This is a genomic window from Mesorhizobium sp. M0174 (assembly GCF_040322275.1).
Classification (GTDB): domain Bacteria; phylum Pseudomonadota; class Alphaproteobacteria; order Rhizobiales; family Rhizobiaceae; genus Mesorhizobium.
Genome location: NZ_JAMYTB010000007.1, coordinates 284,060 through 341,051, shown reverse-complemented (window position 1 = coordinate 341,051; position 56,992 = coordinate 284,060). Strand labels below are relative to the sequence as shown.

Annotated in this window: 51 protein-coding genes and 1 pseudogene (2 of these 52 cut by a window edge); 25 read left to right on the top strand and 27 right to left on the bottom strand. The window is 62.8% G+C overall.

From position 1 onward, the window contains the following. Both NKJ13_RS17570 and NKJ13_RS17565 read left to right on the top strand, forming a co-directional pair. A protein-coding gene (locus tag NKJ13_RS17570) for a nitrate reductase (protein ID WP_352738609.1) crosses the window boundary here: on the top strand, positions 1–483 show its 3' portion. It extends 2,379 nt beyond the left edge of the window; only the last 483 of its 2,862 coding nucleotides appear in the window; its start codon lies off the left edge, out of view; its stop codon occupies positions 481–483. Between the two features lie 103 nt (positions 484–586). Then, a complete protein-coding gene (locus NKJ13_RS17565; RefSeq protein ID WP_352738611.1) occupies positions 587–1,072 on the top strand; it encodes a hypothetical protein in 486 nt (161 codons plus the stop codon). A 26-nt stretch (positions 1,073–1,098) separates the two neighbouring features. Here NKJ13_RS17565 and NKJ13_RS17560 read toward each other — a convergent pair whose 3' ends face one another. After that, complete coding sequence (locus NKJ13_RS17560; RefSeq protein WP_352738613.1) at positions 1,099–2,130, bottom strand: hydroxyacid dehydrogenase; 1,032 nt, start codon at positions 2,128–2,130, stop codon at positions 1,099–1,101. A 176-nt stretch (positions 2,131–2,306) separates the two neighbouring features. On the opposite strand from NKJ13_RS17560, the gene NKJ13_RS17555 reads away from it, so the two are divergent. After that, positions 2,307–3,743, top strand: coding sequence for an aldehyde dehydrogenase family protein (locus NKJ13_RS17555; RefSeq protein WP_352507006.1), 1,437 nt, complete (start codon positions 2,307–2,309; stop codon positions 3,741–3,743). A gap of 38 nt (positions 3,744–3,781) precedes the next feature. Further along, positions 3,782–4,363: a DUF1349 domain-containing protein gene (locus NKJ13_RS17550; RefSeq protein ID WP_352506985.1), complete on the top strand. Its 582-nt coding sequence runs from the start codon at positions 3,782–3,784 to the stop codon at positions 4,361–4,363. A gap of 40 nt (positions 4,364–4,403) precedes the next feature. Here the strand turns inward: NKJ13_RS17550 and NKJ13_RS17545 are convergent, their stop codons facing one another. Next, positions 4,404–5,156: an SDR family NAD(P)-dependent oxidoreductase gene (locus NKJ13_RS17545; protein ID WP_352738614.1), complete on the bottom strand. Its 753-nt coding sequence runs from the start codon at positions 5,154–5,156 to the stop codon at positions 4,404–4,406. Between the two features lie 329 nt (positions 5,157–5,485). On the opposite strand from NKJ13_RS17545, the gene NKJ13_RS17540 reads away from it, so the two are divergent. Then, entirely contained in the window at positions 5,486–6,757 is a 1,272-nt protein-coding gene (locus NKJ13_RS17540; RefSeq protein ID WP_352738616.1) for an O-antigen ligase family protein, read from the top strand. 77 nt (positions 6,758–6,834) lie between these two features. On the opposite strand, the gene NKJ13_RS17535 is transcribed toward NKJ13_RS17540, so the two are convergent. After that, the gene (locus tag NKJ13_RS17535) at positions 6,835–8,082 is read right to left on the bottom strand and encodes a polysaccharide biosynthesis/export family protein (protein WP_254816387.1); all 1,248 of its coding nucleotides are present in this window, start codon (positions 8,080–8,082) and stop codon (positions 6,835–6,837) included. 171 nt (positions 8,083–8,253) lie between these two features. Beyond that, on the bottom strand, positions 8,254–8,931 hold the full coding sequence (locus NKJ13_RS17530) for a sugar transferase (protein WP_352479827.1): 678 nt from the start codon (positions 8,929–8,931) through the stop codon (positions 8,254–8,256). A 559-nt stretch (positions 8,932–9,490) separates the two neighbouring features. On the opposite strand from NKJ13_RS17530, the gene NKJ13_RS17525 reads away from it, so the two are divergent. From NKJ13_RS17525 to NKJ13_RS17490, 8 genes are all read left to right on the top strand, one after another. After that, positions 9,491–9,811: an exopolysaccharide production repressor protein gene (locus NKJ13_RS17525; RefSeq protein ID WP_352506982.1), complete on the top strand. Its 321-nt coding sequence runs from the start codon at positions 9,491–9,493 to the stop codon at positions 9,809–9,811. Between the two features lie 455 nt (positions 9,812–10,266). After that, entirely contained in the window at positions 10,267–11,289 is a 1,023-nt protein-coding gene (locus tag NKJ13_RS17520; protein ID WP_352506981.1) for a glycosyltransferase family 2 protein, read from the top strand. 269 nt (positions 11,290–11,558) lie between these two features. Further along, positions 11,559–11,960: a hypothetical protein gene (locus NKJ13_RS17515; RefSeq protein WP_352506980.1), complete on the top strand. Its 402-nt coding sequence runs from the start codon at positions 11,559–11,561 to the stop codon at positions 11,958–11,960. A 132-nt stretch (positions 11,961–12,092) separates the two neighbouring features. Beyond that, a complete protein-coding gene (exoK, locus tag NKJ13_RS17510) occupies positions 12,093–12,959 on the top strand; it encodes an endo-1,3-1,4-beta-glycanase ExoK (RefSeq protein ID WP_352479829.1) in 867 nt (288 codons plus the stop codon). Between the two features lie 85 nt (positions 12,960–13,044). Next, a complete protein-coding gene (locus NKJ13_RS17505) occupies positions 13,045–14,376 on the top strand; it encodes a UDP-glucose dehydrogenase family protein (RefSeq protein WP_254816094.1) in 1,332 nt (443 codons plus the stop codon). Positions 14,377–14,407: 31 nt separating this feature from the next. After that, positions 14,408–15,487: a glycosyltransferase gene (locus NKJ13_RS17500; protein WP_352479830.1), complete on the top strand. Its 1,080-nt coding sequence runs from the start codon at positions 14,408–14,410 to the stop codon at positions 15,485–15,487. A gap of 187 nt (positions 15,488–15,674) precedes the next feature. Beyond that, a complete protein-coding gene (locus NKJ13_RS17495) occupies positions 15,675–16,844 on the top strand; it encodes a glycosyltransferase (RefSeq protein ID WP_352738618.1) in 1,170 nt (389 codons plus the stop codon). Continuing rightward, a complete protein-coding gene (locus tag NKJ13_RS17490; RefSeq protein ID WP_352738621.1) occupies positions 16,841–18,304 on the top strand; it encodes a lipopolysaccharide biosynthesis protein in 1,464 nt (487 codons plus the stop codon). Before NKJ13_RS17495 ends, NKJ13_RS17490 begins: the two co-directional genes overlap by 4 nt. 222 nt (positions 18,305–18,526) lie before the next feature. Here the strand turns inward: NKJ13_RS17490 and NKJ13_RS17485 are convergent. Beyond that, positions 18,527–19,579 (bottom strand): annotated as a pseudogene (locus tag NKJ13_RS17485) (polysaccharide pyruvyl transferase family protein); the annotation flags it as partial. A 302-nt stretch (positions 19,580–19,881) separates the two neighbouring features. On the opposite strand from NKJ13_RS17485, the gene NKJ13_RS17480 reads away from it, so the two are divergent. From NKJ13_RS17480 to NKJ13_RS17455, 6 genes are all read left to right on the top strand, one after another. Continuing rightward, positions 19,882–21,054, top strand: coding sequence for a glycosyltransferase family protein (locus NKJ13_RS17480; protein ID WP_352506976.1), 1,173 nt, complete (start codon positions 19,882–19,884; stop codon positions 21,052–21,054). A gap of 11 nt (positions 21,055–21,065) precedes the next feature. After that, positions 21,066–22,058 carry a glycosyltransferase family 2 protein gene (locus NKJ13_RS17475; RefSeq protein ID WP_352506975.1) on the top strand — a complete coding sequence of 331 codons (993 nt, stop codon included), beginning with the start codon at positions 21,066–21,068 and terminating at the stop codon, positions 22,056–22,058. Then, the gene (locus NKJ13_RS17470) at positions 22,058–23,008 is read left to right on the top strand and encodes a glycosyltransferase family 2 protein (protein WP_352738686.1); all 951 of its coding nucleotides are present in this window, start codon (positions 22,058–22,060) and stop codon (positions 23,006–23,008) included. The genes NKJ13_RS17475 and NKJ13_RS17470 overlap by 1 nt, the downstream gene beginning before the upstream one ends. Next, the gene (locus NKJ13_RS17465) at positions 22,998–23,948 is read left to right on the top strand and encodes a glycosyltransferase family 2 protein (protein ID WP_254816101.1); all 951 of its coding nucleotides are present in this window, start codon (positions 22,998–23,000) and stop codon (positions 23,946–23,948) included. The genes NKJ13_RS17470 and NKJ13_RS17465 overlap by 11 nt, the downstream gene beginning before the upstream one ends. A 70-nt stretch (positions 23,949–24,018) precedes the next feature. Beyond that, on the top strand, positions 24,019–24,915 hold the full coding sequence (locus NKJ13_RS17460) for a UTP--glucose-1-phosphate uridylyltransferase (RefSeq protein ID WP_352649782.1): 897 nt from the start codon (positions 24,019–24,021) through the stop codon (positions 24,913–24,915). 149 nt (positions 24,916–25,064) lie between these two features. Then, positions 25,065–27,485 (top strand): polysaccharide biosynthesis tyrosine autokinase, encoded by a 2,421-nt coding sequence (locus NKJ13_RS17455; RefSeq protein WP_352777917.1) that lies wholly within the window; start codon positions 25,065–25,067, stop codon positions 27,483–27,485. Positions 27,486–27,500: 15 nt separating this feature from the next. Here the strand turns inward: NKJ13_RS17455 and NKJ13_RS17450 are convergent, their stop codons facing one another. Beyond that, positions 27,501–28,265, bottom strand: coding sequence for a metallophosphoesterase family protein (locus NKJ13_RS17450; RefSeq protein ID WP_352738626.1), 765 nt, complete (start codon positions 28,263–28,265; stop codon positions 27,501–27,503). A gap of 130 nt (positions 28,266–28,395) precedes the next feature. Then, positions 28,396–30,303 carry a propionyl-CoA synthetase gene (locus NKJ13_RS17445; protein ID WP_352738628.1) on the bottom strand — a complete coding sequence of 636 codons (1,908 nt, stop codon included), beginning with the start codon at positions 30,301–30,303 and terminating at the stop codon, positions 28,396–28,398. Between the two features lie 172 nt (positions 30,304–30,475). Here NKJ13_RS17445 and NKJ13_RS17440 point away from each other — a divergent pair, with 172 nt between their 5' ends. Continuing rightward, positions 30,476–31,273 (top strand): DUF2259 domain-containing protein, encoded by a 798-nt coding sequence (locus tag NKJ13_RS17440; protein WP_352738630.1) that lies wholly within the window; start codon positions 30,476–30,478, stop codon positions 31,271–31,273. Between the two features lie 283 nt (positions 31,274–31,556). On the opposite strand, the gene dhaK is transcribed toward NKJ13_RS17440, so the two are convergent. The 14 genes from dhaK to NKJ13_RS17370 all read right to left on the bottom strand — a co-directional run bounded on the left by dhaK (position 31,557) and on the right by NKJ13_RS17370 (position 44,280). Beyond that, positions 31,557–32,543: a dihydroxyacetone kinase subunit DhaK gene (dhaK, locus tag NKJ13_RS17435; protein WP_352738632.1), complete on the bottom strand. Its 987-nt coding sequence runs from the start codon at positions 32,541–32,543 to the stop codon at positions 31,557–31,559. Between the two features lie 26 nt (positions 32,544–32,569). Beyond that, a complete protein-coding gene (locus tag NKJ13_RS17430) occupies positions 32,570–32,992 on the bottom strand; it encodes a hypothetical protein (RefSeq protein WP_352738634.1) in 423 nt (140 codons plus the stop codon). A gap of 8 nt (positions 32,993–33,000) precedes the next feature. After that, entirely contained in the window at positions 33,001–34,617 is a 1,617-nt protein-coding gene (gene ptsP, locus NKJ13_RS17425) for a phosphoenolpyruvate--protein phosphotransferase (RefSeq protein ID WP_352738637.1), read from the bottom strand. Further along, entirely contained in the window at positions 34,601–34,903 is a 303-nt protein-coding gene (locus tag NKJ13_RS17420; protein ID WP_023676329.1) for an HPr family phosphocarrier protein, read from the bottom strand. The genes ptsP and NKJ13_RS17420 overlap by 17 nt, the downstream gene beginning before the upstream one ends. Before the next feature lie 22 nt (positions 34,904–34,925). Continuing rightward, positions 34,926–35,315, bottom strand: coding sequence for a dihydroxyacetone kinase phosphoryl donor subunit DhaM (gene dhaM, locus NKJ13_RS17415; protein ID WP_352469937.1), 390 nt, complete (start codon positions 35,313–35,315; stop codon positions 34,926–34,928). Beyond that, entirely contained in the window at positions 35,312–35,914 is a 603-nt protein-coding gene (gene dhaL / locus NKJ13_RS17410; protein ID WP_352469938.1) for a dihydroxyacetone kinase subunit DhaL, read from the bottom strand. The genes dhaM and dhaL overlap by 4 nt, the downstream gene beginning before the upstream one ends. An 81-nt stretch (positions 35,915–35,995) precedes the next feature. Further along, positions 35,996–37,639: a dihydroxyacetone kinase subunit DhaK gene (locus tag NKJ13_RS17405; protein ID WP_352469939.1), complete on the bottom strand. Its 1,644-nt coding sequence runs from the start codon at positions 37,637–37,639 to the stop codon at positions 35,996–35,998. A gap of 67 nt (positions 37,640–37,706) precedes the next feature. Next, a complete protein-coding gene (locus NKJ13_RS17400; RefSeq protein WP_352448469.1) occupies positions 37,707–38,720 on the bottom strand; it encodes an ABC transporter ATP-binding protein in 1,014 nt (337 codons plus the stop codon). Further along, on the bottom strand, positions 38,713–39,825 hold the full coding sequence (locus NKJ13_RS17395; protein WP_352738639.1) for an ABC transporter ATP-binding protein: 1,113 nt from the start codon (positions 39,823–39,825) through the stop codon (positions 38,713–38,715). Before NKJ13_RS17395 ends, NKJ13_RS17400 begins: the two co-directional genes overlap by 8 nt. Before the next feature lie 3 nt (positions 39,826–39,828). After that, positions 39,829–40,029, bottom strand: coding sequence for a hypothetical protein (locus NKJ13_RS17390; RefSeq protein WP_023676334.1), 201 nt, complete (start codon positions 40,027–40,029; stop codon positions 39,829–39,831). Further along, positions 40,026–40,976, bottom strand: a complete 951-nt coding sequence (locus NKJ13_RS17385) for a carbohydrate ABC transporter permease (RefSeq protein ID WP_254816115.1) — start codon at positions 40,974–40,976, stop codon at positions 40,026–40,028. The genes NKJ13_RS17390 and NKJ13_RS17385 overlap by 4 nt, the downstream gene beginning before the upstream one ends. Continuing rightward, complete coding sequence (locus NKJ13_RS17380; protein ID WP_302893612.1) at positions 40,973–41,920, bottom strand: carbohydrate ABC transporter permease; 948 nt, start codon at positions 41,918–41,920, stop codon at positions 40,973–40,975. The genes NKJ13_RS17385 and NKJ13_RS17380 overlap by 4 nt, the downstream gene beginning before the upstream one ends. 128 nt (positions 41,921–42,048) lie before the next feature. After that, positions 42,049–43,380, bottom strand: coding sequence for an ABC transporter substrate-binding protein (locus NKJ13_RS17375; protein ID WP_352777915.1), 1,332 nt, complete (start codon positions 43,378–43,380; stop codon positions 42,049–42,051). A 210-nt stretch (positions 43,381–43,590) separates the two neighbouring features. Further along, positions 43,591–44,280 (bottom strand): PIG-L deacetylase family protein, encoded by a 690-nt coding sequence (locus NKJ13_RS17370; RefSeq protein ID WP_352506962.1) that lies wholly within the window; start codon positions 44,278–44,280, stop codon positions 43,591–43,593. 27 nt (positions 44,281–44,307) lie between these two features. Between NKJ13_RS17370 and NKJ13_RS17365 the strand changes: the two genes are divergently transcribed. From NKJ13_RS17365 to nhaA, 5 genes are all read left to right on the top strand, one after another. Continuing rightward, positions 44,308–45,198, top strand: coding sequence for a DMT family transporter (locus tag NKJ13_RS17365; RefSeq protein WP_352777913.1), 891 nt, complete (start codon positions 44,308–44,310; stop codon positions 45,196–45,198). A gap of 76 nt (positions 45,199–45,274) precedes the next feature. Further along, positions 45,275–47,857 carry an ATP-dependent helicase HrpB gene (hrpB, locus tag NKJ13_RS17360; RefSeq protein ID WP_352777912.1) on the top strand — a complete coding sequence of 861 codons (2,583 nt, stop codon included), beginning with the start codon at positions 45,275–45,277 and terminating at the stop codon, positions 47,855–47,857. 100 nt (positions 47,858–47,957) lie between these two features. Further along, a complete protein-coding gene (locus tag NKJ13_RS17355; RefSeq protein WP_352506958.1) occupies positions 47,958–49,283 on the top strand; it encodes an ActS/PrrB/RegB family redox-sensitive histidine kinase in 1,326 nt (441 codons plus the stop codon). Positions 49,284–49,346: 63 nt separating this feature from the next. Beyond that, positions 49,347–49,910 (top strand): ActR/PrrA/RegA family redox response regulator transcription factor, encoded by a 564-nt coding sequence (locus tag NKJ13_RS17350; protein ID WP_023676342.1) that lies wholly within the window; start codon positions 49,347–49,349, stop codon positions 49,908–49,910. Positions 49,911–50,001: 91 nt separating this feature from the next. Further along, positions 50,002–51,195: a Na+/H+ antiporter NhaA gene (nhaA, locus tag NKJ13_RS17345; protein ID WP_352506957.1), complete on the top strand. Its 1,194-nt coding sequence runs from the start codon at positions 50,002–50,004 to the stop codon at positions 51,193–51,195. Positions 51,196–51,212: 17 nt separating this feature from the next. Here the strand turns inward: nhaA and NKJ13_RS17340 are convergent, their stop codons facing one another. The 6 genes from NKJ13_RS17340 to NKJ13_RS17315 form a co-directional block, all read right to left on the bottom strand. Then, positions 51,213–52,640 carry a gamma-aminobutyraldehyde dehydrogenase gene (locus NKJ13_RS17340; RefSeq protein ID WP_352506956.1) on the bottom strand — a complete coding sequence of 476 codons (1,428 nt, stop codon included), beginning with the start codon at positions 52,638–52,640 and terminating at the stop codon, positions 51,213–51,215. Between the two features lie 25 nt (positions 52,641–52,665). Then, the gene (locus tag NKJ13_RS17335) at positions 52,666–53,481 is read right to left on the bottom strand and encodes an ABC transporter permease (protein ID WP_352506955.1); all 816 of its coding nucleotides are present in this window, start codon (positions 53,479–53,481) and stop codon (positions 52,666–52,668) included. Beyond that, positions 53,471–54,421, bottom strand: coding sequence for an ABC transporter permease (locus NKJ13_RS17330; RefSeq protein ID WP_352507003.1), 951 nt, complete (start codon positions 54,419–54,421; stop codon positions 53,471–53,473). The genes NKJ13_RS17335 and NKJ13_RS17330 overlap by 11 nt, the downstream gene beginning before the upstream one ends. 14 nt (positions 54,422–54,435) lie before the next feature. Continuing rightward, positions 54,436–55,431: an ABC transporter ATP-binding protein gene (locus NKJ13_RS17325; protein ID WP_352506954.1), complete on the bottom strand. Its 996-nt coding sequence runs from the start codon at positions 55,429–55,431 to the stop codon at positions 54,436–54,438. A gap of 191 nt (positions 55,432–55,622) precedes the next feature. Further along, entirely contained in the window at positions 55,623–56,777 is a 1,155-nt protein-coding gene (locus NKJ13_RS17320; RefSeq protein WP_352506953.1) for an ABC transporter substrate-binding protein, read from the bottom strand. Between the two features lie 201 nt (positions 56,778–56,978). Further along, a protein-coding gene (locus NKJ13_RS17315) for a LysR family transcriptional regulator (protein ID WP_254816127.1) crosses the window boundary here: on the bottom strand, positions 56,979–56,992 show its 3' end. The gene runs 913 nt beyond the window's last position; 14 of the gene's 927 nt are visible here — the last part of the coding sequence; its start codon lies off the right edge, out of view; the stop codon is at positions 56,979–56,981.

Below are 56,992 nucleotides of genomic sequence, written 5' to 3'. Positions count from 1 at the left end.
GCCCGCAGCCCCGCCGGCTGGCGGCTTGAAATTGCGCTGCAGGACAGCCGCGACTGGACCGGGTTGGCCGCCGCGCTGTTAGGCATGGAAGGCGAGACGCTCGCCTATCACGACATCGCCGGCAGGCACCATCGCTTCGCCCGTTTCGCAGGCAATCGGCTGGTCGGCGCGCTCTATCTTGCGCCTACGCCGGTAGCGGTGTCGCGCGGCTGGGCGGTCGAACAACTTGGTGCTGACCATGCCGATCGGCAGGCGCGACTGGCGATTGTCGCCGGGCGGCCGGGCGGCAACAGCGTCGACCGCGGTGCCATCGTCTGCGCCTGTTTCGGGGTCGGTGCCAACCAGATCGCGGAAGCGGTACGCGGCGGCTGTACCAGCGTCGCGGCAATCGGCGCCGCCCTTCACGCCGGCACCAATTGCGGCTCTTGCCGCGCCGAGATCAAGACCATTATCGACGGGCGGCGTCTGCAAGCTGCGGAGTGATGCGCCGAGGAACTCTGCCGCGCCGCCGCATGATGCTTACTAGCAATTTACAAACCATGGGCTACCAACGTTCTGACTTCGATTCGCTCGGAACGGGAGCCTCATGAGCAAAGCCCTGACCTCATTCGCGCTTGCCGCCGTGCTGACGGCCTTGCTGATGGCGCTCAGCCTGACGGTGGCCAGGCATGGCTATCCCTATGGCGCGATCGGCGCCAAGCGCTTGAGCGACGTCGCCGATGCGGGGAGGTTCATTCCGCTCGCGGCGGTCTATTTTTTCAGCGCACTCCTGATGATGGTTCTGCCGATCAGGCTCGCCGGCATCGTCCTGACACATGCCGCCGATGCGATCTTCTGGACGGTCATCGTGTTGTTTGCGGTCATCGTTGGATGTCTCGCCGCGAGGTTTGCTTTCGGTCAGCGCGATGTGCTCCCGGCACTGCTGAACTGGCGGTTCCTGTTTGTCGCAGCCGTCGTCGGATGCCATCTCTTCATCAACGAGCTGCGCCGCAACATCCTGTTGCGAAGCCTGTTCTTCGTCGTCTTCGCCGCAGCGACACTGGCCTGCCTGTTTTGGTCCTTCACCGTCTGAGCATGTGCGACCCGTCGGCAGGCGGCTTAATTCTTGTCGACCGGCTTTGAGCGCATTCGCGAAACGGTCTCACGCTCGGCCCGCTTCGAACGCATCGGCGGCAGGCCGCGGTCGACCAGGTCCATGTCTTCCAGCACCATGTCGCCCATCCGTTTGAAAGCCATGTCGAGCGCGCCAGCCCGGTGGGCGGAGCGCAGGAACCCCGGCAATGTGCGGACCGGGTGATCCTGGGCCAGCGGCTCCTCAGGAAAAACATCGCTGGCGGCGAGAATATGGCCGCTGCGGACAGCATCCATCAGTGCCGGGAAATCGACCACGCCGGCTCGGCTGAGCAGGATGAAAGCGGCTCCCTTGCGCATCTTGGCAAACGCCTCGGCGCCGAGGAAGCCCTGGTTTTCGCTAGTCACCGAAGCGACGACGAAGACGAAATCGCTGTTCGACAGAACGTCGTCGAGAGAGGCCGGCTCGACGCCGTTTTCGATCAGGATCGACGGCGGCAGCCACGGGTCGAAGACTTTTGTCCGCGTGCGAAAGCCCGACAGCAGCCGGTTGAGCGCACGGCCAAGATCGCCGAAGCCGATGATGCCGACGTCCGCGCCGGAAAGAAGCCGCGCCGTCCGGTTGCTGTCGCCGCCCCAACGCTCCTTGCCCTGTCGAAAGGCGAGGTCGGCGTCGACGATGTCACGGGCGAGGTTGAGGGCCATGGCAAGGCCGAGTTCGGCCACCGGTTCGGCAAACACCAGCCCGGTGGTGACGACATGGATGCCGCGCGAAAACAGCGTCTCGTAGGGCATGTTGTTGATGAGGTTGCTCTCGACATTGAAGATGCAGCGCAGCGCCTTCATTTTTTCCAGCGTCTCCGGCGCGATAGGTGGCTGGCCGACGATGTAGCGCGCCTCGCCAAGGATATCGGCCGGCAGCGCCGCCACCGCTTCGGGCGATGTTTCGACGATGCGGTATTTCGATCGAAAGTTCGCCAGCGCGGCCGGCGTGAAGATCAGGTCGAGCGTGCGCGGTTCGGGTGCGCTGATCACCAGGGGCAAGGCACTGTCGGACATGATACTTCACCTCCCGTGCGATCCGCGTCGCACCACACTAGAATCGTCTTTTCCCGCCCCGACACCTATCACATGCCTGTCGAGAAGGAGAAGTTTGCCTTCTTCGGCCTTGCGGTGCGGCGGTCGGTGGTCCAGATAGACGGCGATCGAAAGACGACAAGGAAGACAGCGACATGATCCCGTTTCGAAAGAACCTCATCGATGGCGAGTGGGTAGGCGATGCCGGCTCCCGCAACATCAACCCGTCCAATCTCGACGACGTGGTCGGCGAATATGCATCGGGGGGCGCGGAGCACGCTCGGCAGGCCATCGCGGCGGCGAAAGCGGCATTTCCGGCATGGTCTCGATCGGGCCTGCTGGCCCGCCATGCGGTGCTGAGGAAGACGTCGGACGAGATCACCGCGCGGAAAGATGAAATCGGCCGGGCGTTGGCGCGCGAGGAAGGCAAGACGCTGGTCGAGGGCATCGGCGAGACCGTGCGGGCCGCCCAGATATTCGATTTTTTCGCCGGCGAGGCGTTGCGCCTGTCGGGCGAGCTGGTGCCGAGCGTGCGGCCCGGCGTCGGCGTCGAGATCACCCGCGAAGCGGTCGGCGTCGTCGGCATCATCACGCCGTGGAATTTCCCGATCGCCATTCCGGCTTGGAAAATCGCTCCGGCGCTGGCCTACGGCAACACCGTCGTCTTCAAGCCGGCGGAACTCGTTCCGGAGAGCGCCTGGACTATTGTCGACATCCTGCACCGCGCCGGGCTGCCCAAGGGTGTGCTCAATCTGGTCATGGGCAAAGGTTCGGTGGTCGGCCAGGCCATGCTCGACAGTCCTGACCTCAACGCGATCACCTTCACCGGATCGGTCGGCACCGGCAAACGCGTCGCCGCCGCCAGTGTCGAGCACATGCGCAAGTTCCAGCTCGAAATGGGCGGCAAGAACCCGCTTGTAGTGCTCGACGATGCCGACCTTGCCGTCGCCGTCGACTGCGCTATCAACGGTGCCTACTTCTCGACCGGCCAGCGCTGCACGGCGTCGTCCCGGCTGGTGGTGACGGACGGCATCCACGACCGCTTCGTCGAGGCGCTCAAGGACCGCATGGCCAAGCTAGTCGTCGGCGACGCTCTCGACGCCAAGACCCAGATCGGGCCGGTTGTCGACCAGAGCCAGCTCAAACAGGACGAAGACTATATCGCCATCGGCCGTCAGGAAGGTGCGGACCTTGCCTTCGGTGGCGAGCGGCTCGATCGTGAAACCCGCGGCTTCTATTTGCAGCCGGCGCTGTTCACCGAAACCACCAACGCCATGCGCATCTCGCGCGAGGAGATTTTCGGACCGGTCGCCAACGTCATCCGCGTCAAGGATTATGACGAGGCGCTGGCGGTGGCCAACGACACGCCGTTCGGGCTGACGTCCGGTATCTGCACCTCGAGCCTCAAGCATGCCACGCACTTCAAGCGCAATTCGGAAGCCGGCATGGTCATGGTCAACCTGCCGACGGCCGGCGTCGACTTCCACGTGCCTTTCGGCGGACGCAAGGGATCGAGCTACGGCCCGCGCGAGCAGGGCCGCTATGCCGCAGAGTTCTACACCACGGTGAAGACCGCTTACACGTTTGCCGGCTAAGAAAAGGCGGCAGACCAGCCAGGCAGGCGAGCAAATCGATGACATCTGAGAATACGGCCCTGACCTGGCTCAATCCGCCGCCGCACCACGCCTTCGGCAACAATACGGTGCATGTACGGACCGGCAAGGAGACCGACTTCTGGCGCGAGACATTCTACGGCTTCTGGCGCGACAATGGCCATTTCCTCTATCGTGAGGTCGAGGGCGATTTCAGCGCCGAAGTCACGGTCAAGGGGCACTATGAGGTGCTTTACGATCAGGCCGGGCTTATGGTCCGCCTGAGCGAGACGCACTGGATAAAGGCCGGCATCGAATACACCGACGGGCTGACGTATTTTTCCGTCGTCGTCACCAACGATGCCTCCGACTGGTCGCTGGCCAGCATTCCAGCCGACCCCGACGGGGTCAGGATCCGCCTGACCCGCCATGCCGAGACGATCCGCGTCCAGTATCTGGACGCGTCCGACAAGCACTGGAAACCGGTGCGGCTTGCCTATTTCCCGCCGTCGAAAACGGTCGATGTCGGCATGATGTGCTGTTCGCCGCAGCGCGAGGGTTTCGAAGTGACATTCAGCGATTTTTCGATCGGCCCGCCGATCTCGCGGGAGCTTCACGACTGAGGCGCCGCGATGCCGTCGGGCGGTTTGCGTCGGGCCGGCCTCAGTAGGTCGCCCGGCCGCCGGAGACGTCGAAGACGGCAGCCGTCGTGAACGAGCATTCCTCGGAGGCGATCCAGCAAATCAGCGCCGCCACCTCCCCGACCTCGCCGAAGCGCGCCATCGGTATTTTGGACAGCATGAAGTCGATGTGCTGCTGGCTCATCTGCTGGAAGATCGCGGTGCGCACAGCCGCCGGCGTGACGCAGTTCACCGTCACCTTGGTCTTGGCCAGTTCCTTGCCGAGCGATTTGGTCATCCCGATCACCGCCGCCTTGGAGGTGCTGTAGGCCGAGGCGTTCGGGTTACCTTCCTTGCCGGCAATCGAGGCGATGTTGACGATCCTGCCGTAATTGCGTTCGAGCATATGCGGGACCAGCGCCTTGTTGCAGAAGAAGACGCCGTTGATATTGATGTCGATGACCCGGCGCCAATCCTCTACGGAATACTCCCAGGTCGTCATGTTAGGCCCGGTGATGGCAGCACTGGTGACAAGGATATCGACCGCGCCCAGCGCTTCGATAGTCTCTCCTGCGGCGGCTTCGACCGCTATGGGGTCGGCGACGTCGAGGGTGACGCTGTGCAGGCCTGTAACAATGGCCTTGGCCTGCTCGATCTGAGCGGCATCGCGATCCCAGACCGAAACACGTCCGCCTTCGTCAGTGATCCTTTGCGCGACGGCCAGGCCGATGCCTGAGGCGCCGCCGGTGATAACAGCGGATCGTCCGGCAAATCGTCCCGCGAAACTCATCGGCATGTCGTCTTCCTCCCAATCGGCGGCGAATGTGAAGTCAACGGCGGACAAGTTCAAGCACGGACTCGCAGCCTCAGAACAGCTTGTGATGGGCCAGCACCGGGCAATTGGACGGCACTGCCTCCTGGCCAAATCGTCGCGTCCGGTATTGCGAGAACTGCAGGAACGACGCGCCCAGTTGGCATTCGGGTGACAGGCGGCGCCGGATGCGTTATATTGCACTGCACAATGCGAGCACCTGCAGGCGAGGCTCCCATCGATCCGATGAATCGGCCCACGAAATCGGCCCATGAAACGGCATTGAGCTGCAAGGACGGAAAACCGATACCGAGATGAAGATTCCAAAATCTCTGTTGATCGATCCGGACAAGAACACGGTCTATGGCAGCTTTGCCGTTGCCGTCTCGATCTGGGCGTTCTCCTACTCGACCATTTTCGGCCAGGCCATGATCCTGGCCTACTATGCAGTCTGGCTGCCGCTCATCCTGGTCGACTACCGCAAGATATTAAGGCACGCTTCCAGCGCCTGGCTTCCGCTGGCCTTTGCAACCTATGTCTGCTTCTCGGTGTTCTGGTCGGCAGCTCCCGGCACCACGGCAAGGACGGCCGTCCAATATTGTTCCCATATCGCCTGCGCCTACATTGCCGCACGCACCGTCAGCGTCCGGACCTTGACCATAGGCGCCCTGATCGGGATTTTCATCGTCCTGCTCTACTCGCTCAAGGTCGCGAGTTATTCCTACGACGTTCTCGATGGGACGTACAATTTCGTCGGCGCGTTCAGCTCCAAGAACCAGATCGGCTTTGTCGCATCGCTTGGCATTTATTTCTGCGTTGTCTACCTCGCCTTTCTCAGGCGGGGCCGGACAAGCTTTTTGTTGATCGTACCGATTGTCCTTCTATCAGGCTATCTACTGGTCGTGTCGCATTCGGCCACTTCGATGGCATCGACCCCGGCGGTTCTCGCTCTGGTCGCCCTGCTTTCCATCGGCAAGGTGCTTTCGCTCCGCCATCGCCGGGTGATTTTCATGATCGGTGCGGGCGGGCTGGTCGCCTGCACCGTGATTGCGCTGAATCTCGGGCTGATGGACTTTGTCCTTGGCCTTTTCGGCAAGGATTCGACGCTCACCGGACGAACCTACCTCTGGCAGCAGGGCTGGAATGCTGCGCAGCAATCGCCCATGCTCGGCGTCGGCTACGCGGCCTATTGGGTGCAGGGCTTCTCCGAGGCCGAGCGGCTGTGGAACGAATTCTACATCGCCGCGCGAAGCGGCTTCCACTTCCACAACACCTACATCGAGACCTTGGTGGAACTCGGCTTCGTCGGCGCGACACTGCTTTCGCTGATTATCCTGCGAACGCTCTGGGGTCACGTCTCGGCGCTGATATTCAGGACATGGCAAGCCGACTCCGTGATTCTTGCCGGCGTCATGGTGCTTCTGTTCATCCGATCCTTCGTCGAGGTCGAGACCCTCAATCCCTACATCATGGGATCGTTCCTGCTGTACTATAGCTACTTCAAGCTGGTGAGGGTGCCGGCCGTCGCTGCTTCCCGGTGGAGCGCCGCGGACCATCTGGAGGAACCGGACGCCGTGCGAGGCTAGAGCGGGCGGATACCAAACGGCAAAAACCCCGCAGACCGCTGCCCACGGGGTTGGTGCTTCGCTCCGGTCGAAAGAAGCTACTGGATGGCCAGGGGCGCCGGTTTAACCTTGATCACGTCCCCTGGCAGCACCGGCGTGTCTTCGTCGGCGGTGATTTCGCTGGTCTTGCCGTCGACCACCCGCACCAGGGAAAAAGACAAGGCCGCTGGTTCGTTGTTGCCATAGAATTGCGGCATGGGGCTGCCCGACAAGGCTTCGGACATCAAGGCCTTTTCCATATTCAGCTTCAGCGTCACCTCGTTGAGATCGGCTTCCGTCTGTTGCCGGTCGGTCGCGAGGCTGGAGTTCTGGGTGTTCTCGAGATCGATGGCGTCCTGGGTGGCCTTGCTGATCGACTGCTTGGCCGTGAGAATCGCCGTTTCGTAATCCAGGATCTGGCCCTCAAGGTCGGCGATGGTTTGCTGCGAGTTCAAAACGCGCGTGTTGACGACCAGGCCCTTTTGCGCCAGCGAGCCGATGCCGTTGAGCTGCTCCTTCGCCAGATCAACCTGCTTCTGCTGGTTGACGATCTTTTTCTGCAGCGAATCGATCTCGCTCTGCAGCAGCGCCTTCAAGTCGTCGAGCGCCTGCAAGCGCAGCTTGAGTTTCTTCTGGTCGGCTGCCAGGATCGCCGTCTCATCGGCAACGATGCTGGGCAGCTTCGGATCGTCGGCCACCTCTTTCGGCACCGCGAATGTCGGCTTGTCCGCCAGTTCCGCTTCGATGCGGGCGCGCTTGACGGTCAGCCTGACCAATTGGTCTTGTAGTACGTCGAAATTGCCCTTGGCATTGATCAGGTCGCGATCGTAGCGCTGTCCGCTCTCCGGGGTCCGCCGGGCTCCGCCGGCAATGCTCATCGCTTTCAGCACGGTCAACCCAGGCACACAAGGATACTGGCCAGGCGCTTGCACCTCGCCGGAGATGTAGAATGGCCGGTACTGCGCCATTTCGACGGAAGCCTCCGGCCTGTCGGCCAGAGCGAGCTTGCGCTGCAGCGCCTCGCCGAGCGATGCGGCGATCTCCGAAGTCGTCTTGCCGGATGCGGGCATCTCGCCGACGAAGGGAACCGACAAGGTTCCAGCGGGCCCGACCGTGTATTCTCCATTGATGGCCGACCAGTCGCGGAACGTGCCTTCGACGGTCTGCCATTCCGCCACGCGGATGGTCAGCTTGTCCTGTGCTCCAAGCCGATAGTCGTCGGCGAAGGCAAACTGTGGCAGGGCTAGCGACAGCGTCAGGCCGGTCGCCACTGTAAGGCAAGTCGTCAAAAGTCGTACTCGCCGCATGCGTCTGGAGAGAATGCCGGTGCAAAAAATATCGATTATATCTGCTTTCAACTGAGCGTTTCCGATCTGGTTTGCCCCGCCCGATGAACTGCCGATGCCTGAGTTAGGGGCCTGAGTTTCGGGCCCGAATTCTGGACAGCTGCTCCTCGATGTACGGCCAGCAAGCGGCCGTCAGTAGCAGCCTCGCGACATCCAGACCGCAGGTACGGTCTTGATGATGATGCGAATGTCTTCGAACATCGACCAGTTCTCGACATAGTGCCTGTCGAACGCGACGCGGCTGTCGTAGGAAACGTCGTTGCGTCCGCTGACCTGCCATAGCCCGGTCAGGCCGGGGCGCGATTTCAGGTAATAGACGGCCGAATTGCCATAAATCTCCAGCTCGTCGCGCACCACGGGACGAGGCCCGACCAGGCTCATATCCCCCTGCAGGATGTTGATGATCTGCGGCAACTCATCGAGGCTGAGCTTCCTCAGCACCGCTCCGACGCGGGTGATCCGCGGGTCGTTCTTCAGCTTGCGGGTCGCGATCCATTCGGCGCTGGCCTCCGGATTCGCGGCGAGATAGGCAGCAAGCACCCGCTCGCCGTCTGGAACCATGGTGCGGAACTTGAGGCACGGAAAAATCCGTCCTCCGCGGCCGATCCGGCTATGACCATAGAAAATCGGCCCGCCATCGGAAAACTTGACAAGCAGCGCTATCATCACGAACAGCGGGCTGAGAGCGACCAGGCCGATCAGCGAACCGGCAATATCGAAGCTGCGTTTGAGCAGGCCGCCGATCGGTGGCGGAAAATCGACACCGGCCTGCGAAAAATCCGCATCGGCCGGCTTGGCTACGTCCCTCATGCGTAAACTCCATACGTTGAACGGATGGTTTACCGCACGATACCAAAAAAATGCTGCAGCGCAACACACAATTTCCCAGACGGCTGTAATAGTCACGTCATGAACTGACTAAATAATAAACTCGTCCTGCACAAAATTTCGCCTTTATGTCGCAAAAGAGACGGATTATGGGCAATTTTGGAAAAGCTAGTCCAATTTTGAGGCTGATTTTAGGCGAATCGCTCATTATACCCTGTTGTGGAGCTTTGTCGTCATTTAGAATTTCGAAATAACGACTGATGTTGTGATAAAATACTAGTCGATATCATAAATCTTACTGGAGCGAGTCGATATCCGGCAATCAGTGGTGATGCCGACGTGTGCATTGCACCATGGCAGAGTCGATCCCGAGGATTCGTTTAAAATTTATTCCGCAGCTGCCCTTGCCGGCTATTGCGCGGCTCAATAGAGTTGCAAATTGTTTCTGTCGGACTAATGGACAGATTGGGCTAGGCCGGAAGCAACCGGCCAGAAGCGGGCAACCTAAATAAGCTCGCAGAGTTTAAGGGAGGTGCTCGGGGTGGGCTTGTCGACATTTTTTCCCGAGCCGGTGGATGGGCTATCGGGTATGTCACTGCCAAAGTTCATTATCGGAATGTGTTTTGCGCTGGCGATCGTGATCGTCTGGTCCTATTTGGGCGGCGCCTCGCTCGGTACGACGCTGTTTCGCGTCATCGGCTGTGCCATAGTCATCCAAATGGGTTATTTTCTACTGGTCTTTGCCATGGTCGCCAGAAATGCCCCGACCCCGGCCGACAAAATTCGCGACGCTGAACGAAAGCTGAGTTCGAACGAGGCGGCCGAAGGCGAGAAATTCAGCGCAAGGAGAGGCCTTCACTGATTTCGGGCCTGGCCGGGTCTGCGATGTCCATGTGACCTATGGTTAAGCTCGCCGGTCCTCTGACGAATTGCTCGCCTCGACAACACCGGCAGTCGGCATTCCTGTTCTTTCGTTTCCTTGACACTGCGGGCCTCGACGCGCTCGCTCCGCCCCGCCGCAGTCCGGTCGGCCAGGACCAGCAACTGGTTTTCCGCCAGTCGAGCGCTCTGATGGAGCGTGTAGGAACGGCTCTGCCAAGCGGCGCATTTCTGGAGCCATCCCGATTGAGGCTCGCCGCCTGCCCAGCCGGGCCATGACACCCAGCAGAATGAAAAACTGGACGGCGCCGATGATTTTGGCGATGCTTGCTTCGCACTTGCAGCATAGGCGTTTGGGCCGATGCATTTCAGGTTGGGCGGTGGGTCATTGAGCGGTCGGGGCGAGGAAATCCGCAACGACTTCTGCAATCGAGAGGCATGTCCATGACATCATTCCAGGTCTGCGTGATCATCGCCGCACGCAATGCGGCGCGGACAATCCCGGCTGCCATTGCATCGGCATTACGCGAACCTGAGGTTGCGGAAGTTGTCGTCGTCGATGACGCGTCCACCGACGATACGGCGAAAGTCGCCCACGCAGCCGGCGACGGCACGGGCCGCCTGTCCGTCATCCGCTTCGACGTCAATCGCGGCCCCTCCTTTGCACGCAACGCCGCGATAGCCGGTTCCAGGTCGCCGTTCATCAGCATTCTGGACGCTGATGATTTCTTTTTCGAAGGCAGGTTTCACAGACTGTTCGCCAGCACCGATTGGGATTTCGCCGCAGACAACATCATGCTTGTCAGGGATGACGCGGCAACCGACGTTTCGAAAATCGTTGCTCCACCGTTCTCGCCCGAGCCGGAATTCCTCGATTTCGAGGGCTTCGTCGATGGCAATATCTCCAGGCGCCGTGTGCAACGAGGGGAACTGGGCTTCCTCAAGCCAGTGATCAGCCGCGCCTTCCTCGATCGGCATGGGCTGCGCTACGACGAGAAGCTGCGCCTGGGTGAAGACTATGAACTGTATGCGCGCGCGGTTGCCCATGGCGCGCGCTTCAAGGTCATCAAATCCTGTGGCTACGGCGCGATCGTGCGCGCCGACTCGCTGAGCGGACGGCACAAGACCCAGGACCTGAAGCATCTGGCCGATGCCGACCTGGCACTGCTTGCGATCGACAGTTTGCCGGAGGCATCGAAGGCTGCGCTGAGAAGGCACGAGCGGCACATCCGCGACAAATACCGGTTGCGGAAGTTTTTAGACGTGAAGGCTGAGCGCGGGTTGGCACCGGCCGCGGCCTACGCCTTGGCCGGCTCGTCCAACCTCACAGCCGTCGTCCGCGGCGTTGCCTCCGACAAGCTGGATGCGCTGTTTCGCCGCGCTGGCCTCGCCGCGAAGCGTCAGCATGTGCCGCCGCTGCGCTTCCTCATGGCCGGAACCAGCACGGCCAGCGATAGCTAGGCCCGTCAACGTGCGATGGCGGTAGCCACTCCGTTACCCTTAGGTCGGCTCGCACCATTTCAACGAGATTCATGAGTTTACGATCTAGGTGGTTGCCTATGCGCGCAGGGAATGGCAATCTATGTTGCGGTGCAGCAATTTTGGACGGCCAACCGAACTGGCCCGAGACATACCCTGTCGGAGGAGCTGGACGATGCAAGAAATGTCTTTTGAATGTGGACGGGCTCTAAGGCCGTTCACCAGCTCGACGATGACGGGGCGCTGACTACATGGCCTCGATCTTTCGCTTCCGATCGAGAGATCCGGCGCGCGACACGCAGACCGACACCTCGCGCCTCGATCGCTTGGCAAAGCTGCTGGACCAGATCGCGGCCGAAGTCGAGGCGGAGAAGAGCGGACTTGAGAACCGCTACAGGACAACGGCCACCAATGCCGCCTTTCTGGTCGAGGCGATGGAGAACGGTTCGGTCTCCTCGCGCAGGTCTTCCGAAGTCGGCGAACTGACCAGGTCGATTCTGAATTGCGAGCGGCGCATCACAGCGCTGTCGCGCCAGATGCAGATGATGAAGGATCTCCGTCATTCGCTGGATGAAATCTTCGAGCCGAAGCGGCAGAACGGTCCCGACATGAGGACTGATTTTGTGAAGCCCGCCGATTCCGGCACGGGCTGAGCGAACACCCTGGGTCGGCGCAATGGTTTAGGCACAACACGGAGCTTGGGAGCGACAGAGGTCAAGATCAGGTTGTTTCGTCACGGTTCGAACGATCGCTTTGGGGGCGCACAGCACAAGGTGAGTTTTGATATGAATGCAGATCTTAAAAGCACGTCCGCCCCGGCACCCCGCGGCACCCCGTTCACGCGCCCGATCTCAGGCAAGCTGCGGCCGCTCCGTTCAGACGGCGCGTTTCTGCTGATCGTTCTCGTCAGTCTGGTTGCGGGCCTTGTACCCGTCCGTGCCCAGGATCTGCCAACCGCGCCGTCTTTTGTCGATGATTTCACCAGCCTCAGTCGCGCGCGCTGGTACATTTCCGACGGCTGGACGAACGGCAAGCATCAGAACTGCACCTGGTCCAAAAACCTGATCGGGCTTTCCGACGGCATGCTGACGCTCGGTTTCGAGAAGCGCAAGCTGAAGGATCGCGAATTCGCCTGCGCCGAGATCCAGACCAAGCAGCGCTTCGGCTACGGCACCTACGAGGCGCGGATGAAGACCGACACGGGCTCCGGCGTCAACGCGGCATTCTTCAGCTTCGTCGGCGATGCCGACAAGCAGCCGCATGATGAAATCGACTTCGAGGTGCTGACCAAGGACACGTCCAAGGTTCAGGTCAACGCCTACATAGCCGGCAAAGGCAAGAACGAGAAACTGGTCGACGTCGCCGGCGGCACCGACAAGGCCTTCAACGACTACGCCTTCGTCTGGGAAAAAGACCGGCTGCGCTGGTACGTCAACGGCAAGCTTGTCCACGAGATCACCGATCCGGCGAAGCTGCCCACCCATTCGCAAAGGATCTATTTCAGCCTGTGGGGCAGCGACACGATGAAGGGCTGGATGGGGCCGTTCTCGGATCCGGGCCGCAAGCTCACCATGCAGGTGGATCGCGTTGCGTTCACCGCACTCGGCCAGCCCTGCCAATTCCCGGAATCGCTGGCATGCAACACAAACTAGAAGCGCATCTGAACCGGCCGGGCCGAAGGTGGTCGGAAAACCGAAGCTTGAACACGCCCGAAGCCTTGAACAGGAATGAAACCGAATGAATTTGACTGTCTTTGGAATCGGCTATGTCGGTCTTGTACAGGCGGCGGTGCTTGCCGAAGTCGGCCATCAGGTGGTCTGTGTCGACATCGATGCAAAAAAGGTCGAACGGCTCAACCAGGGCCATGTCCCGATTTTCGAGCCCGGGCTCGAAAACATGGTCAAGGAGAACCATGCCGCCGGCCGCATCAAGTTCACCACCGACGCCGCGGCGGCGATCAAACATGGACAGATCCAGATGATCGCCGTCGGCACGCCGCCGGGCGAGGATGGTTCGGCAGACCTCAAATATGTGCTGGCCGTCGCCGAGGCCATCGGTCGTGAGATGGACGCGCCCAAGATCGTCGTCGGCAAGTCGACCGTGCCGGTCGGCACCTGCGAAAGAATAAAGGCCAGGATCGCCGAGACGCTGAAGGCGCGCGGGCGCGAGGATCTGGTTTTCGACGTCGCCTCCAATCCGGAATTCCTCAAGGAAGGGTCCGCTGTGAGCGACTGCATGAAGCCCGACCGCATTATCGTCGGCACCAGCAACGAGGACACCGAGGCGGTGATGCGCGAGCTCTACGCGCCGTTCAACCGCAACCACGAAAAGATGATCGTGATGGACGTGCGCAGTGCCGAGTTCACCAAATACGCGGCCAATTGCATGCTGGCGACCAAGATAAGCTTCATGAATGAAATGGCCAACCTGGCCGAGCAACTGGGCGCCGACATCGAGGAGGTCCGCAAGGGCATCGGCAGCGACCCGCGGATCGGCTACCACTTCATCTATCCGGGCCTCGGCTATGGCGGCTCGTGCTTCCCGAAGGATGTGCGTGCCCTGATCAAGACCGCCGAGGCTGTCAAGTTCGACGCCAAGCTGCTGCGTGCCGTCGAGGAGCGCAACAACCAGCAGAAGTCGGTCCTGTTCGAGAAGGTGCACCGCTATTTCAAGGGCAATCTCAAAGGCAAAACCTTTGCGCTGTGGGGCCTCGCCTTCAAACCCAATACCGACGACATGCGCGAGGCCCCGGCCCGCACGCTGATGGAAGCGCTCTGGGCCGCCGGTGCCAATGTCCAGGCCTATGATCCGGAGGCGATGCAGGAATGCCAGGCGATCTACGGGCTGCGCGACGACCTGCAACTGTGCGGCACCAAGGAGGCCGCGCTGCGAGGCGCCGACGCGCTCTTGATCGTGACCGAGTGGAAGAGTTTCAGCGCGCCGTCCTTCGATGCATTGAAGAACGCGCTGACCAGGCCCGTCATCTTCGACGGACGCAATCTCTACGACCCCAAGGTCATCGCCCGCCACGGCATCGAATACCACAGCATCGGCAGAATGGCGGCGTGACGCTAGGGCGGTCCAGCAAGGAGCCAGGTCCATGAAAGTTCTGTTTGCAGGCGGCAACGGCTACACACCGCAGTTCAGCGGTGGCGTTCAGTCGAGCACGCACCATCTGGTCGAGCAGCTGCGCGAGCACGGTCATGACGCCTCGGTGCTGGCGGCGCTGTTCGGTGACGGCATGTTCGGTTTCAAGGCGCGCGCCAAGATGAAGCTCCTTCGCCAGCGCGCGGTCATCGACAGCTATCCCGGCTATCCTGTCGTGCGGGCGTGGTTTCCCTGGGAGGCGGCCCGCTTCGCCGTCGAACGGCTCGATCCCGATGTCGCCGTCGTGCAGTGCCACAAATCGGTGCCGATCGGAAAGGCGCTGCAGGCGCTCGGCGTGCCGCTGGTGGTCTATCTGCGGAACGTCGAATTCCACGAATTGGCCGGCGACCTGCGCGAATTGCATTCGGCGCTTTATATCGCCAACTCCGAATTCACGGCGCGCACCTATAAGGAAAAGTTCGGCATCGACTCGACCGTAATCCCGCCGACCATCAATCCCGGGCTCTACAGCACGCCGACCACCGGTGAATTCGTCACGCTGATCAATCCTTACAATGAAAAAGGGTTCGAACTCGCCGTGCGCATCGCCGGCCAATGCCCCGAAATCCCGTTCCTGTTCGTCGAAAGCTGGAAGCTCGACGACGACCACCGGGCGCAGATCGAACGGATCATCGCGCCGCTACGCAACGTCAGGCTGGAAAGCCGCACCAGCGACATGAAGACCGTCTATGGCCGCACCAAGATCCTGCTGGCGCCCAGCAAATGGGAAGAAGCTTGGGGGCGGGTGGCATCCGAGGCCCATTGCAGCGGCATTCCAGTCGTCGGATCCCGCCGCGGCGGTCTGCCGGAAGCGATTGGCGCCGGCGGCGTTGTGCTCGACTATGACGCACCGCTCGACGACTGGGTCGCCGCGGTCAGGCGACTATGGAGCGACAAGGCCGAGTACGATCGGCTGTCGGCGGCGGCGCAGCTGTTTTCGGAGCGGCCGCAAATGAACCCCGACAGTCAGTTCACGACCTTCCTCGGCGTTCTCGACAACGCCAGGCAAGGCGCGCTGGAGCGTGCCGCCTGATGCATTTCGTCCAAAACCGTTTATGTCGCCCAACAGCCCGCTTTTGCGCCTGACCGGGGTGTGAGCGACTTTGGGACAACAACATGCACAACACCAGACGCTTGAAGCGCCTCGCACGGCGACGACGGGCGTCAGCCCTCATCCGTGCGAGCAGATCGCCGACCGGCCTCGAAAGATCGTCCATTCGATGAAGATTTGCTTCGTAGTTGATAAGTTCCCCTCTTTGTCGGAGACCTTCGTCCTTGACCAGATAGAAGGGTGCCTCGAGCGCGGCATGCAAGTCGGCGTCGTCTGCAACGAGACGTCCTTCGGCAAGGACAGCAACATCGACGATCGCCGCTGGCAGGCTCTCCCTGGCAAGGTCGTCTGCTGGTGGGGCGGGCTGGGGCGCTTTCGCCCGACGCTCAGGAAATGGTCGGGCAGGTTCTGGGATAAGCTCTCGACCGCCGTCGACATCGCTTTTGCGCGCAAATTGCAGAACGCCGATGTGATCGTCGCGCATTTCGGCAATAACGGCATGCGCGTCGCCCGCGCCATGAAACGAGGCCGGATTTCCGCTCCTTTGGTGACCATATTCCACGGCCGCGATGTGGGGGAACCGCTGCATGACAACACGCTCACGCGCTACAAGGTTGTCTTCGACAAGGGCGTTCTCCAGCTCCCGGTGAACGCGTTTTTCCGCGATGCCCTGATCGGCGTCGGAGCACCCCCGGCGCAAGTCATGGTTCACCATATGGGCGTGCGGCCCGGTGAGATCGGCTACCATTGGCGTTCCTGGGAACGGGACACACTGTCCTTCATCTCGGTCTGCCGGCTGACCGAAAAGAAGGGCATCGAATTCGCCCTTCGGGCGCTCGCCAGCCTGCCGCGGCGCGACTGGGTCTATGCGGTGATTGGCGGCGGCGAATTGCTGGAAGAGTTGAAGAAGCTCGCCGCAAGTCTCGGCATTGCCGACCGGGTGACTTTCCTCGGGCCGCGTCCACACGCCGAGGTCAAGCAGCGCCTGCGTGATGCCCACGTATTCCTGTTGCCGAGCGTTACCGCGCGAGACGGTGATCTCGAGGGTATTCCGGTGGCGTTGATGGAGGCTATGGCCGCCGGGCTGATCGTCGTCAGTACCTATCACTCGGGCATTCCCGAACTGATCGAAGATCAGGAGACAGGCTTCCTCGCACCGGAGCGAGATGTTGCGGCGTTGGCCCGCAAGCTTGTCTGGGTGGCCGAGAACCCGGGCAAATGCGAGCGCATCGCACGTGCGGCGCGCCGTAAGATCGAGCAGGATTTCAACGCGGACGTGCTCAACGAACGTTTTGCGCAGATCGTTGCCCAGCTGGCCGAAGCCAGGCGCCCGGCATGAACGCCAACCCGCCCCCCCAGTTCGGTCGTGTCGCCCTGCGCGGCGGCGTGGTGACGATCGGCGCGCAAGGCTTCAAGATGGCGATCCAGTTTCTCTCCGTCATCGTGCTTGCGCGTCTGCTCGTGCCCGAGGATTTCGGCCTGGTCGCTTCCGTCGGGCCGATCGTGGCCTTTGTCGGGCTGCTTCAAAACCTTGGCCTGCAGCAGGCTGTGGTCCAGCGCAAGGATATCAGCACCGAGCAGCTCAACCAGGTATTCTGGATCAGTGCGTTGGTCGGGCTGGGCAGTGCCGTGATGGTGGCATGCCTGGCACCCGCCATCGCCGCCTTCTACGGCGATCAACGCATGGTCGGGATCACCATCGGCTCTGCCTTGCCGCTGCTGCTTGGCAGCCTCGCCGCGGTGCCGCTGGCGCTGATGAACCGTCACTTGCGCTTTGGCCAGCTCGCGCTGAACGACATGATAACCGCTGCTGCCGGACTTGCGACTACAGCAGCCGCGGCCTATGCGGGGCTGGGCTACTGGTCGCTGGTCATCGGCCCGGCGGTATCGGCTGTTGTCGCGCTGGCCGCGGCATGGCAGGTGGCGCGCTGGACGCCGTCGCGGCCGGACCTGAAGGTCGATACCGACATATTGTCCTTCGGCGCCAATCTGACCGGCTTCAATCTGGCCAACTTCTTCTCGCGCAATCTCGACAACATCCTGATCGGAAAATATTCGGGCGCGATCGAGCTCGGCTATTATGACCGCGCCTATAAGCTCCTGCTGTTCCCGCTGCAGAACATCAACCAGCCGCTGACACGCGTGATGGTGCCGCTGCTGAGCCGCATCCATGAGGACAAGGCGCGGTTTCGCGACATCTATGTGCGAACCAACTGGATGCTGGCGGCCGTCACCATGCCCGGCATCGCGGCGCTGACGCTAACGTCGGACCAGGTCGTCGGGCTTCTCTTCGGCGAGCGCTGGGCGGCGGTGGCGCCGATTTTCGCCTGGCTGGGCATCGCCAGCCTGATCCAGTCCGTCTCGAGCACCACGGGATGGATCTTCATCTGCCAGGGCAAGACCAAGACCATGTTCCACTGGGGCATCTACTCGTCGCTGACGACGGTCGCCGCCTTCATCATCGGCCTGCACTGGGGCGCCGTCGGTGTCGCGGCGGCCTATGCAATCAGCGGCTATGTGCTGCGCGTTCCGGTACTTGCCGTTCTTGTCCACCGGGTCGGCCCGGTGACCGCAGCCGACTTCCTGGTCATGCAGGGGCTTTTCATCGCGTCGTCGCTGCTTGCCTGGTCCGTCTACCGCGAGCTGCCGGCATCGCTGACTGGCCAGTCAGACCTGCTCGCGGTGGTCCTGGCGGTTGCCCTCAATTATTCGATCGGCCTGGTCCTCATGCTTGCCCTTCGCCAGTCGCGCAGCGCCCTGTTCACCACGCTTTCCAGCGCCATGCGCAACGCCCGCTAGGCCGGCAATCACCGGCCTCAAAAGCTCACCTGCCGACATTGCCGACGCATGCTCCTCAAGCACTGCCTGAAGACTCGTCCTGCGATAGAGGTCGAGATTGGCGGTAAGTCTGCCGAGCTTCTCGCTCGCTTCCTCGGGCGTCACCGTATCGATGTCGAGCAGCAGGTCGGCGACGCCGATCCGCTTGGCAAGTTCCTTGGTCTTGAATTCATAGGCGATCGGCAGCACCGGCGTGCCGACGCAGAGCGACATGATCATCATATGCATGCGTGTTGCGACGACGAAGTCGAAGCCTTTCACCAGGGCTATCAATTGCTCCGGCGTGTGGAACGAAGCGTCCACGCTGACATGTTCGGCGATCTCCGGATCGAGTTCGGCAACGATCGCCCTCGCCGTCTTGGAATCGTCATGGGCGTATTCCGGCACGCCCTGGCAGGTGGAGACGAAGGTGACCTCCTTGGCGTGGTCCCTGACCAGGATAGTCGCGATCTCGCGGATCGAGTCGATGTAGCGGCGCATGCCGCCCTCGCCGTCGCTGACATAGTTCCAGTGACGGACGGAAATGGCGACGCGGCCGGTGACGGTGGCCGACTGGCCGGAGGCCAGAATTGTTCCGATCCTGTCAGTGTCGGCCAGGGCAAAGACGGCGTCGGCCACGACGTGGCATTTGCCGGGGTTTTTCACCATGTCCACAATGTGGCCCCGCGAACGTTCGTCGCGCAGCAGGATGAGCGGGCTCCGGTCGAAGATCGGGCTCAACTCCTGGCGATTGTAACTTTTGTTGAACGGGCCGAGCGATTGTGTGAAGAAGACCGGGTCCTTGCCCAGAATCGCGTCGATCCTGAATTGTTTGAGGCGCCGCTCCAGATTGTAGGTCTCGACGAGATAGGTTCCGCCTGTCGTGACCACGAGATCGGCGTCTTTGTAGATCTCGAGACCACGGCGATTGCTTGAGCTGAACAAACGCCCGACAACGCCGCGGATGCCGAACCGCCGCAGGGCATTGAGGACGAGCCGATTGTAGATCGGCTTGAACAGGTTCTTCAGCCCGCTGCCGTATTTGTAGCGGAACAGCGATTCCGACAACAGCTTGTGGAATTCGAGGTCCGGATAGTCCTTCTTCGTGTAGAGCCTCGCCGCCACCTCCGGCTGGCTGTCGAAGACGTAGAACTGGATATCGTCCTGCACGATCGTCTTGAAAACATGGCGAATCGCCAGGAGAATCGCTGCATCCCCGGTATTCAGGCAGACGGTGTTTTCAACCGCGATCTTCATGGAATGACCTCATTTCGTGAGTAGTCCCGTGCTTCCATCGACGGGCGCGAAGGGGCGAATTGCAGGCGGGTTGGCCGAAAATGCTGCACGCCAAGGATGGTCCTCGCGTCGTGATTATTGGCGCGCAGTCCGATGGCAGGCCAGCGCGCGGTCCATGCGGCCCAAGCAGAGCGAGATTAACCCATCGATTTTGCAGTGCAACAAAAAACGTGGATCTTTGCTACGCTGCAACCAAAAATGTTGCGATGCAGCAAGAGGTGTACTAGCATCGTCGCGGGCGGGCCAACAGCGGTCGAGTTTTCATGCTGCATGTCTTGTACTTGGTACACGACGTCTCCGACCCGGCAGTGCGCCGGCGGATCATAATGCTCAAGGCAGGCGGCGCCCAGGTTACGCTGGCGGGCTTTCGTCGTACGGCAAGCGCAGTTGCTGATGTCGAGGGCTTGCAGCCGATCGATCTCGGCCCGACTCGTGATGGCCGATTCGCCCAACGTCTGGCCGCGATCATGAAGGCGGTGGTCTCGACCGGCTCGAAGCTGGGCTCAATGCCACGGCCCGATCTCATTATCGCGCGCAATCTGGAAATGCTGGCGCTTGCCCGCCGCGCCAGGTCGGCTTTCCAGGCAACAGTGCCGATCGTCTACGAGTGCCTGGACATCCATCGCCTGCTGCTTCGCGACGATTCGCTGGGCTGGGCGATGCGCGGTGCGGAACGCTTCCTAGCCAGGGATGTGAAGCTTCTGGTGACCAGCTCTCCGGCCTTCATCGCTAACTATTTCAAGCCGTTCGGACAGGTTGCCGCTCCGGTCGAACTGCTCGAAAACAAGCATTTCGAGCCGGCCGCAGCTTCGCTGGATGACCGCATTACGGCGGAGAATCCCGTTGCGCCGCCGTGGCGGATCGGCTGGTTCGGTGCGCTCCGCTGCCGTCGCTCCCTGGAGCTTCTGGCCGAATTTTCGCGCCGCCTCGACGGCCGCTTTGAAATCGTCCTCAGAGGCCGGCCGGCGCTGTCCGAATTTCCCGATTTCCATGGTTTTGTTCAATCGGAACCCTGGCTGTCGTTTGGCGGGCCCTACCGCAATCCCGAGGACATGGCGGCGATCTACCACGAGGTTCACTTTTCCTGGGCCATCGACTTTTTTGAGCAGGGCCTGAACTCCGAATGGCTGCTGCCGAACCGGCTCTATGAAGGCTGCCGCTTCGGAGCTGTGCCGATTTCGATGGGAACCACCGAAACCGGCCGGTTCCTCGACCGGCAAGGCATCGGGGTTCTATTGTCAGAAGCCACCCCCGAGGCGCTCGAAGCCGCAGTCGGCACGATGGAGCAGCATCGGTTCGAGACATTGAGGGCGCGTGTTCTTGCCCGCAATCCGCGCACCTGGAGCCACGACCGCGCCGATTGCCGGGCGTTTGTGGAAAAGCTCCGCGGGCTGACTGCGGCTCCCGGTCCATATGCTGCCGAAGCATTGGCATAGAAGGACTGCCGATGACGCAAACCGACATTCCATCCTGCATGATCGTGGTTCCGTGCCTGAACGAAGCGGCCCATATCGGCGCATTGCTTCGAGAGCTTCGCCCTGCGGCCGAGAGGCTGGGCGCCGTGATCATCGTTGCCGATGGCGGCAGTACCGACGGCACCAGGACGATCGTCGCGGATATCGCCGCAAAAGATCAGCGGGTGACCCTGCTGCACAATGAAAAGCGCTTGCAGAGCGCGGCGATCAATCTCGCCGTCGCCAGATTCGGGGAAGGCGTCGACTATCTCATTCGCATCGATGCGCACGGCGGCTATCCCGCGGATTATTGCGACCGGCTGATCGAAGAAGCGCAGGCCACCGGCGCGGATTCGGTCGTCGTCTCGATGCTGACCAGTGGCAGCGGCATGGTTCAGAAAGCAGCGGCAGCGGCGCAGAATTCCAGGCTCGGCACCGGCGGCTCCAAGCACCGGCACCTTTCGGCGGGGGAATGGGTCGATCATGGCCACCATGCGCTGATGCGGATATCGGCCTTCACCGCGGTCGGCGGCTATGACGAGACGTTCAGCCACAATGAGGATGCCGAACTCGACTATCGGCTCCGCCAGGCCGGCTACCGCATCTGGATGACCGGCAAGACGCAGATGGTCTACTACCCGCGCTCCTCGCTAAAGGGCCTCTATTTTCAGTATCTCGGCTATGGCCGTGGCCGGGCGAAGAACGTTCTCAAGCACCGCATGATCCCGAAGATCCGGCAAATGGTGCCGCTTCTGGTGTTCCCCGTGGTTCTTCTCGCCGCCTTTTCCTTCGTCCACTGGCTGGCGGCCGTGCCGCTTTTGCTATGGGCGTCGGTCTGCCTCGGCTACGGCTTTTTGACCGCCGTCAGCCAGCGCAAACCCGACATTGCGCTTGCCGGGGTCTCGGCGATGGTTATGCATTTCGGCTGGTCGGTCGGTTTCTGGCTGCAACTGCTCGCACCGCGACCGCAGCGCGAGGTAGCGTGATGGAGCCGGTCAGGAAAAATCGAAGCATCGATATCTGCATCTGCACATTTCGCCGGCCGGAGCTTGCCGACACGCTTCGCTCCATAGCGGCCATGGATATGCCCGTGGGATTCGACGTCGGTGTCATCGTTGCGGACAACGACGATACGCCGACGGCCGAAACGCTGGTCGCCAGGCTGGCGGGGGAGTTGAAGCTGCCGGTGACCTATCGGCACGCCCCGGCCCGCAACATCTCGATCGCGCGCAACGCTTGCCTCGATGCCAGTGCGAGGGATTTCGTCGCCTTTATCGACGACGACGAGACGGCCACCGCCGGCTGGCTTGCCGAACTGGTGGCGACGGCGGAAGCAACTGGTGCTGCGGCCGTTCTCGGGCCGGTGCGAGCCCGTTACCGGGCGGATGCGCCCGCCTGGATGCGCAAGGGTGATTTCCACTCGACCCTACCGGTCTGGGTCCGCGGCGAGATCCGCACCGGCTATACCTGCAACGTCCTGCTCAGGATTGGGGCTGAGAGCCTGCGCGGCCAGCGCTTCAGCCTGGCACGTGGCCAGACCGGTGGCGAAGATACGGAATTCTTCGACCAGATGGTCAAGGCCGGCGGCCGCATCGCCTTTTCGCCGGAGGCTTGGGTCGACGAAGCGGTGCCACCTGCCAGGGCGGCATTCGACTGGCTCGGCCGCCGCCGGTTCCGCGTCGGGCAGACGCACGGTCATCTTCTGGGGCGCAATGTACACGGCCTTGCCCGGCTCAAGCAGGTCGGCATTGCCGCGGCAAAGGCCGCCTACAGTTTCCTGTCGGCAATTCCGGTCGCCATCGACCCCGTGCGCCGGAACCGCAGCCTGCTTCGCGGCATTATGCATGTCGGCGTCGTCACCGGCCTCGTCGGGGTTCGTGAAATCCGCCAATACGGTCTGTCTTCGCCGCAGCAAGGGGGCAAGCGTGCAGCCTGACGTGAGCTTCGTGATTGCCGCCTACAATGCCGAGGCGACCATCGATCGGGCGATCGCCAGCGCCATTGCCCAGCGCAATGTCAGCGTCGAGGTCATCGTCGTCGACGACGGGTCGGCCGACCGGACGCTCGATCTGGCGAGATCCTACCCCGAAGGCATCGTACGCGTGGTCGCGCTTGAGCAAAACCGTGGCCCCGGCGGCGCCAGGAACGCCGGCCTTGAACTTGCCCGCGGCAGGTGGGTCGCGGTCCTCGATTCCGACGACGCGGTCTATCCCGGGCGAATCTGCACCATGATCGAACGCGCGGAGAAGGCGGGCGCCGAGATCGCGGTCGATAATCTGCAGGTCGTTCGCGAGGATGGCGTTGCCGAAGAGACGATGTTCCCGGCCGACTATCTGGAAGGGCTCGGTGAAATCTCGCTGGCGGATTACATCGCCGGCAATGTGGTCTTCGAATCGAGATTCAATCTCGGCTATCTCAAGCCGATCTTCCAGCGCCGGTTCCTGAACGAAAACGGGCTGCGCTACGATGAAAGCTTGATCATCGGCGAAGACTATATCCTCCTGGCCAATGCTCTGGCCAAAGGCGGCAAATGCGTGGTCGAACCGACGACAGGCTATGTCTACCACATCCGCACCGGCTCCATTTCCCGGGTGCTGGAGCTTCATCACGTCGAGGCGATGCGCAGGGCCGATGCCATCTTCGCCGGAACCCATTCCATGGATGCTGCGGCCGCGGCGGCGTTTGCCAGGCGCGCTCGCAGCCTGCGGCGGGCGGCGTCATTCCTGTCGCTGGTTCAGCACATCAAGGCGCGGTCCCCGCTTAAGGCGATATGGACGGCGCTCAGCGATCCGGCGGCGGTTCGGCATATGAGCATGCCGATCGCCGTCCGGCTGCGAAGGGTAGCGGCACAGTTTGCCGTGGTGGCGGGGAGGTGAAGGGCTGCGGGCGAATGAAGATAGTTTTCGCCGCCTGCGACGGGTTGAAATCGATCAGAAGGAATATGCAATGAAAAAAGTCAGGAAGGCAGTCATACCGGTGGCAGGGCTTGGAACGCGGTTCCTGCCGGCGACCAAATCCATGCCGAAGGAAATGCTGCCGGTGGTCGACAGGCCTGTCGTGCAATATGCGGTGGATGAGGCGTTCGAGGCAGGTATCGAGCACATCGTCTTCGTTACCGGCCGCAACAAGGCGGTGATCGAGGACTATTTCGACCTGCATCCTGAACTGATCGGAACCCTGGAGCAGAGCGGCAAGAAGGCGCAGCTTGAAGCGCTCGAAAGCCTGCTTCCCGTCGCCGGCGCGACAAGTTTCATCCGCCAGCAGTCGCCGCAGGGCCTCGGCCATGCCGTGTGGTGCGCGCGCGAAGTCATCGGCGACGAGCCCTTTGCATTGCTTTTGCCGGACATGGTGTCCTTTGGCGGGCGCGGCTGTCTCGCCGAAGTCGCCGATCTTTATGCACAGACCGGCGCAAACGTCATCGCCGTCGAGCGTTGCGACCCGACCGAGACCAGCAAATACGGCATTGTCGGCCGCGGCGCGGATGTCGGCACTGGCTTCGAGGTGACGGCCATGGTCGAAAAGCCGGCTCCGGCCAACGCCCCGTCGAACTTTTACATCAACGGCCGCTACATCCTGCAGCCCGAGATATTCTCGCTGCTGGGCAGCCAGCAACGCGGCGCCGGCAACGAGATCCAGCTGACCGACGCGATGGTGCGCCTCGCACAGACGCAAGCCTTCTTCGCCCAGCCTTTCGACGGCCGCATGTTCGACTGCGGTTCGAAGGAGGGCTTTATCCAGGCCAATATCGCTTTCGCGCTGGCGCGGGAGGACATGAAGGGCCAGATCTTCGATATGCTGCAGGAATTCGTCCGGTCGCACCAGCGTCGGGAAGAAGCCGCATAATGTCCATTTTTTTGAGGCATTGTGGGCGCGGCTGATGACGCAGGACAGGCCATTGCGCCGCGCGTAACGCGCACTGTCCGGCGCAAGGTTTGCACCCTATGTCCCGACCTTCGAGGCGGTAGCGCCTGCAAACTAGAATTGGACCGAAGATGAACTATGCCAATTTTCCTGTCGAGAAGAGGACGCCATTGCCGGCTTCGAGTGCGGCAAACGCCGAAGACTTCATCGACATCGAGCGCCTGCTTGGCATGGCCGCGCGGCAGGCGAAAGTGGTTGCCGCCTGTGCCGTCATCGGTCTCTTTCTCGGCGTCCTCTACTTGCAGACGACGCCTCCTACCTATGTGGCGACGAGCAGCGTGCTGATCGACGAAGGATTGAACAAGGTCGTCGACGACATTTCGGCGGCGTCGGTCAGCATGCAGACCGACTCCGCCGTTCTGAGCCAGATCGAAATTCTGCAGTCGGCCAGGCTGGCGGGGGTGGTCGTCGACAAGCTGAAGCTCGATCAGAACGACGCTTTCATGAACCCTCCGACGTCGGCCCTGTCGAAGGTCGCAGGCTTTGTACGCGGTCTCATCCAGTCTGTCCGCCCCAAGCGCGCCGCTAGCACGACCGACGTCACTCAGCTTGATGCTGCGACGCGTGACGCGATCACCGCATCGTCGTCGCCCCGTGACTACGCAATCTTCAAACTGCAGAACCAACTCGACGCCGAGCGGATCGGCCGAAGCTTTGTCATCAGCATCTCCTTCCAGGCGACGGATCCGGCGCTTGCGACCGCCATCACCAAGGCCTATGCCGACGCCTATCTCGCCGATCAGCTCGATGCCAGCTTCGACGCGACTGAGCGGGCGGCGGTCTGGCTGCAAGGCCGGCTGACCGAGCTTCGTGAGAGCTCCCAGGCGGCCGCACTGGCGGTCGAAAAGTTCAGGGCCGAACATGGATTGGCCGTTAATGACGGCCAGCTGATCAGCGACAAGCAACTGTCCGATCTCAACACCCAGCTGATCGTCGCGCAGGCCGATACCGCACGTGCCGGCGCCCGCTATCAGCAGTACAAGTCGATCGTCGAAAGCGGCTCGGACAATGCATTCAAGGACGCTGCGATATCGAACGACCAGCCGAGCAGCTCGGTCATCACGACGCTCAAGAACCGCTATCTCACCGTCGCCAAGCGGCAGCAGGATGTCGAAGCCAATTTCGGCCCGCAACATCCGCAGGCCGTCGCGCTCGCCAAGGAGAAGGCCGACATATCGGCGCAGATTTTCGGCGAGCTGAAGCAGCTCACCGAAAGCTACCGCAACGAATACGAGGTCGCTTTGGCGCGCGAGACCGCGCTCCGCGCAAATGTCGCCTTGGCGGCAGGCAAGAGCTCTATCGACAACCAGTCGCAGGTCAAGCTGCGTGAGCTGGAGCAGAAGGCGACGGCGCTCTCGACGCTCTATCAGACATTCCTGAACCGCTATGAGGAGGCTGCGCAGCAGCAATCCTTCCCGGTCGGCAAGATCCGGGTCATCTCCGATGCGACGATGCCGCAGTCGGCCGCAACCCCGCGGACGGCCATCGTGCTGGGGCTTTCGCTGGCGCTTGGCATAATGATGGGGGCCGGGGTTGGCGGCCTGAATGAATTCAGGGAACGGTTCTTCAGGACCGGCGAGGATGTGCGCGACCGCGTCGGCCTCAAATTCCTCGGCTACCTGCCGGTCATCGGCAAGGCTGGGAAGGACGATCAGCGCGACGACGGTCAGCCCGACGTCAAGGCCGCCGAAACCAGGACCGCCAAGTCCTCCAAATCCCAGTCCTCCAAAACATTGTCGGCAGCCGAAAAACGTGCGCGCATGCGGGTAACCGTCGATGCCCCGGCATCAATGTTCTCCGAGACGCTGCGCAACGCCAAGATCGCCTTCGATGTCGTGATGGAAGGCCAGGGCAGCCGGGTCATTGGTGTGATCTCGGTGCTGCCCGGCGAAGGCAAGTCGACGGTTGCCGCCAATCTTGCCGGGCTGCTTGCGGCCAACGGATCGAAAACGCTGCTGATCGACGGTGACTTGCGCAACCCCGGCCTCAGCCGCAGCCTTGGCATGGAGGCCGAGCAAGGCCTGATGGAAGCGGTGGTGAGCGGGCGGACCTGGCAGTCGGTCGGCAAGATCGACCGGCAGACCAAGCTGGCGATCATCCCGGCCGTCCTGCGTGGCCATTTTTCGCACACCAGCGAGCTTCTGTCTTCGGCCGGCATGCGGCGCTTCATTGATAATGCCAAGGAAACTTTCGAATACATCATCGTCGATCTGCCGCCGCTCGGGCCAGTCGTCGACGCCAAGGCCTTCGCCCCGCTTGTCGACGGTTTCGTGCTGGTCGCCGAGTGGGGACGCACGCCGCGGGCAATGGTGCAGTCCGTGCTGAGCTCAGAACCCTATATCGCCAAGAAGATCGTCGGCGCGGTTCTGAACAAGGTCGAATTGAAGAAACTGGCCAAGTATGGCTCGATCGGCGGCTCCGAAAGATTCTTCGACAAATATTCGAGCTATTATCTGGAAAAATCGGAAGCACGCACAAAGGCGGCTGCCTGAGCGACGATATCGCGCTCAGGAAAATATCAACCTGGCGCGTTTGTCGGCGATCCTGACTGCGGTCAGCCGGCCGCTTTGGAAGGCGCCCGTGTCGATGCCAAGCCGGCGTCCCTCGAGCTTCGGAAACTCGACCGGCGTATGCCCGTGCACCACATAGCGGTCGAGAAGATGTGCGGCTTCGAAGAACTCCGAGCGGATGTTGAGCAGGTCGTCCTCATCTTGTGCGGCGAGGTCGATGCCCGGCCTGATGCCGGCATGAACGAATACGAATTTCGCCGAACAGACCATGACCGGCAGCGCACGCATGAAACTGACGTGGTCGGCGGGAATGATCTCTCGAATGCGCCCGTCGACCTCCTCGTTTGAACCGTAGAGATCGGCCATGCGCTCCGGGTCGACGCCGTAGGAAAACAGCGTTTGCAGGCCGCCTATCGCCAGCCACGACTCTCTCGAAATGATCCCGTCGAGATAGTTCAGCATCACGACTTCGTGGTTACCGGCAAGACAGATACGCTGGAAGCCTTGGAGTGGCGGCGCCAGCAGATGATCGAGCACGCGCGCCGACTGCGGACCACGATCGACGTAGTCGCCAAGCATGATGATGAGCTTGCGTCCCTCGAAAGACGCAGAATCGAGCAGAATGTTCTGCTCCAGGGAGCGAAGCTCCTTATAGCAGCCATGCACGTCGCCGATCGCGTAGACGACTGATTCCCGGATATCGATCTCGAGCCGCTGGCGCGCCGCGGTCCGGGTGTTTCTCGATCGCTGGAACAAGGTCACGAATGGCGTCCCGTATGGCTGTGAATGCGCCTCGATCTCGAAACAACATTGCGACGCAGCGCGTGGATACCATGTCTGGCACCGGTCGTTCCATACCCGGAGCTTCGAACGCAACTCGGCTTCGGCGTTCTTACAGGCCGATCCCGCGGCCCTTCAGTGCTGCGGTGATCTCGTCGAGGATGGCGGGGTCGTCGATCGTCGCCGGCATGGCCCATTCCTCCTTGTCGGCGATCTTCTGCATGGTGCCGCGCAGGATCTTGCCGGAGCGCGTCTTCGGCAGGCGCTTGATCGTCACTACCGTCTTGAAGGCTGCGACAGGGCCGATCCGTTCGCGCACCAGCGTGACCACCTCGCTCTCGATGATCCCTGCATCGCGGTCGACGCCCGCATTCAGCACGACGAAGCCGAGTGGAACCTGCCCCTTCATCGCATCGGCAATGCCGACGACGGCGCATTCGGCAACGTCGGGATGCGCGGCCAGCACCTCCTCCATGGCGCCGGTCGAGAGCCGGTGGCCGGCGACATTGATGATGTCGTCAGTGCGGGCCATGACATAAAGATAACCGTCCTCGTCCATCATGCCCGCATCCGCGGTCTTGTAGAAGCCGGGGAATTCCTCGAGATAGGCTTGGCGAAACCGCTCGTCGGCATTCCACAGCGTCGGCAGGCAGCCGGGGGGCAGCGGCAATTTCACCACGACATTGCCAAGCGTACCACGCTTGACCTCATGCCCGGCATCGTCGAGCACGCGGATGTCATAGCCGGGCATCGGCACGCCGGGCGAGCCGTATTTGACCGGCAGCAGGCCCAGTCCGGCGGGGTTGATGGTCATCGGCGAGCCGGTCTCGGTTTGCCACCAATGGTCGATCACGGGCACGTTCAATTTCTGCTCCGCCCATTTGATGGTTTCCGGATCGGCGCGCTCGCCGGCCAGGAACAAAGTACGGAATTTGGACAGGTCGTATTTCGGGACGAATTCGCCCTTCGGGTCCTGTCCTTTGATGGCGCGGAAGGCGGTTGGCGCGGTGAACAGCGCGACGACGCCGTGCTCGGCAATCACCCGCCAATAGGTGCCGGCATCGGGCGTGCCGACCGGCTTGCCCTCGAACAGCACGGTCGTGCAGCCATGCAGCAGCGGGCCGTAGACGATGTAGGAATGGCCGACCACCCAGCCGACGTCGGAAGCCGCCCAAAACACTTCGCCCGGCTTGACGCCGAACTCGTTTTCCATCGACCATTTCAGCGCGACCATATGGCCGCCATTGTCGCGCACGATGCCTTTCGGCTGGCCGGTCGTGCCCGACGTGTAGATGATGTAGAGCGGATCGGTGGCAAGCACCGGAACACAGTCGACATTGGCGCCGGCGGCCCGCTCACGCGCCACGGCGTCGGCATAGTCGATATCGTGATTTTCCCTGAACTCGCAGCGCAATTGGTCGCGCTGCAGGATGAGGCAGGCTTCGGGCTGGTGCCGCGACATCTCGATCGCTTTGTCAAGCAGCGGTTTATAGGCAACGACGCGCCCTGGCTCCACGCCGCAGGAAGCGGAGATGATCAGCTTCGGCTTGGCGTCGTCGATGCGGGTGGCGAGCTCATGCGAGGCAAAGCCGCCGAAGACCACCGAATGTACGGCGCCGATCCGCGCACAGGCAAGCATGGCGAAGGCTGCTTCCGGCACCATCGGCATGTAGATGATGACGCGATCGCCCTTTTGGATGCCGCGATTCTTGAGCACCGAGGTCAGCGCGACCACCTCGCGCTTCAACTCGGCATAGGTGAATTTCCTGATTGTGCCCGAAATCGCGCTGTCATGAATCAACGCGATCTGGTCGGCACGGCCGCCCGCCACGTGGCGGTCGACGGCATTGAAGCAGGTGTTGCAGGAAGCGCCGTTGAACCACCGGCCATAGACACCGGCATTGGCGTCGAACACGGTCTCGAAGGGCGAGAACCATTCGATAGCGCCCGCGGCATCGGCCCAGAACTTTTCCGGGTCGCGTTTCCAGCCGTCATAAACCTCGTGGTAGCGTGACGCCATCCAGCTTCCTCCCCAGGAATGTTTGCTGTCCTTGAAATAGCGTATGCTGGTTTGTGTAACCATGTATTTGTGCGTTTCGTTTGCCGTCGTTCTAATTCGGCGGCAAATGCAAGGCCGTCGTGGTCTGCGGGGCTGGTATCGACCGAATTTTCGACATTGGGGGCAGGGCGCGATGAGATTGCGGTATGAGCTTGGGTTTGCCGCGGTTGCGACGCTGGCTGTGGGGCTCGCTTCAGCTGCTCAGGCCGGCGATGCGGCGGCACGGCGTATCATCGGCTTTTCGCCCGACGGCAACTATTTCGCCTTCGAGCAGTATGGCACGCTCGACGCTGGTGCTTCGGATTCGGGCTGGTCGGAGATCGACCTCATCGACACCCGCACCGATCAGTTTGTCGGCGGCAAGCCGATCCTCATCGTCGACGAGACGGAGGATTCGACGCTGACACTTGCGCAGGCGAGGGCACAGGCCGCGGAGCAGGCGGCGCCCTTGCTGGCCAAATATTACATAGCGCCGCGTGGCGAGCGGACTGCCTTGGACAGGTTCACCTTTCCCGACGACATGGTCGCCTACAACGACATTGCGCGCCTCGAGCAGGTTTCGCAACAATGGCTTTCGCCGACCTATGACGAGCTTGGCATCTCGACCATTCAGCTCGAGCAGATTCTTGCCGATAGCACGGCGGATTGTTCAGCGAGTTTCGACGGGGCGCAGCAGGGCGAGACGACCGGCAAGGCGCTCGGCTTTCGCCTGACGCTGCAGGGCCAGGACGGTCATCCGATCAAGGTGTTGCACGAGGACAAGACCGTACCCGGTTCGAGGAATTGCCCGACCTCCTACAGCGTGTCGGAATCCTACACCTTCACCCCAGACGGCAAAGCGGGCGTGGTTGTCGTGCTCGTGCAGCGCTTCAGCCAGGGATTTGAAGGGCGTGACCGCCGTTTTCTCGCCGTGACAGGCCAGGTGAACTGAGGCAACGCGCTGGGAAGTAGTCCGCTACCCGAGTTGTTGTCCCTAAAGCGGGAGGGCAGCGAGCATAAGTCCGACCCCGCCGGCGATCAGCAAGGCGGCTGCCAGCATCTTTCCATGGCGCTCGAAACCCGTCGGCGCCCGATCCCAATTGTAACGCATGCTCGAACTCCCCAAACCCGCAGATTCTTTATCTTACGCAGGGTGAGGAGGGCAACTGTCTGACGATACGCGGCGTTGCCGATGTCGGTCCTATCACCGGCTATTTCTGGGGCATTCTCCGCCGCTACATGCCCCAGCGCAGTGCGGCCGTATGTACCGGTGCATCCCACCAAACAGCCGCCTCGTCGTCGAGCATGCTCAGCGTGATCGAACAGCCGGCCATGTCGAGCGAGGTCACATAGGACCCGACCAGCGACCGGGTCACTGTGACGCCGTGCTTCTCGAAGATTTTGCGGGCGCTGTTGTACATCAGGTAAAGCTCCATCAACGGTGTGCCGCCAAAGCCGTTGACGAAGAGCAGCGCCTGGCCTCTGGCACCGTCGCCCAGGTCACCCAGGATTGCGGTACAGATCTCGTCGGTGATGGCGTCGGCGCTTTTCAATGTGTCGCGCCGCCTTCCGGGCTCGCCATGGATGCCGACCCCGAACTCCATCTCGCCGTCGCCGATATCGAAGGTCGGCTTGCCCGCCGCCGGCACGGTGCAACTGGTCAGCGCCACGCCCATCGAGCGCGTCGCGCCGTTGACGCGCTCGCCGAGCGCCTTCAACGGCTCCAGTGCCATGCCTTGTTCGGCCGCCGCGCCGACGATTTTCTCGACCACCAGCGTGCCGGCGACGCCGCGCCGGCCGGTGGTGTAGGACGAGTTTTCGACCGCAACGTCGTCATTGGTCACGATTTGCATCACGCCTTCCGACATTTCAGCGGCCATGTCGAAATTCATCACGTCGCCCTCGTAGTTCTTGACGATGAACAGGCAGCCGGCGCCCGTATTGACGACTTCGGCCGCCGCCATCATCTGGTCAGGCGTTGGCGAGGTGAATACCTGGCCGGGGCAGGCCGCATCCAGCATGCCGTGCCCGACGAACCCGCCATGCAGCGGCTCGTGACCCGAGCCGCCGCCGGAGATCAGCGCCACCTTGCCCGGCTTGAGCAGCTTGCGGCGGATGAATTTGTGTTCCTCGCCAAGCGCCAGGATATCGGCATGCGCGGCAACGAAGCCGTCGAGGCTCTCGGTCAGCACCGTATCGACCGAATTCAGAAATTTCTTCATGGCTGTTCTCCCGAAATAGCCCAGCGTCAGCTGCCCTTGCCGGCGATGCTGGTGATCTTCTGGATGAAATCGTTGACCGCCCGGTCGAGCGCCGCGTTCTGCTTGTCGTCGCCGAAATCGGGAACGATCAGCGAGACATGACGTGTCTTGCGCAGGCCTGCGGCCAGCGACATCTTTCCCGGATGCGCCCGATGGTAGGCCTCAAGGAAATGGTCGCGTTCGACCGGGCTGAAATGGCAAACGGAGAAGATAGCCGGCAAATGCTTCGATGGGATCGGCGTCGAGTAGGCAGGGCTTGAAATCTGCGTGACGAAGCTGCGGTGCTTGCCAAGCGCATCGGCGAGGCGCTGGCGCATGCCGGACGGGCGCTGGTCGATCACCTGCGACAGGATCGTCTTGTAGGCGCGGATCGCCTCTTCGGGGCCGGATTGCGGCGCCTTGTCTGCCATACCGGGGCCTAGATCGAAACGTCCGCGATGGCCGCCTTGGCCATCGCGAGTTGGGCGGGAGCGACGGAGAGGTCACGCAGGCCGGTTTCGAGCAGCGCCGGGATCGAGGCGGGGTCGCCGCCGGCATCGCCACACAGGCTGACCGGGATATTATGCTCGCGGCCGAAGGCGGCAACCGAGGCGATCAGCCGGAGCACGGCCGGATGCCTGACGGAATTCAAATGTGCGACCGACGCATTGTCGCGCGCGGCGGCCATCACGTATTGGGTCAAATCATTCGAACCGATCGAGAAGAAAGCGGCCTTGGCGAATGCCTCCGGTGCGATGGCCACCGACGGCACCTCGACCATGATGCCAAGCGGCGGCATTTTGTGCGCGATGCCGCGCGCCAAAAGGTCAGCCTGCTCCTCAGCGAACAGCGCGGTGGCGTGTTCATACTCTTCCGGAACGGCGATCATCGGGAACATCACCTTCAGATTGCCGTGCATGGCGGCACGTAGCAAGGCGCGGATCTGCACACCAAAGATCTCCGGACGCATCAGCGACAGCCTGATCCCGCGCAGGCCAAGGAATGGATTACCTTCCTCGACGGTCAGGCCCGGCACAGGTTTATCGCCGCCCGCATCGACAGTACGGATCGTCACCGGCCTGTCGCCTGCCCATTCCAGCACTCTACGGTAGGCGCGATATTGCGTCTCCTCGTCCGGCAGCGTCTTGCCGAACAGGAATTCGGTCCGCATCAGCCCGACACCGTCGCACGCCGCAGCATCGATGCGGTCGACATCGGACGGATCGGCAATATTCACCTGCACGTGGACCGCTATGCCGGTCTTCGTTGCTGCCGGCCTTGTCAAATAGGCTGCCGCTTTGTCGCGATGCGCCGCGAAAGACGACGACGATCGCCGGAATGCGTCGATCTCCACTTTCGAAGGCGCCAACACGATGCCGCCATGTTCGGCATCGAGCAGTGCGATTCCGGCAAGGTGAGCCGGCGAAGCACCGGGCCCGGCTACCCCACGCGCTACGAGCGCCAACCCCACCACCATTGGCACGCCGCGTGAGCGTGCCAGCATTGCGACATGACTTGCGGCACTTCCGGCCGTAAGTGCTATGCCGCCGCCGGCACTCCAGTCGGTTTCGAGGAAGCGCGTCGGTGCGATATCCTCGCCGTAGAAGATCGCACCTGCCGGCGCGGCAATGTCGCCGCCCCCGGCAAGCGCGCGTAGCACCTGGTCGCGTATGTCGCGCATGTCGGCCGCGCGCGCCCGGAAATAGTCCTGCTCGGATGTTTCATAGCCGGCTATCTCGGCGTCGAGCGCTTTTCGCCAAGCCACATCAGCAGCCATGCCCTCGGCAATTCGCTCAAAGGCCGGGCCGGTCAGCGCGTCGTCCTCCAGCATGGCGAGCTGGAATTCGAGGATACCGGCCGCCTCGCTGTCGCTGGTTTCCATCAATGTCGCGAGCCGGCCTGCGGCAATGGAGATGGCGGCCTCAAGCGCCGCCTTCTCGTCCGCGGCAGTCGCCTTGCGGACATAACGCACAGCAGCCTGGTCCAGATTGAACAGCGGCCCCTCGGCATAGCCGGCCGATGCCGAAATGCCCTGCAGCCTAAGCGGTTCGGGCATGGTCCTTGCCTTCGTCGAAATCGCGCCGCACCAGCTCGACCAGTGCGCCGACCGCCTCGCCGGCGCCGTCCCCTTTGGCTCTGATATGCAGGACAGTGCCTTTCGGCGCTTTCGCCGCCATCACCTTGACGATGCTCTTGGCGTCGAACCATGGCCCGTTGGCGGCGAGCGCAATCTCGACGTCGGCCGAAAACGTCTTGGCAAGCTTGGTGAACTTCACCGAAGGACGCGCATGCAGTCCCACCTCATGGGTGATCAGGACGCTGGCTTCGGCTGCTGCGGACATGCTTGTCAAAATTCCCGTTCGTTCACGACGGCGACAATTCGTGCGCCGTCGCCACCACTTCCCTGAGCGAGGCGCCGCCGGAAGCCTCGGTCGCCGCCATCACCGCGCCTTCGACGATCGGCGCATTGCAGACAATGATCTTCTGGGCGCGTGGTTCGCCGATCATCTCGACCGCCATCTCGCTATTGGTCTCGGCACCGCCGAGATCGACGAGGATCGCGACCCCCGCCTCCGACCAGGCCTTGTCGATGGCGTCCATGATCGCCTCGACATTGGTTCCCAGCCCGCCATGGCCGTTTCCCCCGCACCATGCAAGCGGCACTTCGTTGCCGACCATCTGCCGCACCATGTCGGCGGTGCCTTCGGCGACCAGCGGCGAATGCGATACGATGACGATGCCGACATTGCTCATGCGCGCCTCTCGATTGCCTCGGCTACGGCCCGCACCAGAAGCGCAGTCGAGCGTGCGCCGGCATCCATATGACCGATCGAACGGTCGCCAAGGAACGAGGCGCGCCCACGCAGCGCCTTCATCGGCACGGTCGCGTCGGCCGCGTTGTCGGCGATCTCGACGATGTCCGCTGCCGTCTTTCCCTGCAGCAGGGCCTCATGCACCGGCTGCAGCACATCTAACATGGTTTTTTGCCCGGCCTGCGACTTGCCTCTGGCGGCAACCGCTTCGATCGCCTTGCCGAAGGCCGCCGCCAGGTCGGCGCGACCCGGCGCGGCGGAAATCTCCTTGCCGAGCGCCATGAACAGCGTGCCGAACAACGGACCGGAGGCTCCGCCGACGGTCATCACCAGTTTGGTGCCGATCGCCTTCAGCGCCTCGGGCAACGGCTTTGTCGCAAACGCGCCGGCCTCGGCCCGCACTGCCTCGAAGCCGCGTCTCATGTTGAGCCCATGGTCGCCGTCGCCGATGGCCTGGTCGAGACTGGTCAGCTCGTCGGCATGTGCGGCGATCGTGTTTGCCGCCGCCTCGATCAGCCTGGAAATATCCGCTGCCGCCATATCACCCATGCTCCTGGCCCCTGCGCTGCCGGCAGTACGAGAAAATTGCATATCCGGCAATTGAAGCATTCTTTTCCCCAGTCAAGCGGGTTCGAGCAACGCAGCGAGGGCAGTGAAGACCTCGGCGACGGCAAAGGCGCCGGGGTCGACCACGCCGTCGAGCTGGCTGCCAATATAAGCGGACCGCCCGGCCTTGGCCTTGCGCATGGCAGCGGTGGCCTCGGCGCCGCGTTGCGCCGCGACCGCCGCATCTTCCAGACTCCCCCTATCCAGCGCCCTCAAGGCGGGTTCCAGGGCATCGATCATCGTGCGATCGCCGACCCTCGCTCCACCATAGAAGGACATCCGATCGAGGCCGGCGAGAAGCGCCTTGGGAAGCGTTTCGCCAGACTCCAGCGCCTGCGCGGCGGCGGTGAAGAAGATCGACAACAGCACGCCGCTAGAGCCGCCCATGCTGGCGCTCAGGATGTCGCCGACGACGGCGAGCGTTGCGGCAGGGTCAGCGAGCGGCAGTGTTGCAATGCGGCCAAGCACACTGCGCGCACCGGCCGCCACTGTCGATCCGGTGTCACCGTCTCCCGCCTTGGCATCCAGTCCGTTCAACGAGCCTTCAAGCGAGATCAGCCGTTCGCAGACCGCGACAACCAACCGGTCGGTGCGTGCGTCCTGGCTGGCTTTCGACGCGTTGTTCGGGCCGGCGGCTTTGGCCATCGGCACGACGCTGGCTTGGCGAACGGCTCTTGCCGGCAGCCAGGCGTGGGGGCCTACCGGCGCCCGCAACGCCGCTTCGCGCGACGCATCGAGCCGGATCAGCGACAGGGAAAAGCCGTTCATGTTGAGCGCGGTCATAAGCTGCCCGGGCCCGATTGTCAGCGTCACCTTTTGCGCCAGCGGTGAAGCCAGTACCGCATTGGCGACAAGCAACATTTCCAGCGGTGGCACCGAACCGAGATTATTGATCAGCAAGGCGTAGTGGCTGACCGGATCAAGCCGCGCGGCAAGGCGCTCCGACATGATCGCAACCAGCCTTTCGGCACTTTGCACCGCAATCCGCTCAACGCCCGGTTCGCCATGGATGCCGAGGCCGAGTTCGGCATCGTCCGCCCCGAATCTTTCTTCATGGCTCTGGCCGGGGATCGAGCAGGATGACAGCGATATGCCGAGCGAAACGATATCCGCCGCCACTGCCCGCGCCGCCCCGGCAATCGCCGCCAGGTCAATGCCGGCTTCCGACTGGTGGCCGGCGATCTTGTGCACGAACAAGGTGCCGGCCAGGCCACGCGGCTGGGCAATGTCCGGCAGGGCGATATCGTCGGCGACAATCACCATCTCGACCCGGAAGCCTTCGGCGCGCGCCTTCTCGGCTGCCAGGCCGAAGTTGAGGCGATCGCCGGTATAGTTCTTGACGATCAGCAGACACCCGGCGGGACCGGTCACCGCGCGGATGGCGGCCAATACCGCTTCCACGCTCGGCGAAGCAAAGATCTCGCCCGAAACCGCCGCCGTCAGCATGCCAATGCCAACAAAGCCGGCATGGGCAGGTTCGTGCCCGGCCCCGCCGCCGGAAATGACCGCAACCTTGGTCTTATCCCAGTCCGCGCGGAGAATGACCTTGATCTCGGGATAGCCGTCGAGGCGAGCGAGATCGCCGGCGCCGGTAGTATCGAGGAAGCCGTCCAGGGCCTCAGTTACGATCGTATCCCTGCGATTGAAAAAATGCTTCATCGAATTGGTCCAGTCCGGTGCCCGAAATTGCCGGTTGAAAGGTGCCAGGAAAACACTCGCGCAGCGCTCACATCAGCCGTCGCCCATCGGGGCCGAAATACAGCGGCGAGCGATAGCGGATCATGATCTTGTCGCCCTGAGCCAGGTCGGTGTCGGGGTCGGTTAGCGTCACCAGCTTCCTGGTCCCCACCGTCACATGCAGATGGTTCTGGTCGCCGAGATGCTCGACCCAATCGACGACGCCGTCGGCATGGCCGTTCGCCGCCTTCTCGATCGAAAGATGTTCGGTGCGAGCACCGATCGTCTTTGTTCCCGCCGGCGCGCCGCCATCCGGCAGCAGTCCGACCGGCAACAAATTGATTGCCGGTTGGCCGAGCCGTGCGGCGACGTGTAGGTTTGCCGGCTCAGAATAGATCGCGCGCGGGGAACCGATCTGCACCAGCACGCCGTCGGCGAGAATGCCGATGCGGTCGGCCATGGTCATCGCTTCGATCTGGTCGTGCGTGACGTAGAGCATTGTGGCGCCGAGTTCCGCCTGGATGCGCTTCAGCTCTAGCCTGAGATCGGCGCGCAGCTTGGCGTCGAGCGACGACAGCGGCTCGTCCATCAGGTAGATCGACGGCTTGCGCACCAAGGCGCGGCCGATGGCGACGCGCTGCATCTCGCCGCCAGAGAGTTTGGTCGAGCGATTATTCAGCTTGTGGTGGATGCGCACCATCTTGGCCACGTCCTCGACGCGGCGGCGGATCTGATCCTCCGGCATTTTCCGTGCTGGCGAGCGCAGCGGAAAGGCGAGGTTGTCGTAAACCGACAGATGCGGATAGAGCGAATATTGCTGGAATACGAAAGCGGTGTCGCGCTCGGCCGGCGACAGCGTCGTCGTGTCGTGGCCGGCAATATGGATCGAGCCCGCTTCCGGACGCTCCAACCCGGCGATCAGCCTGAGCGTCGTCGTCTTGCCGGCGCCGGTCGGCCCGAGCAGCACGACGAATTCCCCGTCGGCGATATGCAGGTCGAGATTGTCGACGGCGACATGCTCGCCAAAAGCCTTGGTCACGCTTTTGATGTGAACGTCAGCCATGATGTGCTCTCCCCTGGGAGGCCGAGTCATGGATTTCGGTGCGCACCGCACGCCCGGATCCTTTTGCGAACAGCGACAGCCGCGCGCTGTTCAGCGCCAGGCCCACATGATCGCCCGGATTGAGCCGGATTTCGGCCGGCACCCTGGCCTTGATGATGCCGTCCGCTGTCTCCACCGCGACGATCTGAGTGGTGCCGAGATATTCCGTGCCGTAAATAGCACCGCGCAGCTTCGAAGCGTCATCGAAGCGGATGTGCTCCGGTCGGATGCCAAGCGCCATCTCGGCCGGCGCGACGTCCTCGCGGATCTCCGGCACGGCCACCTTCGCGCCTTGCACAACAATTTCCCTGGCGCCCTTTGAAAGCCCGCCGCCGAAGCCGAGGAAATTCATCGGCGGCGAGCCGATGAAGTCGGCGACGAACATCGTCGCCGGCCGGTCGTAGATCTCGCGCGGCGTGCCGAACTGTTCGATGACGCCGTGGTTCATCACCGCGATCTTGTCGGCCATCGACATCGCTTCCATCTGGTCATGCGTGACATAGACGGTGGTGGCGTGAATGCGGTTGTGCAGTTCTCGCAATTCATGGACCATCAGGTCGCGGAATTCGGTGTCGAGCGTGCCGAGCGGCTCATCCATCAGGAAGCATTTTGGCCGCCGTACGATGGCGCGGCCGAGCGCCACGCGCTGGCGATCGCCGCCGGCAAGCCCGGAGACCGATTTGTTGAGCAGATGGTCGATCCGCAAAAGCTTCGCCGTCTCCTCCACTCGGCTCCGGATTTCAGCGCCTGGCACGCCTTGCGCCAGCAGTGGAAAGCCGATGTTCTTCCGCACATTCATGTGCGGATAGAGCGCGAACAGCTGGAAGACGAAGGCGATGTCGCGCTCGCGGGCACGCCGCATGGTGACGTCCTCGCCGCCAAGCAGGATCTTGCCGCCGGTTGGCAGTTCGAGCCCGGCGATCATGCGCAACGTCGTCGTCTTGCCGCAGCCGGACGGCCCCAGCATGACGAAGAATTCGCCGTCCTCGACGACGAAGTTGGAATCCTGCACGGCGACGAAATCGCCGAATGCCTTCCTCAGATGTTCGACCCTGATCTCGGCCATCGTCTACTCCGGAAATTTCGAGACGATGATGAACATCGCCGTGCCCGCAAGCATGGTGATGAAGGAATAGGTGTAGAGCACCAGTGCGAAGGGCTGAAACAGCATCAGGAAGCCGATGGCGATGATCGCGGTGGCGACGTTTTCCATCAGCCCGCGCCTGGCCCAGACGGGCCAGCGCGATTTGCGTTTTGCGGTCATGCTCATTTACGCACCGCGCCAAAGGTGATGCCGCGCAGCAATTGCTTGCGAAGCAGGATGGTGAAGACCAGGATCGGCACCAGAAAGATCGTCGTGCCGGCCGCGACCGCCGGCCAGTCCTGACCGCCTTCGCCGATGATGGTCGGAATGAAGGGCGGCGCGGTCTGCGCCGTGCCCGAGGTCAGCAGCGCAGCGAAGGCATATTCGTTCCAGGCAAAGATCAGGCAGAAGATGGCGGTTGCGGCAATACCGGTGGTCGCCTGCGGCAGCACCGTGCGCCAGAACGCCTGCAGCCTGGTGTAGCCGTCGATCATCGCCGCTTCTTCATATTCGCGCGGGATCTCGTCGATGAAGCCTTTCAGCAGCCAGACTGCCAGCGACACGTTGACCGCCGTGTAGAGTAGGATCATGCCGAGCGCGGTGTCCGACAGGCCGAGCTCCCGATACATCAGGTAGATCGGGATGGCGACGGCGATCGGCGGCATCATCCGCGTCGACAGGATGAAGAACAGCAGGTCGTCGGCGAGCGGCACCTTGAAGCGCGAAAAACCATAGGCCGACAGCGTGCCGAGGAACACCGCGCAAAACGTCGAGCCGAAGGCGATGATCAGCGAGTTGACGAAGCGCGGCATGAAGTTCGACGGGCCGGCGATCACCATGTTGCGCTTGCGCACCGTCTCGTCGCAGACCCCGGTCGCCGGTCCCAGCGAGTTGATGTATTCCGGGGTTTGCCGAGTCCGGGTCGAGAACAAATTGCAGTAGCCCTCGAGGCTCGGCTGGAACAGGATCTTCGGCGGATAGGCGATCGAATCCGGCGGCGTCTTGAAGCTGGTGGCGAAGATCCACAGCAGCGGCACGATCGAGATCAGCGCGTAGGCAACGATGATCGTGCCGGCGACGCGCTTCGACGTGGCCGAGGGTGCGACAACGGAATGGGCTGACGTCAGGCTCATCTCTGCTTCACCTTGTTCAGCGCCTTGACGTAAATGTTGGCCAGCCCGAACACCGCGACGAACAGGATGATGGCGAAGGCCGAGGAATAGCCCGTCCGCCAGCTTTCGAAGGCCTGCCGCTTTAGCGTGATCGAGGCCACTTCGGTGGTCGATCCTGGCCCGCCGCCAGTGAGCAAATTGACCATGTCGAACATCTTGAAGTTCTCGATGCCGCGGAACAGCACCGCCAGCATGATGAAGGGCAGCGCCATCGGCAGCGTGATCGACCAGAACTGCCGCCAGTTGGAGGCGCGGTCGACCTCGGCCGCTTCGTAGATGTATTCGGGGATCGAGCGCAGGCCGGCGAGGCAGATCAGCATCACGTAAGGCGTCCACATCCAGGTGTCGACGATGATGATCGACCATGGCGCCAGCGACACGTTGGAGAGCATGCTGATCTGCGTTGCCGGAATGCCGGTGACGAACGAGACGGCGTAGGCGAACAGCCCGATCTGCGGCTCATAGAGAAAGCGCCAGAAATTGCCGACCACCGCCGGCGACAGCATCATCGGCACCAGGATGATGGTCGTCCAGAAGGCGTGCCCGCGGAACTTGCGGTCGATCAGCCAGGCCAGCGTAAAGCCGATCAGCGTCTGCAGCAGGATGGTCCAGAACACGAAATGCGCCGTCGTCTGCATGGCGATCCAGATGTCCTGGTCGGCGAGAATGCGTTTGTAGTTCGCGAGCCCAAGGTTCTTCACCACCTCATTGGGACGATTGGCGCGAAAATTGGTGAAGGACAGATAGATCGCCCAGAACAGCGGGAAGATGTTGATGGCTAGAAGCAACAGGATCGTCGGCGAAATGAACAGCCAGGCGAGGCCCTTGTCGCTGATGCCCCGGACCTTGCGGGCCAACGGCTCGGGCGTAGCCCGGGCAACGCTGTCCGCAGTCCGATTGAGCATGGTCAGTCCTGCTTCGGTCACTTGGATCGTCTCGACAATGGAATTTATCTGAACTGTGTCCCGTGCCAAGGGCGGCACGGGACGGTTCGGTCATGGGCTCGGGAGGAGCCGGTTACATCTTGCCCCGGTTACATCTTGCCATCGTCCTGGAAGACCTCGGTCCAGTCCTTGACGAGGCCGTCGAGCGCATCCTTGGCCGAGCCTTGCCCGGCAACGACATAGTCGTGGAAGCGCTTCTGCGAGGCCTGCAACAGCGGGGCATAGCTCGGCTCGGCCCAGAAGTCCTTCACGATGGCCATCGAGTCGAGGAAGGTCTGCGCGTAGGGCTGGCTGGCCGGGAAGGCCGGGTCCTTGACGACCGCGTTGAGGCAGGAATAGCCGCCGAGCGACCACCATTTGGACTGCACGTCCTTGTTGGCGAACCATTTGATGTATTTGAGCGCGGCTTCCTGCTTGTCGGAATAGGAGACCACCGAGATGCCCTGGCCGCCGAGCTGGGCGAACTGGTCGCCGTCCGGACCTTTGGGATTGACGAAATAGCCTATCTTGTCGCCGCCGACATTCTCGTCCTTCTGCAGGCCTGGCCAGGTGAAGGCGAAGTTCATGTGCATCGCCACCTGGCCGGATTTGAAGGCATCGACGCCTTCGCCCATGTAGCTGTTCGAGGCGCCGGGAGGCGTGCAGCAGTCATAGAGCGCCTTGTAGAACTCCAGGCCCTTCACCGATTTATCGGAGTTGACGAAGCCTTCCATCTCGTAGGGCTTTTTCGGGTTTTCGTACTGGAAGCCGAAGCTGTAGAGTACGTCCATGGCGCCCATGGTGATGCCTTCCGAGCCGCGCTCGGTATAGATCGACGCGCCATAGACGGTTTTGCCGTCGATCTCGCGTTTCTGGAAGAATTCGGCGATCTGCTTCAGCTGGTCGAAGGTCGTCGGCGGGCCGAGATCCCAGCCATACTTTTCCTTGAATTCCTTCTGCAGCTCCGGCCTGGAGAACCAGTCCTTGCGGTAGGTCCAGCCGACGACGTCGCCCATGGCCGGCAGCGCCCAGTAATTTGGCGAGTTCTTCGGCCATTCCGAATAGCCGACCACGGTCGCCGGCACGAAATCGTCCATGCTGATCTTCTCCTTGTCGAAGAAGTCGTTCAGCTTGACGTAATGGCCGTTCTCGGCGGCGCCGCCGATCCACTGGCTGTCGCCTATGATCAAGTCGCACAGCTTGCCGTGCGAATTCAGCTCATTGAGAAAGCGGTCGGCATAGTTGGTCCACGGCACGAATTCGAATTTCATGCCGATGCCGGTTTCCTTGGTGAAGTCCTTGGATAATTCCACAAGCGCGTTGGCCGGGTCCCAGGCTGCCCAGCAAAGCGTCAGATCTTCTGCCTGCGCGACGTTCGAAACGGCTGTCGACGCAACGAGTGCCGAGGCCAGACCCAACGCCAATTTAAAGGTCGATTTCATGCCTTCCTCCCATTTGCGAAACGCGTCCGGATGACGGTTTCAAAAGCCCGCTAAACCCCTCTCCTCCGGGGCCTAAACACAGTGGCGGCAACGCCCGGATGTTTAGTAATTTGTTTAGTGATGCAATTTTTACTAAACAACGCAAGCGAATTCGTTGCTGCACCGCAGCATGCTGGATAGGAACCAACGTGAGAAGTTGCGGCGGCCTGCCTAGGTCACCGTCTTGTTGCTGACCGTCACCGGTCGGATCACTGGGGCCGGCGGCAGCAGCGCGCGGATATCGGCGAAGGGGAAGACCGGCTCGAAGCGGAAGGCCTCGGCGAATGATCCGGCTAGGCCGTTGCACTGGCCGGCGCGGAAGGCGTTCTGCGTGCGCGCCGCGTCGACGAAACGCTCGGGATCCTGCGACTGGTGCGCCCGGATCGCCTCCGCCTTGAGATCGAAATGCCCGGAGGTATCGACGTAATGCGTTGGCGAAAACCCGGTGCCGCCGAACGTGTCGGCATGCAGCACCGGCACCGAGAATGATGCGGCGATGCGCATGCCATCCGACAGCGCGCGGTGGTCGCCATGATAGTCGTTCGGCGCATGGGTGATCGCCAGATCCGGCCCTATCTCGCCGATCAGCGCTTTCAGCGCTCCGATCAGGGCGGCGTCCGCCACCAGTGCGCCATCGGGAAAGTCGAGGAAGCGCGGCGTCACGCCAAGCAGACCGGCCGCCGCGGTCGCCTCCTTGCGGCGCGTGCGGGCAAGCGCGGCCGGATCGCCATAGCCGCCCCTGGTGCCATCCGTGGCTATGGCAAAAAAGAGTTCTGCGCCTTGCGCGGCATAGGCCGCCATCGTACCGAACATGAAGATCTCGATGTCGTCCGGATGCGCGCCAAGCGCCAATATCTTCACTCTCATCTCTCCCGGAAACGGAAAAACGTGCCCAACGGAATTCTGCTCGCTCTCATCGCCTATGCAAGCTATTCGTGCAGCGACGCCGTTGTCAAAAGCCTGGGCGGGCAGTTCAACGTCTTCGAGATCGGCTTCTTCTCGACATTGTTTGCCGGCTGCTTTCTGCTCTTTGCCAGGCCGCCAGGCGAGCGCTGGCGCGATTTCTGGCGCACGACCCGGCCCTGGGCGGTACAGGCCCGCGCCTTGGCCGGCATCGCGTCGGGCGTGCTCAGCGTCTATGCCTTCACCACCATCCCGCTGGCGGAAGTCTATGCGCTGATCTTCCTGGCGCCGCTGTTCGTCACCATCCTGGCCACGCTGGTCCTCAAGGAGAAGGTCGGCCCCTGGCGGTGGCTTGCGGTCGTCGCTGGCTTTGCCGGGGTCATGCTGGTCGTCAGGCCTGGTTTTCGCGAGTTGCATCTTGGTCATCTGGCGGCGTTCATCATCGCTTTCCTAGCCGCCACCAATGTCATCCTGATGCGTTCGCTCGCCGCTCAGGAAAAGCGCACGACGATGCTCGGCGTGCTGATCGGCTACGGCCTGTTCTTCAACGGCGTCGGTACGGCGGCCACCTCGTTCTCGCTGCCGGATGGCAGGCAATGGGCCTGGCTGGTGCTGGCCGGCGCCTTCACCGCCGGCGGCCAGCTGCTGCATCTGCTGGCGGTCAAATACGCACCGGCCAACCGTATCGCGCCGACGCATTATTCGCAGATCGTCTGGGCGGTGCTTCTAGGTGCGTTGTTCTTCAGGGAATATCCGGATTTTCTGTCGCTGGTCGGGCTCGCCGTGGTCGGCGGTTCCGGCCTGCTGACGATGGTGCGCGAGGAGGTGCGGCTCGGCACGGTGCGCTGGAACCCGTTTTCGCGGACCAGGCTTTGAATCGGCGCCGAGGTTGCGCCGCGACCGTCACCGCTGATATGCGATCGGCGCCAACTGGCTGCACAGCATTAGCACAATGACCACAAAACTCTTGCCGGACCTGCCGGTCTCCGCTGTCTTGCCGGCGCTCGATGAAGCGCTGAGCCATGGTAACAGCGCCGTGCTGGTGGCGCCGCCCGGCGCCGGCAAGACGACTTTGGTTCCACTGGCGCTGCTCGACGCTGAATGGCTAGGCGCCGGAAAAATCATTCTGCTCGAGCCGCGCCGCCTCGCCGCCCGCGCTGCCGCCCGCCGCATGGCCGAATTGCTTGGCCAAGAGCCCGGCGAAACCGTCGGCTATGCCATGCGCATGAAAAACCGCACGTCCGCGAAGACCAGGATTCTCGTCGTCACCGAAGGCGTGCTGTCCCGCATGATCCTCGACAATCCCGAGCTGCCCGGTGTCGCGGCGGTGTTGTTCGACGAGTTCCACGAACGCTCGCTCGACGGCGATTTCGGGCTGGCGCTGGCGCTCGACGTGCAAAGTGCGCTGAGGCCCGACCTCAGATTGCTGGTGATGTCGGCGACGCTCGATGGCGCGCGTGTCGCAAAATTGCTGTCCGGCGCGCCGGTGATCGAGAGCGCAGGCCGCGCCTTCCCGGTCGACATCCGCTATGACGAGCGGCCGGCCGGCATCGCCATCGAGGACGCGATGGCCAGGGCGATCCGCTCGGCGCTTGCCGGGGAGGAGGGCAGCGTGCTCGCTTTCCTGCCCGGCCAGCGCGAGATCGAGCGCACCGCGGAGCGGTTGGCCGGCAAGGTCGGCGCCGACACCGATATCGTGCCGCTCTACGGCATGCTCGACAACAAGACGCAGGACGCGGCGATCAAGCCTGCGCCGCCCGGCCGCCGCAAGGTGGTGCTGGCGACGTCGATCGCCGAAACCTCCATCACCATCGACGGCGTGCGCGTCGTCATCGATTCCGGCCTGTCGCGGCTGCCGCGCTATGAGCCGGCGAGCGGCCTGACGCGGCTGGAGACGGTGCGTGCTTCGCGCGCTTCCGCCGACCAGCGCGCCGGCCGTGCCGGGCGCACGCAGCCCGGCGTCGCCATCCGGTTGTGGCGGGCCGAGCAGACGGCGGCACTGCCGGCCTTCACGCCGCCGGAAATCCTCGAGGCCGATCTTTCCGGCCTGTTGCTCGATTGCGCCGCGTTCGGCGTCGCCGATCCGACCAGCCTGTCCTTCCTCGATCCCCCGCCGGCTGCGGCGCTCACCGAGGCGAGGGCGCTGCTGCGTGCGCTCGATGCGGTCGATGCGGCAGGACGCCTGACGGATGCCGGTGCCGCGATGCGCAGGCTGGCGTTACCGGTGCGGCTCGCCCACATGGTCGCCGAGGCGGCAAGGACCGGACAGGGGCTCGAGGCGGCGATGCTCGCCGTGCTATTGACCGAGCGTGGCCTTGGCGGCGAGGGTGCCGATCTCGAACGGCGGCTGATGCGCTTTCACGCCGAAAGATCGCAGCGTGCCACCGCTGCCCGGCAACTGGCCGAGAGGTTGGCAAAGCAGGCTTCATCCTTCCCCTCGAGGGGAGGGTCGGCGAACGAACCGAGCGCAGCGAGACGAGGGAGACGGGGCGGGGTCGCCGATGGCGTGCCCGAACCGACCCCGCCCCGATCCGCTACGCGGATCAACCCTCCCCTCAAGGGGGAGGGCAGCACCGCCGGCTCGCTCCTCATCCATGCCTGGCCGGATCGGGTAGCCAGGGCGCGCGGCGAGCGTGGCCGCTTCGTGCTTGCCAACGGCTCGGGCGCCATGCTCGACGCCTCCGATCCGCTGGCCGGCGAGACCTGGCTCGTCGTCGCCGACCTGCAGGGCAAGGCGCAGAACGCCCGCATCACCGCGGCGGCAGCCATCGATGAGACCGATATCCGTGCCGCGCTGGCGGAAAGGATCGAGACGCGCCGCGAGGTCAGCTTCGACCGCGACAGGCGCGCGGTGCGGGTGCGCGAAACGGTTCGCCTCGGGGCCATCACGTTGTCCGAACGCATGCTGCCGGCGCCGACCGGTGCCGACGCGGATCGCGCCATCCTCGACGCCTTGCGCGAACACGGTCTGTCCCTGTTGCCGTGGACCAGGGAGGCGGAGACGTTGCGGCAGCGGCTCGGCTGGCTGCATCGCGGCCTCGGCGCGCCATGGCCCGATGTCTCCGATGCCGCGCTCGTCGAGCGCCTCGACGACTGGCTGCTGCCATTCCTTTCCGGTGCCACAGCCTTTACGGCGATTGATCCTAGCGTGCTTTCGCAAGGCCTGATGACGCTGGTGCCGCACGAATTGCAGCGCAAGATCGACACATTGGCGCCGACCCATTTCGACGCGCCGTCGGGCAGCCGGCTACCGATCCGCTATGACGGCGAATGGCCGGTGCTGGCGGCGCGCGTGCAGGAACTGTTCGGCCTCGACCGGCATCCGGCGATCGCCAACGGCACTGTGCCGCTGACCCTCGAATTGCTGTCGCCGGCGCACCGGCCGATCCAGACGACGCGCGACCTGCCCGGCTTCTGGCGCGGCTCCTGGGCCGATGTGCGGGCAGAGATGCGTGGCCGCTATCCCAGGCATGTCTGGCCGGAGAACCCGCTTCTCGCCGCCGCCACCAGCCGCGCGAAGCCGCGCGGTACCTGATGCTTCCCGGACCATGATCACAACCCGAAGGTCCGCGTCAGCGGAAGGTGGTCCCGGTTTTCGGAAAGACCTCCAGCGGTTTCCCCTCTATAATCCCGCCATGATAAACATTCTGCACGCGCCCGACTTCCAGCAAAGCCAGCGGCTGCGCCTCAACACGCTGATCAGGCTGCGCTGGCTTGCCATTGTCGGCCAGAGCCTGACTGTGCTTGTCGTCGCCTACGGGCTGAAATTTCCGCTGCCGGTCAGCATGTGTTTTGCGCTGATCGCCTGTTCGGCCTGGATGAACCTGTTGCTGACCTTCCGCTATCCGGCGGCGCATCGGCTTACCCCGTTCTCGGCCTTTGCCATCCTGACCTTCGATAGCCTGCAGCTTGCCGGCCTGCTCTACATGACCGGCGGCCTTACCAATCCGTTTTCGCTGCTGATGACCGTGCCCGTCGTCGTCTCGGCGACGTCGCTGCCGCTGCGATTGACGGCTCTGCTCGGCGCGCTGGTGATCGTGGCGGCGACGCTGCTGGTCTTCTACCACCTGCCGCTGCCCTGGCATGAGGGGGCGCCATTGGCGATGCCCTTCATCTATGTCGCCGGCATGTGGATGGCGGTGTTCTGCTCCATCGCCTTTACCGCGATCTATGCCTTCCGGGTGGCAGAGGAGGCGCGGCTGCTTGCCAACGCGCTTGCCGCCACGGAATTGGTGCTTCAGCGAGAACAGCATCTCTCGGCCCTCGACGGCCTCGCCGCGGCCGCCGCGCACGAACTCGGCACGCCGCTCGCCACCATCACGCTTGTCGCCAAGGAGATGGAGAAGGCGCTTGGCGAAGATCCGAAATACGGCGAGGACGTGAAGCTGCTGCGTTCGCAGAGCGAGCGCTGCCGCGAAATCCTGAAGCGCCTGACCAGCCTTTCCTCCGAGAGCGAAGTGCACCTCTCGCGCCTGCCGCTGACCTCGCTGGTCGAGGAAGTGACGGCACCGCACCGCGATTTCGGCATTTCGATCAAGCTTCGGCCGGGCGAGCGCATCGGCCCGGAACCGGTGGGCCGGCGCAATCCGGGCGTCATTTACGGCCTCGGCAATTTGGTCGAGAACGCCGTCGACTTCGCCCGCAAGAACGTCACCATACGCTGGAGGTGGAACGAGGCCGCCGTCAGCTTCTCGATCATCGACGACGGGCCGGGCTTTCCACCGGAGATCATCGACCGTATCGGCGAACCCTATATGTCGACCCGCCAGGGCACCGAAGCCGGCGGCGGCCTCGGCCTCGGCCTATTCATCGCCAAGACCTTGCTCGAACGCTCCGGCGCGACGCTCGATTTCCGCAATTCGAGCGAGCCCGGCGAGGGCGCTATCGTGCAGATATCGTGGCCGCGCAGCGTCTTCCTTAATCCCGAGCAGGCTTCGGCCACCATGTTCGACACGGCCTAAATTGGACAATAGCGTTGCGAAACTATATTTGCGTAAAAATCAGGCAGCAGGATTTTCAGCACGATGAGTACTGACGAAACGATTGGCGCAATGGTCGAAGGCGAGGACACCTCGTTGCTGATCGTGGACGACGACAAGCCGTTCCTGACGCGGCTTGCCCGCGCCATGGAAACCAGGGGTTTCGTGGTCGAGACGGCGGAGAGCGTCGAGGAGGCGGTTGCCAAGGCGCGCGCCAATCCGCCGGCCTATGCGGTGGTCGACATGCGGCTGGCCGACGGCAACGGCCTCGACGTCGTCGCTGCCATTCGCGAGAAGCGCGACGATGCTCGCGCCATAATCCTTACAGGCTATGGCAACATCGCCACCGCGGTGACGGCGGTAAAGCTCGGCGCCATCGACTATCTGTCGAAGCCGGCCGATGCCGATGATATTTTTGCCGCCCTGACCCGCACCGCGGGCGAACGCGCAGCGCCGCCAGAAAATCCAATGTCGGCCGATCGCGTGCGCTGGGAACACATCCAGCGCGTCTACGAAATGTGCGACCGCAACGTCTCGGAAACCGCACGCCGCCTGAACATGCATCGCCGCACGCTGCAACGCATCCTCGCCAAGCGCGCGCCGCGCTAAAGGGCTCTCATTACAGGCTTGCCCGGCCAGCGCTGTTTGCGCATCATCGCTTGGCGGTGTCGGACCTTGCCGCTGATACGACGGAGGCGACATGCAGGACGAAAAGCGGCTGGTCTCCATGCTGCGCGAATTCCTCGACAGCGAGGCGGCCGGCGGCCTCATCCTGATGGCTGCGGCGGCCTTGGCCCTGATCGTCGCCAATTCGCCGCTGGGCGAGGCTTATTTCTCCGCCCTCCATGCCTATCTCGGACCGCTCAGCGTCTCGCACTGGATCAATGACGGCCTGATGGCGGTGTTCTTCCTGCTGGTCGGTCTCGAGATCAAGCGCGAAATGCTTGACGGCCAGCTGTCGACCTGGCCGCGCCGCGTGCTGCCCGGCATCGCCGCCGCCGGCGGCATGGCAGCGCCGGCACTGGTCTACGTCGCCATCAACCGCAACAATCCAGCCGCTCTGTCCGGCTGGGCGATCCCAACCGCCACCGATATCGCCTTTGCGCTCGGCGTGCTGTCGCTGCTCGGCAGCCGCGTCCCGGGTTCGCTGAAGATATTCCTCACGGCGCTTGCCATCATCGACGATCTCGGCGCGGTGCTCATCATCGCGGTGTTCTATACCAGCGGCCTCTCGCTCGCCTATCTCGGCGCCGCCTTCGCCGTGATCGCGCTGCTGGTGGTGCTCAACCGCATGCGGGTGCTGACGCTGCTGCCGTACATTTTGCTCGGCATCGTTCTGTGGGTTTTGGTGCTCAAATCGGGCGTCCATGCGACGCTCGCCGGCGTCGCGCTGGCCCTCACCATACCGCTGAAGATATCGCCGGGCAGCGGCCATGATCTCGACCATTCGCCGCTGCACCGGCTCGAACACGGCCTGCACAAAGTCGTCGCCTTTTTCGTCATCCCGACTTTCGGCTTTGCCAACGCCGGCGTCTCGCTCGCCGGTCTCAGCGCTGCCGCCCTGGCCGAGCCGCTGACGCTCGGCGTCGCCGCCGGCCTCGTCTTGGGCAAGCTGGTCGGCGTGTTCGGGTCTTCCGCGCTTGCCATCCGGCTTGGCTTCGCCGATCTGCCGGTCAATGCCGGCTGGCTGCACATGGTCGGCATTTCGCTGCTCTGTGGCATCGGTTTCACCATGAGCCTGTTCATCGGCCTGCTCGCCTTCGCCAGCGACGCCGCCCTGCAGGACGCGGTCAAGGTCGGCATCCTCGCCGGCTCCTTCATCGCCGCGCTCCTAGGCGCCGCTGTGCTGCTGGTGGCGCCGGCCGCAGGCGAGGCGGAGGAGGCGGAAGAATAGGCGTCTCCTCGCGGGCGCTACCCGTGAGCGACCATGACGTGGCGGACGGCGGTATAGTCCTCCAGCGCGTAGAGCGACATGTCCTTGCCGTAGCCGGATTGTTTCAACCCGCCATGCGGCATCTCGTTGGTCAGCATGAAATGGGTATTGATCCAGGTGCAGCCATATTGCAGCCGGGCGGCTGTCGCCATGGCCCGCGAAACGTCCTTGGTCCACACCGACGACGCCAGGCCGTAGTCAGAATCATTGGCCCAGTTCACCGCTTCGTCAACTTCGGAAAAGCGGGTGACCGAGACCACCGGACCGAACACTTCGCGGCGCACGATCTCGTCCTCCTGCAGCGCGCCGGCGACGACGGTCGGCTGGTAGAAGAAGCCGGAGCCCTCGCCCGGCTTGCCGCCCGTGGTGATCTCGATGTGCTTGAGCTCAGAGGCGCGCTCGACGAAGCTCGAGACGCGGTCACGCTGGCGACGCGAGATCAGCGGGCCGATCTCGTTCTCGGTATCGTCAGGACGATCATACTTGATAGTCGAGACGGCAGCGGAGAGGTCGGCGACGAGCTTGTCGTAGATCTTCTTGCCGGCGTAGATGCGGCAGGCGGCGGTGCAGTCCTGGCCGGCATTGTAATAGCCGAAGGCGCGCAGGCCGTTGACCACCGCGCCGAGATCGGCGTCGTCGAAGACGATGACCGGCGCCTTGCCGCCGAGTTCGAGATGCGTGCGCTTGACCGATTTGGCGGCAGCCTGCAGCACCTTCTTGCCGGTGGCGACGTCGCCGGTGATCGAGATCATGTTGACTTTCGGGTGGTTGATCAGCGTGTTGCCGACGCTGTCGCCGCGACCGAGCACGACGTTGACGACGCCTTCCGGCAGGATCTCGGCAAGGATTTTCGCCAACTTCAGCGCGGTCAGCGGCGTCTGTTCCGACGGCTTGAAGACGACGGTGTTGCCGCCGGCAATCGCCGGCGCCAGCTTCCAGGCCATCATCATCAGCGGATAGTTCCACGGCGCGATCGACGCGACAACGCCGATGGCGTCTCGGCGGACCATCGAGGTGTGGCCGGGAATGTATTCGCCGGCGACCTGGCCGGGCATCGAGCGGACCGCGCCGGCAAAGAAGCGGTAGCAGTCGACGATCGCCGGGATCTCGTCATTGAGCACGGCATTGATCGGCTTGCCACAGTTCAGCGCCTCGAGCGCCGCGAAATCCTGTGCAGCAGCCTCGATGCGATCGGCGATCTTCAGGAGATAGCCGGCGCGCTGCGCCGGTGTTGTGCGGGACCAGGTGACGAAGGCTTTTTCGGCAGCAAGCACGGCCGCCTCGATCTGCGCTGGGCTGGCCTCAGGCAGATTGAGGATGGTCGCCCCGGTCTTCGGGTTGAGGATCGGCTCCTCGGTCTCGGTGCCTTTTTCGAATTTCGCGCCGATCAGCATCTGCGTGTCCATGGAAGTCTCTCCCTTATGAACGAGATCATTTGCCCGAACCGGCGATCTGGTCGCCGTCGCGGGTCAGGTAATAGGCAGCGAGGATGGGAAGCAGCGTCACCAGCACCACGACCATCGCCACGACATTGGTGACCGGACGCTGGCGCGGACGGATCAGCTCTTCGAGCATCCAGATCGGCACCGTTTGCTGCTGGCCGGCGGTGAAAGTGGTGACGATGACCTCGTCGAAGGACAGCGCAAAGGCGAGCATGCCGCCGGCCAGCAGCGCGGTTGCGATGTTGGGCAGCACGACATGCCGAAAGGTCTGGAAACCGTCGGCGCCGAGGTCCATCGACGCCTCGATCATCGAGCCGGACGTGCGGCGGAAACGGGCGACCGCATTGTTGTAGACGACGACCACGCAGAAGGTCGCGTGGCCGAGCACGATCGTCCAGAACGAGAACGGGATTTCGGCCAGCGCGAAGGCCGAGCGCAGCGCAATGCCGGTGATGATGCCGGGTAGCGCGATCGGCAGGATCACCAGCAGCGAGATGGTTTCGCGGCCGAAGAATTTTGTGCGGGACACGGCGGCGGCGCAGAGCGTGCCGAGGACCAGCGCGATGGCGGTCGAGATCGCCGCGACCCGCACCGACAGCGACAGCGCCTGCCAGACGTCGGGGCGGTTCCAGGTGACGGCGAACCATTGCGTCGTCAGCCCCGGCGGCGGCCAGACGAAGCTCTTCTCCTCCGTGGTGAAGGCATAGACGAAGATCAGCACAATCGGCAAATGCAGGAAAAGCAGGCCGCCGGTGGCAGCGAGCTTCAGGCCGATCGGCGCCGATGGGCCACGGTCAGAGCGCATCGAAAGCCCCCATGCGCTTGGCGCCCCAGAGGTAGAAGCCCATGATGACGATGGGCACCACGGTAAAGGCGGCGGCGAGCGGGATGTTGCCGGCGGTGCCTTGCTGCGAATAGACGGCCTGGCCGATGAACAGCCGCGAGGTACCGATGATCTGCGGGATGATGTAGTCGCCGAGCGTCAGCGAGAAGGTGAAGATCGAGCCGGCGACGATGCCGGGCAGCGTCAGCGGGAACAGCACGTTGCGGAAGGTCTGGCCGGGCGAGGCGCCCAGATCGGACGAGGCCTCGACCAAATTGCCCGGCACGCGCTCGAGTGCGGCCTGCACCGGCAGGATCATGAAGGGCAGCCAGACATAGACGAAGACGATGAAGGTGCCGGTTGACGAGACCGACAGCGAGTTGCCGCCGACGATCGGCAGCGATAGCCATGCATCGAGCAGCCATAGAAGATGCAATTTGGCCAGCAGCCACGTCAGGATGCCTTCCTTGGCGAGGATCAGCTTCCAGGCATAGATCTTGACCAGGTAGCTCGACCACAGCGGCAGCATGACGCCGAGATAAAACAACGCCTTCCAACGGGCGCGCGCATAGCGCGCCGCGTAATAGGCGATGGGAAAGGCAATGACCGCCGACGCAAACGTCACCAGCGCCGCCATCGTCACCGTGCGCAGGATGATGTCGAGATTGGCGGCCTGCAGCAGGTCGCCATAAGTCTTCAGCGTGAACTCGCGGTTGATGAGGCCGGAGAACTCGTCGATCGAAAAGAAACTCTGCAAAAGCAGCGCGAAGAGCGAGCCGATATAGACGATGCCGAGCCACAGAACCGGCGGCAGCAGCATGAGCAGGAGCAGGAGTTGCGGCCGGCGCCAGAAGATGTCGGAGAGCGCGCCGCGTACGCCGCCGCTGCCCGGCAGGATGGCAGGCGCCGTGGCCCGCGGCATGGCAGCGTCCAGGCTCATCCCAGTTCGTCCATCAAATGCAAATGCTCGCGGTTGAAGGTGAGCACCACCGCCTCGCCTTCCCGGGGCAAGGCTGCACCCGCCGGGACGATGGCATGCAGCCGCAAGCCCTCTGCATCGAGCGCCAGTCTAGTCGTGGCGCCGAGATAATTGGTCGAGACAAGGCGGGCGGCAACGCCTTCGCCGTTGGCCCGGCCAATACGGATGGATTCGGGCCGCAGGCTGCCCCAGCGATGCTGGCCGGCATAGCGCTGGACGAAATCCGGCGGCAGCACGTTGGACGAGCCGACGAAATCGGCGACGAAGCGGGTCTTGGGGCGCTGGTAGATGTCTTCCGGCGTGCCGATCTGCATGATCTTGCCATCATTGAAGACGGCGACGCGGTCGGCCATCGACAGCGCTTCGCCCTGGTCGTGGGTGACGAACACGAAGGTGATGCCGAGCGCCTTCTGCAGCGATTTCAACTCCTCCTGCATGTTTTCGCGAAGCTTGAGGTCGAGCGCGCCGAGCGGCTCGTCGAGCAGCAGCACCTTGGGCTGGTTGACCAGCGCCCGGGCGAGCGCGACGCGCTGGCGCTGGCCGCCGGAAAGTTGGCCAGGGCGACGCGCGCCGTAGCCGGGAAGCCGTACCAGCGCCAGCGCCTCTTCCGCCGCCTTTTGCCGCTCCGGTCTGCCGACGCCCTTGACCATCAGCCCATAGGCGACGTTGTCGAGCACGTTGAGATGCGGGAACAGCGCATAGTCCTGGAACACGGTGTTGACGTTGCGGCGATAGGGCGGCACGCCCTCGGCGCGTTCGCCGAAGATCGAGATCGAGCCGGCCGTCGGCTGCTCGAAACCGGCGATGAGGCGCAGGCACGTCGTCTTGCCCGAGCCGGAAGGCCCGAGCATGGCGAAGAACTCGCCCGGCACGATGTCGAGATCGACCGCGTCGACGGCACGCACGCTGCCGAAATGGCGGGAGACTTTTTGGAAGGAAACGGCGGAGGTCATGGGTCGTCCTGATCTGTCAGGCTCATCAAATTTCAGGCGGTCGCGCCGCCCCTCATCCGCCTGCTGGCACCTTCTCCCCGTATATAGTGGACGGCGAGAAGGGAGGCGCTCCAACGCTGGCGACCCCCCGTTTCTTCACGGGGAGAGGGTAAGGGTGAGGGGCAGCGCCGGGCTTCGTAGGTGAGGCGAACTCACCGCCCGCCGATGACGCCGATATAGTCCGACACCCAGCGGTAGTAGGGTACGCACTGGTCGTTCTGGGTGGCGCATTTCGAGACCGGCGTCTTCCAGAACTTGATCTTGTCGAAATTGTCGTAGCCGTTGGTCTTGCAGCCTTCTTCGCCGAGCAGTTCGTTGCCCTTGCAGGCGGCAGGTACCACCGGCAGCGAGCCGAACCAGGCGGAGACGTCGCCCTGCACTTTCGGCGACAGCGAATGCTCCATCCACATGTAGGCGCAGTTCGGGTGGGCAGCATCGGCCTCCATCATCGTGGTGTCGGCCCAGCCGGTAACGCCCTCCTCGGGGATGGTCGAGGCGACCGGCTTCTTGGCCGCGATCAGCGTGTTGACCTGGTAGGGCCAGGAGCCGGAGGCGACGACGCCTTCGTTCTGGAAATCGTCGACCTGGATGGCGGCGTCGTGCCAATACCGTCCGACCAGCGTACGCTGGACCCGCAGAAGGTCGAGCGCGGCCTTGTACTGGTCTTCGGTCAGTTCGTACGGATCCTTGATGCCGAGCTCCGGCTTGTGGGCCATCAGGTAATTGGCGGCATCGGCGATGTGGATGGGCCCGTCATAGGCCTGGACGCGGCCCTTGTTCGACTTGCCGTCGGGAAGCTTCATTTCCTCGAAGACCACGTTCCAGCTCTTCGGCGCCTCCTTGAACACTTCGGTGTTGTACATCAGCACGTTCGGCCCCCACTGATAGGGGACGCCGTAATGGACGCCGCCGACGGTAAACCAGGGTGCATCCTTCAGCCGGTCGTCAACCGTCTTCCAGCTCGGGATGAGATCGGTGTTGATCGGCTGGACACGCTTGCCTGCGACAAGGCGCAGCGAAGCGTCGCCCGAGGCGGTGACGAGATCGAAGCCGCCCTCGTTCATCAGCGAGACCATCTCGTCGGAGGTGTTGGCGGTCTTGACGTTGACCTTGCAGCCGGTTTCCTTCTCGAACGAAGTGACCCAATCATAGGCCTTGTCGGTTTCGCCGCGCTCGATATAGCCCGGCCAGGCGACGATATTGACCTCGCCTTCGCCTTTGCCGAGCTCCTTGACCTGGGCGATGGCCTGGCCGGAGAAGCTCAGCGCGACCGTCAAGGCAGTGCATGATTTCAGCAATGAATTCATCGTCGATCTCCCATTTTTGCATGACCTCGAAACCGGTTTCGGGCTTCGGAAGAAGATCATGCGCCCGTTCAAAGACGTTGGATGCGCGGCTCTGAGGGCCGTGCTCCGGCGGCAGCTTTGTTCCCTGACCGAAAAGTGCTGCGAAATTTCCGGTTTCGCAAATTCATTTATCAGAAAGCCGATATCGATTTTTCCGATACGTCAGCGGCCAATCT

Excerpts from the sequence above, each read along its gene's own strand:
- NKJ13_RS17385 (WP_254816115.1), bottom strand. The coding sequence starts at position 40,976 with ATGAGCCTGACGTCAGCCCATTCCGTTGTCGCACCCTCGGCCACGTCG.
- NKJ13_RS17355 (WP_352506958.1), top strand. The coding sequence starts at position 47,958 with ATGATAAACATTCTGCACGCGCCCGACTTCCAGCAAAGCCAGCGGCTG.
- NKJ13_RS17375 (WP_352777915.1), bottom strand. The coding sequence starts at position 43,380 with ATGAAATCGACCTTTAAATTGGCGTTGGGTCTGGCCTCGGCACTCGTT.
- NKJ13_RS17325 (WP_352506954.1), bottom strand. The coding sequence starts at position 55,431 with ATGACCTCCGCCGTTTCCTTCCAAAAAGTCTCCCGCCATTTCGGCAGC.
- hrpB (WP_352777912.1), top strand. The coding sequence starts at position 45,275 with ATGACCACAAAACTCTTGCCGGACCTGCCGGTCTCCGCTGTCTTGCCG.
- dhaK (WP_352738632.1), bottom strand. The coding sequence starts at position 32,543 with ATGAAGAAATTTCTGAATTCGGTCGATACGGTGCTGACCGAGAGCCTC.
- ptsP (WP_352738637.1), bottom strand. The coding sequence starts at position 34,617 with ATGCCCGAACCGCTTAGGCTGCAGGGCATTTCGGCATCGGCCGGCTAT.
- NKJ13_RS17390 (WP_023676334.1), bottom strand. The coding sequence starts at position 40,029 with ATGAGCATGACCGCAAAACGCAAATCGCGCTGGCCCGTCTGGGCCAGG.
- NKJ13_RS17460 (WP_352649782.1), top strand. The coding sequence starts at position 24,019 with ATGAAAAAAGTCAGGAAGGCAGTCATACCGGTGGCAGGGCTTGGAACG.
- NKJ13_RS17540 (WP_352738616.1), top strand. The coding sequence starts at position 5,486 with ATGAAGATTCCAAAATCTCTGTTGATCGATCCGGACAAGAACACGGTC.
- dhaM (WP_352469937.1), bottom strand. The coding sequence starts at position 35,315 with ATGAGCAATGTCGGCATCGTCATCGTATCGCATTCGCCGCTGGTCGCC.
- NKJ13_RS17505 (WP_254816094.1), top strand. The coding sequence starts at position 13,045 with ATGAATTTGACTGTCTTTGGAATCGGCTATGTCGGTCTTGTACAGGCG.
- NKJ13_RS17480 (WP_352506976.1), top strand. The coding sequence starts at position 19,882 with ATGCTGCATGTCTTGTACTTGGTACACGACGTCTCCGACCCGGCAGTG.
- NKJ13_RS17400 (WP_352448469.1), bottom strand. The coding sequence starts at position 38,720 with ATGGCTGACGTTCACATCAAAAGCGTGACCAAGGCTTTTGGCGAGCAT.
- NKJ13_RS17335 (WP_352506955.1), bottom strand. The coding sequence starts at position 53,481 with ATGCGCTCTGACCGTGGCCCATCGGCGCCGATCGGCCTGAAGCTCGCT.
- NKJ13_RS17380 (WP_302893612.1), bottom strand. The coding sequence starts at position 41,920 with ATGCTCAATCGGACTGCGGACAGCGTTGCCCGGGCTACGCCCGAGCCG.
- nhaA (WP_352506957.1), top strand. The coding sequence starts at position 50,002 with ATGCAGGACGAAAAGCGGCTGGTCTCCATGCTGCGCGAATTCCTCGAC.
- NKJ13_RS17495 (WP_352738618.1), top strand. The coding sequence starts at position 15,675 with ATGAAGATTTGCTTCGTAGTTGATAAGTTCCCCTCTTTGTCGGAGACC.
- NKJ13_RS17560 (WP_352738613.1), bottom strand. The coding sequence starts at position 2,130 with ATGTCCGACAGTGCCTTGCCCCTGGTGATCAGCGCACCCGAACCGCGC.
- NKJ13_RS17545 (WP_352738614.1), bottom strand. The coding sequence starts at position 5,156 with ATGCCGATGAGTTTCGCGGGACGATTTGCCGGACGATCCGCTGTTATC.
- NKJ13_RS17550 (WP_352506985.1), top strand. The coding sequence starts at position 3,782 with ATGACATCTGAGAATACGGCCCTGACCTGGCTCAATCCGCCGCCGCAC.
- NKJ13_RS17350 (WP_023676342.1), top strand. The coding sequence starts at position 49,347 with ATGAGTACTGACGAAACGATTGGCGCAATGGTCGAAGGCGAGGACACC.
- NKJ13_RS17475 (WP_352506975.1), top strand. The coding sequence starts at position 21,066 with ATGACGCAAACCGACATTCCATCCTGCATGATCGTGGTTCCGTGCCTG.
- exoK (WP_352479829.1), top strand. The coding sequence starts at position 12,093 with ATGAATGCAGATCTTAAAAGCACGTCCGCCCCGGCACCCCGCGGCACC.
- NKJ13_RS17565 (WP_352738611.1), top strand. The coding sequence starts at position 587 with ATGAGCAAAGCCCTGACCTCATTCGCGCTTGCCGCCGTGCTGACGGCC.
- dhaL (WP_352469938.1), bottom strand. The coding sequence starts at position 35,914 with ATGGCGGCAGCGGATATTTCCAGGCTGATCGAGGCGGCGGCAAACACG.
- NKJ13_RS17535 (WP_254816387.1), bottom strand. The coding sequence starts at position 8,082 with ATGCGGCGAGTACGACTTTTGACGACTTGCCTTACAGTGGCGACCGGC.
- NKJ13_RS17500 (WP_352479830.1), top strand. The coding sequence starts at position 14,408 with ATGAAAGTTCTGTTTGCAGGCGGCAACGGCTACACACCGCAGTTCAGC.
- NKJ13_RS17420 (WP_023676329.1), bottom strand. The coding sequence starts at position 34,903 with ATGTCCGCAGCAGCCGAAGCCAGCGTCCTGATCACCCATGAGGTGGGA.
- NKJ13_RS17440 (WP_352738630.1), top strand. The coding sequence starts at position 30,476 with ATGAGATTGCGGTATGAGCTTGGGTTTGCCGCGGTTGCGACGCTGGCT.
- NKJ13_RS17455 (WP_352777917.1), top strand. The coding sequence starts at position 25,065 with ATGAACTATGCCAATTTTCCTGTCGAGAAGAGGACGCCATTGCCGGCT.
- NKJ13_RS17515 (WP_352506980.1), top strand. The coding sequence starts at position 11,559 with ATGGCCTCGATCTTTCGCTTCCGATCGAGAGATCCGGCGCGCGACACG.
- NKJ13_RS17330 (WP_352507003.1), bottom strand. The coding sequence starts at position 54,421 with ATGCCGCGGGCCACGGCGCCTGCCATCCTGCCGGGCAGCGGCGGCGTA.
- NKJ13_RS17405 (WP_352469939.1), bottom strand. The coding sequence starts at position 37,639 with ATGAAGCATTTTTTCAATCGCAGGGATACGATCGTAACTGAGGCCCTG.
- NKJ13_RS17395 (WP_352738639.1), bottom strand. The coding sequence starts at position 39,825 with ATGGCCGAGATCAGGGTCGAACATCTGAGGAAGGCATTCGGCGATTTC.
- NKJ13_RS17520 (WP_352506981.1), top strand. The coding sequence starts at position 10,267 with ATGTCCATGACATCATTCCAGGTCTGCGTGATCATCGCCGCACGCAAT.
- NKJ13_RS17445 (WP_352738628.1), bottom strand. The coding sequence starts at position 30,303 with ATGGCGTCACGCTACCACGAGGTTTATGACGGCTGGAAACGCGACCCG.
- NKJ13_RS17470 (WP_352738686.1), top strand. The coding sequence starts at position 22,058 with ATGGAGCCGGTCAGGAAAAATCGAAGCATCGATATCTGCATCTGCACA.
- NKJ13_RS17430 (WP_352738634.1), bottom strand. The coding sequence starts at position 32,992 with ATGGCAGACAAGGCGCCGCAATCCGGCCCCGAAGAGGCGATCCGCGCC.
- NKJ13_RS17490 (WP_352738621.1), top strand. The coding sequence starts at position 16,841 with ATGAACGCCAACCCGCCCCCCCAGTTCGGTCGTGTCGCCCTGCGCGGC.
- NKJ13_RS17530 (WP_352479827.1), bottom strand. The coding sequence starts at position 8,931 with ATGAGGGACGTAGCCAAGCCGGCCGATGCGGATTTTTCGCAGGCCGGT.
- NKJ13_RS17340 (WP_352506956.1), bottom strand. The coding sequence starts at position 52,640 with ATGGACACGCAGATGCTGATCGGCGCGAAATTCGAAAAAGGCACCGAG.
- NKJ13_RS17320 (WP_352506953.1), bottom strand. The coding sequence starts at position 56,777 with ATGAATTCATTGCTGAAATCATGCACTGCCTTGACGGTCGCGCTGAGC.